The following is a 56,443-nucleotide window of genomic DNA, read 5'->3' on the forward strand; positions in this document are numbered from 1 at the left end:
CTATGGTCTGAACATCGAGGGCCTGATGTGCATCCCGCCCGCCGTCGAGCCTCCGGGCCCGCATTTCGCGCTGCTGGCCAAGATCGCGGCGCGCAACGGGATCGAGAAGCTCTCGATGGGCATGAGCGATGATTTCGAAACCGCCGTGCGGTTCGGCGCCACCAGCGTGCGGGTGGGCTCGGCGTTGTTCGGGGCGCGGTAGGCGCCAAGTGTCATCCCGGAAAGCGCGCAGCGCTTGTCCGGGACCCATGAACACCCGATGGGGCAGGCTGCGGCGAGGTCTCGCCATCCTCGGCAGCTATGAGCGAATGGGGCCCGGTCTTGCTTCGCAAACCGGGATGACAGCGGCGGTTGCGGGGCTCAAGCCTGCTCGATCATCAGGAGGTCGCCGAGCTGGGCCAGCGACAGCAGCTCCAGCATGTCTTCCCGCGACAGGGCGATGCAGCCCTCGGTGGGGGAATAGTCCGGTTTGGCCAGGTGCAGGAAGATCGCCGAGCCCAGCGGGCTGACCGGCGGATCGTCGTTGTGGGCCAAGACGCAGACCAGGTCGTAGACGTCGTCCTCGCGCCACATGTGCTCGGCGCTGGCCGGGTGGGGCAGCTTGACGGCGCGGTTATAGGCCGGGTCGCCGGGCGCGTCGCACCAGCCGTCGTCGCGTTCCAGGGCGCGGGTCGGCAGGCGGGTCTGCGGGCGCTCTGCCTTGTCGGGACGGTAGAGCACGCGGCGGATGGCCCAGGCGCCCAGCGGCGACTTGCCGTCGCCCTCGCGCTTCAGATCGGCTTCGATCACGCCGGTTTTGCCCAGCGCGCAACGGGTCATGCGCCCGTCCAATCGGAAGCTTCCATCTGACATCGCCGTGAACATCATGGCCTAAGGGGTCTCCGGCGGTTGGCGGCGGGGGGCGATACGGTGCATGTTCCCCTACATGGCTCAACGCAAGACCTTGCTCGTCGTCGACGACAACGAAGAACTCCGCGGCGCAATCGCCGAACAACTTCAACTCTCCGAGGAATTCTCGGCCATCGAGGCGTCCACCGCCGGCGATGGCGTGAAGGCCGCTGTCGAGCATCGACCGGACCTGATCCTGCTGGACGTCGACCTGCCGGACATGAACGGCCGCGAGGCCTGCCGGCAGATGCGGGCGCAAGGGGTGGTGGCGCCGATCATTATGCTGACCGCCGCCGACACCGATGATGATCAGATCTCCGGCCTGGAAGCCGGGGCCAACGACTATGTGACCAAGCCCTTCAAGTTCCAGGTGTTGCTGGCCCGCATCCGCGCCCAGCTGCGCAGCCACGAACAGTCCGAAGGCGCGGTGTTCCACCTGGGCGCCTACGAGTTCCGGCCCTCGGCCAAGATGCTGGTCGACGGCAACCAGAAGAAGATCCGGCTGACGGAAAAAGAGACCAACATCCTGAAGTACCTCTACCGCGCCGGGGAAAAGCCGGTGTCGCGCGAGGAGCTGCTGGCCGAGGTCTGGGGCTATAACGCCGGGGTCACCACCCACACCCTGGAAACCCACGTCTATCGTCTGCGCCAGAAGATCGAGCCCGATCCCGGCAATGCGCGGTTGCTGCTGACCGAGGCGGGGGGCTACAGGCTGGCGCCGTAGACGAACCTTCAAGGGGATCGGCGCATGGCGCGTAAGAAGTGGGGGTTGGCTAGAACCTTCCCCCTGATGCTGATCGGCGCGGTGGCGGTCGGGTTCGTGACTGTGGGGATCTCATCCTACCTGCAGCGCGAGGGGCTGCTCGCCGCCTCGACGGCGGTGGTTCGGCCCGAGACCCTGGTGGGCGAGCCTTGCCCGAGCCTGACCAAGGCCGAGTACGAGGCGCGGCCGACCAAGGCCAAGCAGGCCTTCATCTCCAACGACATCCGCTATGAGCGCCGCTACGGCCATGTGGAGTGCAGCGTGGTCGCCGCCGAGGACAGCGGGACGGCCTTTGTGCCGGTCTGCCAGTTCACCGGCCCGGCGCTGCTGACGGTGACGACGGCGAAGGGGACCTTCTATTTCGCGCCGGGCGTCGGCAAACCGGCCACGGTCTCGACCCGTGACGGCGTGCCCAGCTGCGCTTTGGTCTCGAACTTCAAGGCCGCCGGCGGGGTTTAGAGCCCGAAGTCGGCGCTGACCGGGGCGTGGTCGCTGGGCCGCGTCCATTCACGAACGTCGTCATGGACGCGAGCCTGCGCCTTGCCGGTGCGCAGCGCGGCTTCGCGCAGGCCCGGCGAGATCAGCACGTGGTCGAGCCGCAGGCCGCGGTTCGACTTGCGGAAATCGGCGGCGCGATAGCTCCACCAGGAAAACAGCTTCTCCGGATCGGGAATCGCCTCGCGCACCAGGTCGGTGAAGTCGAGGCTGGCCATCAGCTTGGCGAAGGCCTCCAGCTCGATCGGGGTGTGGCTGACGATCTTCGACATCTGCTTGTGGCTCCAGACGTCATATTCGCCCGGCGCGACGTTCAGATCGCCGACGATGGCCAGCGGGTCCTTGGGATCGCGGCGCGACATCTCGGCGGTCAGCTGCTCGAAGAAGTCCAGCTTGTGGTCGAACTTGGGGTTCACCGTCCGGTCGGCGATGTCGCCGCCGGCCGGGATGTAGAAGTTCTGCACCTCGACCCCGGCGATCTTGCCGGAGACGCAGCGGGCGTGACCCTCGCGGCAGACGTCCAGCGGGGCGACGTCCTCGATCGGATAGCGCGAGGCGATGGCCACGCCGTGCCAGCCCTTCTGGCCGGCGATCTTGATGTGCGGCAGGCCGACGGCCTCGAAGGCCGCGCGGGGGAACTCCGGCTCCTGGCACTTGATCTCCTGCATGCACAGGACATCGGGGGCCTGCTCGTCGACGAAACGAGCGACCTGCTCGGCGCGGAGGCGGACGGAGTTGACGTTCCAGGTGCAGAGACGGAGGCGCATGCCGCGTACTTAAGGGGCTTTGCGCAAAAAGAAACGCCCGGGCACTGGAGAAGCCCGGGCGTAAAGTGTGTCTCTCATGCCGCCGCCGGGAGGGGATAGGGTCCGGCACGGAAAGGCTCGCGATCGCGCGAACCCCGTAGTTGTATTAATGACACTTCCCCTAATAAAAAGTCAATGGGAAATCACGCGAGATATTGCGTGTTGTGAAAGTGTCACGCTTTCGGTCGACCAACGTTCTTCGGTCGAGGGTCGCGCAGGACAAACAGCGACGCGGCCAGACCGCTGGTCTGGGTCAGTTCGGTCAGCCGGATGCGGGTCGAGGCGCCTTGCGCGTCGGTCACCGTCCAGCCGATCAGGGCCAGCGGGCTGTCGGAGAAGGTCAGGGTGATCTGCCCCTCGGCTTCCTTCTTGCCGTCACGGGCGGTGATCGAGAAGCCATCGGCCATGCGGGCGACGCGGCTGACCACCACGTTCTTGTCGAGGCGGATCTGGCGGGCCAGGAAGATCGACAGCGGCGTGGCCATCAGCGGATAGGCCTCGAAGGTCTTCAGGCGTCCGTCGGCGATGGAGACGTTGCCGCCGTCGGAGACCACCAGCAGGCGCGAGGGCGCGTCGTATTCGAACCGCGCCTTGCCCGGGCGCTTCAGATAGAGCGTGCCCTGGGTGGTCGCGCCGCGCGCATCGGTCTGCACGAACCGGCCCTTGGCCTCGGTAAGGCCCTGCAGATAGGTCGCCGCACGATCGACCAGCGCCTTGTCGGCGGCCGTAAGCGGCGCGATTTGCGGGCGTTGGGCCAGGGCGGGGAGGGGCAGGGCGGCCAGGCCCAGCGCCAGGGCGCGTCGGGTCAGTCGAGTCATTCGAAGCTCCAGTTTCGCCGAGCAGCCTATAGGGCGCCCTGGGCGTCAATAGGGCGCAAGAACGGCCACGACCGCGCTTGCGTTCCGCCGCGTCTATCCTTGAGCGTGGTCCAGAAGAGCCGGCGGGTGTTCACGCCACAATATCGTGAGGCGCGAGTTCTTGAATTGTCACCGGTGTCATTTCGCTGGTTCGGCGTATCGGGTTCGACTGACCTTGTGTCCGTCAAATTTCGTACATATCACCGAGCCGCTGGCCGATAGGCGGGTTCCACAGAGAACCCCCGCGGCTGGCGACGTCTGCGTGGGTAACAAAAGGGGCGACGCCTGATGGGCATGGCCATTCCGGGTCTCGATGAGGCTCCGACGAAACATGCTGGCCTGTTGGCCTGGGTACGCGAAGTCGCGGAGATGACGCAGCCGGACCGAGTCCACTGGTGCGACGGGTCCGACGAAGAGTGGAACGCGCTGACGGCCGAGCTGGTCGCGGCCGGCACCCTGACGGCGCTGAACGCCGAGAAGCGCCCGAACAGCTTCCTGGCCCTGTCCGATCCGCGCGACGTGGCGCGGGTCGAGAGCCGCACCTTCATCTGTTCGAAGGACCCGGCGGACGCTGGTCCGACCAATAACTGGCTCGAGCCCGATGAGATGCGGGCCGACCTGAAGCAGCTGTTCAAGGGCGCCATGCGCGGGCGCACCATGTATGTGGTGCCGTTCTGCATGGGGCCGCTGGGCTCGAAGATCTCCGCCCTGGGCGTCGAGATCACCGACAGCGCCTATGTCGCCATCTCGATGCGGGTCATGACCCGGATGGGCAAGGGCGCTCTGGACATGCTGGGCGAGGACGGCTTCTTCGTCCCGGCCCTGCACTCGGTCGGCGCGCCGCTGGAAGCCGGTCAAGCCGACGTCGCCTGGCCGTGCAACGAGATCAAGTACATCGTCCACTTCCCCGAGGACCGCGAGATCTGGTCCTACGGCTCGGGCTACGGCGGCAACGCCCTGCTCGGCAAGAAGTGCTACGCGTTGCGCATCGCCTCGGTGATGGCCAGGGACGAGGGCTGGCTGGCCGAGCACATGCTGATCCTCAAGCTGACCTCTCCCGCCGGCCAGGTCCGCTATGTGGCCGCTGCCTTCCCCAGCGCCTGCGGCAAGACCAACATGGCGATGCTGCAACCGACCATCCCCGGCTGGAAGGCCGAGACGGTGGGCGACGACATCTGCTGGATGCGCTTCGGCGACGACGGCCGGCTCTATGCGATCAACCCGGAAGCCGGGTTCTTCGGCGTCGCGCCCGGCACTGGGAACGCGACCAACAAGAACGCGGTCGACGCTCTGCACGCCAACACCGTCTTCACCAATGTGGCCCTGACCGCCGACGGCGACGTCTGGTGGGAAGGCCTGACCGACACGCCGCCGGAAGGTCTGACCGACTGGAAGGGCCGCGCCTGGACGCCGGAGTCCGGCGAGCCCGCCGCTCACCCGAACGCCCGCTTCGCCGTGCCGGCCGACCAGTGCCCGGTGATCGCCGACGAGTGGGACGACCCGGCCGGGGTGCCGATCTCGGCCATCCTGTTCGGCGGCCGCCGCGCCAGCGCGGTGCCGCTGGTGACCGAGGCCTTCGACTGGGCCCATGGCGTGTTCCTGGCCTCCAACGTCGCCTCGGAAGGCACGGCGGCGGCGGAGAACAAGGTCGGCGAGCTGCGCCGCGACCCGTTCGCGATGCTGCCGTTCTGCGGCTACAACATGGGCGACTATTTCAGCCACTGGCTGAAGGTCGGCGCCCAGGCGGACGCCGCCAAGCTGCCGCGCATCTATTTCGTGAACTGGTTCCGCAAGGGCGCGGACGGCAAGTTCCTGTGGCCGGGCTACGGCGACAACAGCCGCGTGCTGAAGTGGATCGTCCAGCGGCTGGAAGGCGAGGCCGACGCCGTCGACACGCCGATCGGCCGCCTGCCGACCAAGGACGCGCTGGACCTCTCGGGCCTGTCGATCACCGACGCGGCGCTTGAAACCCTGCTCTCGGTCGACCCCGAGGTCTGGGCCGAGGAAGCCGCCCTGATCCCCGACGCCTATCGCAAATTCGGCGACCGGATGCCGGCGGAGTTGTGGAGCCAGTACGAAGCGCTGACCCAGCGCCTGGCCCTGCGGGCGCAGGCGGCGGAGTAACACCGAGACAGTCCCCTCTCCCGCTTGCGGGAGAGGGTGAGGGCGAGCGGAGCGAGGGCCGCGGTTAAGGCGCGGCGCCGACCAGGACTTCGCGTTTGCCGGCGTGGTTGGCGGGGCTGACCACGCCTTCGTGCTCCATGCGCTCGATCAGCGAGGCGGCGCGGTTGTAGCCGACCTGCAGGCGGCGCTGGACGTAGCTGGTCGAGGCCTTGCGGTCGCGGGTGACCACGGCCACGGCGCGGTCGTAGAGATCATCGCCTGAGCCGCCGCCTTCGTCGCCGAAGCTCTCGCCGCCCTCGCCATCCTCGTCGCCGCCGGCGGTGACGTCCTCGAGGTACTGCGGCTCGCCCTGGGCGCGGAGGAACTTGGCCACGGCCTCGACCTCCTCGTCGGAGACGAACGGGCCGTGCAGGCGGGTGATGCGGCCGCCGCCGGCCATGTAGAGCATGTCGCCCTGGCCCAGCAGCTGCTCGGCGCCCTGTTCGCCCAGGATGGTGCGGCTGTCGATCTTGGAGGTGACCTGGAAGCTGATCCGGGTCGGGAAGTTGGCCTTGATGGTGCCGGTGATGACGTCCACGGACGGACGCTGGGTGGCCATCACCAGGTGGATGCCGGCGGCCCGCGCCATCTGGGCCAGACGCTGGACGGCGCCCTCGACGTCCTTGCCGGCGACCAGCATCAGGTCGGCCACTTCGTCGATGACCACGACCAGATAGGGCATGGGCTTCGGATCAATGCGCTCGCTCTCGTAGATCGGCCGGCCGCTGTCGTCGAAACCGGTCTGGACGGTGCGTTCGAAGTGCTCGCCCTTGGCGGCGGCCTCCTTGGCGCGCTCGTTATACGAGGCGACGTTCCGCACGCCGATCTTCGACATCAGGCGATAGCGGTCCTCCATCTCGCGGACGGTCCACTTCAGCGCGACGATGGCCTTCTTCGGATCGGTGACGACGGGCGCCAGCAGGTGCGGGATGCCGTCATAGACCGACAGCTCCAGCATCTTCGGGTCGATCATGATGAACCGGCACTGATCGGGCGACAGCCGGTAGAGGATCGACAGGATCATGGCGTTGACGCCCACGGACTTGCCCGAGCCGGTGGTGCCGGCGATCAGCAGGTGGGGCATCTTCGACAGGTCGGCGATATAGGGCTCGCCGCCGATGTTTTCGCCCAGCGCCATGGGCAGGGCCTGGGTTGAGCGCTCGTACTCCGAGCTGGCCAACAGGTCGCGCAGATAGACGGTCTCGCGCCGGGCGTTGGGCAGTTCGATGCCGATGGCGTTGCGGCCGGGCACCACGCTGACGCGGCAGGCGGCGACCGACATCGAGCGGGCGATGTCATCCGACAGGGCCACGACCCGAGCCGATTTCACGCCGGCGGCCGGGACCAGTTCATAGAGGGTGACGACCGGGCCCGGGCGGATCTGGTCGATATTGCCGCGCACGCCGAACTCGGCCAGCACGCTTTCCAGCAGCTGGGCGTTCTGGCGCAGGGCGCCTTCGTCGAACTGCGAGGCGCGCGGCTTGGGCTTGGCCAGCATGGCCAGCTCGGGCAGGGCGAAGCCGCCGGTCTTGACGAAGTCGAAGGTGCTTTGGGCCTCGCGCTGCTCGCGGTTGGATTCCTTGGGCGCGGGCTTGGGGGCCTTGATCGCCACGCTGGGCGAGGTGTCGTCATCGTCGTCGGCGACCGCTGCGGGGTAGGGCGCCGGTTCAGGACGCGCCGGCGTTGCGGCGGGCGCAGGCTCGGCGGCCTTGGCGCGGCGGGCGACCGAGGTGCGTGCGGGCTTGGCGGACGCCGGGGCCGGGGCGGCCGAGCGCTTCTGAACCACGGCCTGCACCCAGGCGATGCTGGCCTCAAGCTCGGCCCGGCGCACGCCGATCGCATAGCCCAGGGCGGCCGTGGCGGCGACCGCCAGCAGGATCGCGGCGAAGACGCCGCCGCCGGGGATGTGGGCGTAGGAGAACATGCCGGCCAGGCCGTGCAGCACGCCGTCGCCCCAGAACCCGCCGAGCCCCTTGGCCAGCGGCCAGGCGGCCGGGGCGGGCGGGGCGGCCAGCAGGCCGGCGAGGGCGAGCACGCCCAGGGTTCCGACGATGGCGCGGATCCGCACCTTGCGACGGTTCTGGTCGGGTTGCGGCGTGGTGGCGCGGCCAAGGCCGAACACCACCATCAGCAGGGCGGCGACCCCGGCGGCCAGGCCCAGCGACTGGATGCCGACATCGGCCGCGGTGGCGCCCGGCGCGCCCAGGATGTTGGACGGCGACAGGGCCGAGGCGGCGTTGAGGCTGGGATCGGCGGCGTTGTAGGTGGCCAGGGCCACGGCGAAGGCGATGCCGGCGGCGGCGATCACGCCGCCCCGCAGCCGCGCGGTGGCGGGGTGGGTCCAGGCGAGGCTGGCGATATGCAGCCCCAACTCAACACCCGTTTTCCGCGCCACTCGCGCCATCGCTCGATCCCCAGTTCTGGAAGCCCCATGTTTGGACGCGCGAGGGTTAAGAGGCGTTTACCAAGCTGGGCGGTCGCGGGGTGTTTTCCTCAGAGCCCTCGCCCGATGGAAATCCAGTTTTCGTTTGATCAAACCCACACTAGGTTCGCGAGCATGTGGACCATGCCTCGAAACGTCCTGCGGGTCGTCGCCGCCATCCTCGCCATCTGCGCTGTCGGTGGTTTCGTGCTGGGCGTCCGGGGCGCGCCGGAACGGGCGCGGCTGCCGGGCGAGAGCCCCGAGGATGGAACCGCGCTCAAGGCGACCGACGCCCGGCCGCTGGAGGACCTGGTCCTGACGCCGTCGGAGCTGGCGCCCGAGCCGCCGAAGACCGAGGAAAAGCCGGAAGAGAAGGCCGAGGCGACCGCGCCGGTCGTCGCCCCGCTCGAGGCCCCGAAGACCGCGCCGCCGGCCAAGACCCCGGCCATGCCGTCGGCGGACGAAGACAAGGTCGGCGACCTGATCGACGGCCTGACCCCGCCGCCGGAACAACCGCCCTACTGATCGCACCCCTCCGTCTCGCTTTCAGCGAGCCACCTCCCCCAGCGGGGGAGCTGTCAGCGTAGCTGACTGAGGGGGATCAGCGCGGCTTGAACGCCTTGGGCTTCACGCCGCTGGCGGCGAAGTGGACGAGCATGCGTGACCAGCCGTCGGCGGCCGCGGCCGCGTCGTAGCTGGCGCGATAGTCGGCGTGGAAGCCGTGCTGGCTGTCCGGATAGACCACGATGCTGGACTTGGTCTTGCCCGCCGCGGCTAGCGCTGCCTTCATGGTCTCGACGTCGCTGAGCGGGATGCCGCCGTCCTTGCCGGCATAGAGGCCGATGACCGGGGCGCGGACATTGGCGGCGAACTGCACCGGCCAGGTGCGGTCAGGTTCGCTCAGGAACTCGCCGGCCTTGGGCGGGGCCAGGCGGCCGTACCAGGCCGCGCCGGCCTTGATATCCTTGAACTTCTCGGCCGCCTGCCAGACGACCGCGCCGCCCCAGCAGAAGCCGGTGATCGCGATCTTCGACTTGTCGGCATAGGTCTGGCGCTTGAGGAAGCCGAGGGTGGCCTCCAGATCGCCCAGCACCTGGGCCTCGGAGGCCGCGCCGACGATCCTGCGGACCTCGGCGAAGTCGGTCACCGTCGAGGGGTCGCCCGCGCGGATGAAGAAGTCGGTGGCGATGGCGACGTAGCCGAGCTTGGCGAGGCGGCGGCAGATATCGCGGATGTACTCGTGCACGCCGAAGACTTCGGAGATCACGACCACCACCGGGAAGCGGCCCTTGGCGTCAGGCCGGGCGACGAAGGCGGGAACCAGGCGGTCGGCCGCCGGAATCTCCACCGTCTCGGTGATCAGGCCGGCGGCGTCGGTGGTGATCGGCTCGGCCTGGGCCGACAGCGCGGCCAGTGCGTAGCCGCCGAATACGGCCACGGCCAGGCCCCGGCGCGAGAGGTTGAAGTCCTGCGGCTCGGAGCCTTCGGGGCGAGTAAGCGTAAGCACGGCGATAACCTCCCAGCGGTTTGCTCCATTAGCGGCGCAGGGCCACCTCAAGTCAAAGGGCTGGCTCTTCGCAAGGTCAGGTTGATCCGTCCCCCGCCGGGGATCAGCCGCGACGAGCCAGGCAGGATGCGGTCCACCCCGTGATGGAACAGCCGCGCTTCTCCGGCGAGCAGGCAGACGTCGCCCGACGAGAGCTTCACCGAGGAGGTCGGATCGGTCCGCTTGGTCCCGCCGATGCGAAAGACGGCGGTGTCGCCCAGCGAGACCGAGAGCACGGGGAAGCGCAGATCGGCCTCGTCGCGGTCCTGGTGCAGGCTCATCCTGGCCTCGGCGTTATAAAAGTTGATCAGGCAGGCGTCGGGCGGGACCAGTGGATCGGCGAGCTCGCTCCAGAGGTCGAGCAGGACCTGGGGAATATCGGGCCAGGGCTCGCCGGTGGTCGGGTGTCGCGGTTCATAGCGATAGCCGGCGGCGTCGGTGGTCCAGCCGAGCGGCCCGAAGCTGGTCATGGCCACGCTCATCGGCTTTCCGCCCGGCGTCACCTGGTGGACGAAGGGCGCGGTTTCGACCCGCGCCTGGACCTCTTCCAGCAGCTCGCTCTGCGCCTCCGGGGAGAGGCGGCCGGGCAGCAGGCGAAATCCTGTGGTCGTCGAAAGGCTCATCGGGTCACATATAGGGGCGATGGCCCATTCTGCTCCCGATCCGCGCATGGCGCCCATGAGCTGGCGGCGTTTGACGCCTGGCGAGCGTGATATCTGCGCATCAGTCTTTGGCGAAGCGCTCGACGTCGATCGGATCGCGATCTTCAGCCTGCCGCTGTGGCCGCGACCTTTCGTCCCAAACGGCCGATTGATCGTCTGGCCGGGCGCCTCGGCCCTGGCCGACTTCGCCAAGGCTCCGTTGTGGCTGCGATCGGTGCTTGTGCACGAGCTGGTGCACGCCTGGCAGGCCCAGAAGGGGGTGTTTCTGCCCCTGGCCAAGCTCAAGGCCGGGGATGGACGGGCCGCCTATGCCTACGATCTGGACGATGGGCGAAAATTTTCGCAACTCAATATCGAACAGCAAGCCATGGTCGTACAGCACGCCTATATCGCCGCTGGTGGTGGGGCTGCGCCCTATGACACCCAAGCTTATGCAAGGATTTTAGAAGCTTGGCGGGAGGGGCTCGGGACAAGACCCCGCGCGATATAGGGTCATTGCGCTCTTGCGGGGGACGCAGTTGATCCCATATCGCGACTCGACGCCGGTTTCCCCGTGGGTTAACCGGCCGAGCCCTTATTCGAACCGGGGACGTCGATAAGAAACGGGGTGCTTCACTCGAAGGCCCTTTAACCGGCGTCCGCCATTCAGGAGCGAGCAAGACTCGATATGAGCAAGATCATCGGCATCGACCTGGGCACGACCAATTCGTGCGTGGCCATCATGGACGGCAAGCAGCCGAAAGTGATTGAGAACGCCGAAGGCGTACGGACCACGCCGTCGGTTGTGGCCATCCTTGACGACGGGGAACGCCTCGTCGGTCAGCCGGCCAAGCGCCAGGCCGTCACCAACCCGTCCAACACCCTGTTCGCCATCAAGCGCCTCATCGGCCGCAGCTTCTCCGACCCCGTGGTCGAGAAGGATCGGCACATGGTGCCCTATGACATCGTCAAGGGCCCGAACGGCGACGCCTGGGTGAAAGCCCACGACAAAGACTATTCGCCCCAGCAGATCTCGGCCTTCATTCTGCAGAAAATGAAGGAAGCCGCCGAGCAGCACCTCGGCGAAAAGGTCGAGAAGGCCGTCATCACGGTCCCGGCCTATTTCAACGACGCCCAGCGTCAGGCGACCAAGGACGCCGGCAAGATCGCCGGCCTGGAAGTCCTGCGCATCATCAACGAACCGACCGCCGCGGCGCTCGCCTACGGGCTTGAGAAGAACGACGGCAAGAAGATCGTCGTCTACGACCTGGGCGGCGGCACCTTCGACGTCTCGATCCTGGAGATCGGCGACGGCGTCTTCGAGGTGAAGGCCACCAACGGCGACACCTTCCTCGGCGGTGAAGACTTCGACATGCGCATCGTCGAGTACCTCGCCGATGAGTTCAAGAAGGAGACCAGCGTCGATCTGCGGAAAGACAAGCTGGCCCTTCAGCGGCTGAAGGAAGAAGGCGAGAAGGCCAAGAAGGAACTCTCGTCGGTTCCCCAGTACGAAGTGAACCTGCCCTTCATCTCGATGAACGCGTCGGGCCCGCTGCACCTCAACATCAAGCTCTCGCGCGCCAAGCTCGAAGCCTTGGTCGAGGACCTGATCGCCCGCACCGTCGGCCCCTGCGAGCAGGCGCTGAAGGATGCCGGCCTGAAGAAGTCCGACATCGACGAAGTGATCCTGGTCGGCGGCATGACCCGCATGCCCAAGGTCGTCGACACCGTGAAGGAGTTCTTCGGTCGCGAGCCCCACAAGGGTGTGAACCCGGACGAAGTCGTGGCGCTGGGCGCCGCGGTGCAGGCCGGCGTTCTGCAAGGCGACGTCAAGGACGTGCTGCTGCTGGACGTCACTCCGTTGACCCTGGGCATCGAAACCCTGGGCGGCGTGTTCACCCCGCTGATCGAACGCAACACCACGATCCCGACCAAGCGTTCGCAGACCTTCTCGACCGCTGACGACAACCAGTCGGCCGTGACCATCCGCGTGTTCCAGGGCGAACGCCCGATGGCGCACGACAACAAGATGCTGGGTCAGTTCGACCTGGTCGGCATTCCGCCGGCGCCGCGCGGCGTGCCGCAGGTCGAGGTCACCTTCGACATCGACGCCAACGGCATCGTCAACGTCTCGGCCCGCGACAAGGCTACGGCCAAGGAGCAGTCGATCCGTATCCAGGCCAATGGCGGTCTGTCGGACGCCGACATCGACAAGATGGTGCAGGAAGCCGAGGCCAACAAAGCCGAGGACGAAAAGCGCAAGGCGCTGGTTGAAGCCAAGAACCAGGGCGAAGCCATCGTCCACTCGACCGAGAAGGCCCTGGCCGAGCACGGCGACAAGGTCTCGGGCGCCGACAAGGACGCCATCGTGACCGGCCTGGCCGATCTGAAGACCGCTCTGGAAGGCGAAGATCCCGACGCGATCTCCACCAAGACCCAGGCGTTGATCCAGGCTTCGATGAAGCTGGGCGAAGCCATGTACGCCGCGCAACAGGGCGGAACGGACGATCAGCCGGAAACGGCGGGCGTCGATGACGACGTGGTCGACGCCGAGTTCGAGGAAGTCGGCGACGACGACGACGACAGCAAGAAGAAGTCGGCGTAGCCGAAAATGGACATCTCCGCCCGGTTCGTTCCGGCTCAAGCCTTGCAGCCGGGCGGGGATCATCCCACCTCAATATTCAGATCAATTTTTGAACGCCTGACATAGCATGCGGGATTATTACGAAATCCTCGGTGTGGAGCGGAGCGCCGATGACGGCGCGCTGAAGGCTTCGTTCCGTAAACTGGCCATGGAGCATCACCCTGACCGCAATGGCGGTTGTGGCGAGGCCGAAGGGCGGTTCAAGGAAATCAACGAGGCCTATTCGGTCCTCTCCGACCCCCAGAAGCGCGCGGCCTACGACCGGTTCGGTCATGCGGGCGTGAACGGTTCGGGCGGTGGCGGTGGCGGAAACGGCCAGTTCCACGACGTGAACGACATCTTCAACGAGGTGTTCGGCGACGTCTTCGGCGACATGTTCGGCGGTCGCGGCCGCCAGCGCGGCGGTCCGGCCCGTGGCCAGGACCTGCGCTACGACCTGGAGATCACGCTCGAGCAGGCCTATGCCGGCTCCGAGGTGGAGATCACGGTCCCGGCCTCGATCAATTGCGAAAGCTGCGAGGGCTCGGGCGCCAAGGCCGGGACCAGCCCGACGGTCTGCGGCAGCTGCGGCGGCGCCGGACGCGTGCGCGCCAGCCAGGGCTTCTTCTCGATCGAGCGCGCCTGTCCGCGCTGCGGTGGTTCGGGCCGGTTGGTCCTGGACCCCTGCCAGGATTGCCGCGGCCACGGCCAACTGCGCAAGGAGCGTACGCTCCAGGTTCGCATCCCGGCCGGCGTCGACGACGGCGCCCGGATCCGGCTGGCCGGCGAGGGCGACGCGGGTGCGCGCGGCGGACCGCGCGGCGACCTCTACATTTTCCTGTCGGTGAGGCCTCACGACCTCTTCGACCGCGAGGGCCTGGACCTGCTCTGCACCGTGCCGGTGCCGATGGGGGTCGCGGCGCTGGGCGGCGAGATCGAGGCGCCCTGCCTGATGGGCGGCGAGGACTGCGACGGCAATTGCAAGATCGAGGTCAAGGTGCCGGAAGGCTCCCAGACCGGCCGTACGGTGCGCTTGAAGGGCCGCGGCATGCCGTCCCTGCGCTCACGCGAACGCGGCGATCTGGTGGTCGAGCTGTTCGTCGAGACGCCGACTAGGCTGACCGCGCGCCAGAAGGAACTGATGCGCGAGTTCTCCGAAATCTGCGGCGAGCAGCAGCATCCGAAGTCGGCCAATTTCATCGGCAAGGCCAAGCGGTTCTGGGAAGACGTGACCGGGGCCTGACGCCTCGCCATCGGCGCGGCGCTCAAATTGCGTCGCGTCCGGCGATCTGCGGCGTTATCGAAGGATCATGAGTCTCAGTCCCGTCCTCGACGTGCAGATCACCGACGGCCGCCGCGCCCGCACGGTCGCCAGCCGCGCGCGGATCCTCGAGGCCATGATCGACCTGTTGCAGGCCGGCGTCGCCCAGCCCTCGGCCGAGGCCGTCGCGGCCAAGGCCGGCGTCGGGGTGCGGACGGTCTTTCGCCTGTTCAGCGATGTCGACGGCCTCTATCGCGGTCTGCAGGCGACCATGGCCGAGCGGTTGGCCCCGATCCTGGCCGAGCCCGTCACCGGCAGCCTGACCGAACGGCTCGATGTCCTGGTCGGGCGCCGGGCGCAGGTGTTCGAGGAGGTCTCGCGACCCAAGGCCTTCGCCGACATGCACCGGGCCAGGTCTCCTGAACTTCAGGAAACCCACAAGATCTTCATCCTGACCCAGCGGACCCTGCTGCTTGGCCACCTCGACGGCCTGCTGCCCGACGACGCCGACCTTGCCGCGGCGCTCGACCTGGCGCTCAGCTTCGACGCTTGGCGGCGTCTGCGCGAGGATCAGGGCTTGTCGCGTGAGGCGGCCGAGCGGGTGATGCGGCGGATGGCCCGCGCCCTCGTCGCCACCATACCAAATCCTTGAGGCGCTAGCGCAGCAGCGCGCGGATGTCGGGCCAGCGGTAGCTCACCTCATAGGTGACGCCGCCCGGGCCGGGCTCGCGGCGCGGGGCCTCGGCCTGGCCGCCGAGATGCTCGTAGAAGCCGCGGGCCGGAATGTTGTCTCGCAGCACCGACAGCATCAGGCTGGTGGCCTCATTGGCCGCGAACACCTGGGCGATGTGGGTCAACAATCGCCGTCCAAGGCCGTACCCCTGGGCGGCGCGCAGCACGTAGAGGGTGGTGATCTCCGCCTCGCCGGGACGTTTGGCGCGCGAGGGGCCGCCGGCGGCGTAGCCCACGAGGCCCTCGCGGTCGGCGGCGACCAAGGTCGCCTCGCGTTCGCCTGGCTTGATCAGGCTGGCGGCGAAACGGCGGGTATGGACCGGGATCGACATGCGATTGAGGAACGAGTCCGGCAGCAGGCCCTGATAGGTCTCGCGCCAGGATCGGATGTGCAGACGCGCGAGGTCCTCGGCGTCGCCCGGTCCGGCAGGGAAGATGACGTGCTGCAAGTCGCGCTCCTCGCTGAACCACAGCTTGGGAGTCGCGAGCCGTTCTTCAAGGGGGACGGAGTTCGGAACGGGGCTGACGGACGGCGCGGGCGCCGCTAGTTTCCCCCCACTCATGAACGCCCCGTCTCCCACGCTCCCCGATCCCGCCGGCGCCACGCCGGTCATGGCCCAGTTCTTCGAGGCCAAGTCCCGCCAGCCCGATGCGCTGGTGTTCTTCCGCATGGGAGACTTCTACGAGCTGTTCTTCGAGGACGCCGAGAAGGCCGCCGCGGCGCTGAGCATCACGCTCACCGCGCGCGGCAATCACGGCGGCGCGCCGATCCCGATGTGCGGCGTGCCGGTGCATGCGGCCGAGGCCTATCTGGCCAAGCTGGTCCGCGCGGGCTTCAAGGTCGCGCTCTGCGAGCAGATGGAAGACCCGGCCGAGGCCAAGAAGCGCGGCTCCAAGTCGGTGGTGCGCCGCGACGTGGTCCGGGTGGTGACGCCCGGCACCCTGACCGAGGAAGGCCTGCTGGACGCGCGCGGCGCCAACCGCCTGGCCGCCGTGGCCGTGCGGGCCGGGACCGCCGCCGTCGCCAGCGTCGAGCTGTCCACCGGCGAGGTGGAGTGCATGGCGATGTCGCGCGACGGCCTGGCCTCGGCGCTCGCCGCGCTCGGCCCGTCCGAGACCCTGGTGCCCGACCGGCTGTTCGCCGACGAGACCCTGACCGAGACCTTCAAGACCGCCGGCGGGTTGATCCAGCCGATGGCCTCGGCGTTGGCCGAGCCTGCGGCTTCGGAAGCCCGGCTGAAGCGGCTCTACGGCGTCGAAACCCTGGACGGTTTTGGCGAACTGACTGGCGCCGAGATTTCGGCGCTGGGCCTGATCGCCGCGCATCTGGAGATCACCCAGGCCGGGCGTTTGCCGGCGCTGACCGCGCCGCGCCGGGCGGGCGAGGCCGACGTGATGTCGATCGACCCGGCCACCCGCACCAGCCTGGAGATCGAGAAGAGCACTTCGGGCGGGCGCGACGGCTCGCTGCTGGGCGCCATCGACCGCACGATCACCGCGCCGGGCGCGCGGCTGCTGTCGGCGCGGCTGGCGCGGCCGCTGCTCGATCCCGCCGCCATCAATGCACGGCTCGACGCGGTGGAATGGTTCTGTGAGCGCCGTCCCCTGCGCCAGACCTTGCGCGAGACCCTGCGCGGCATGGGCGACATGGCGCGCGCGCTCTCGCGCCTGGCGCTGGGCCGGGGCGGTCCGCGCGACCTGGGCTGCCTGCGCGACGGCCTGTCCGGCGGCGAGACGATCTCGCAGCTGTTCTCGCACCCTGAGCCGCTCGACCCGCCGCCGCCGGGCGAGATCGCCGGCGCGCTGGCCGGCCTGCATCCGCTCAGCGATCCCAACCTCGCCGAATTCCGCCGCATGCTGGCGCAGGGTCTTGGCCAGGACCTGCCGGCCCAGGCGCGTGACGGCGGCTATGTCGCCGCCGGCGTCCGCGTCGAGCTGGACCAGGCCCGCGCCCTGCGTGACGACAGCCGCAAGGTGATCCTGCAGCTCGAGGCGCGGCTGGGGGCCGAAAGCGGCGTGGCCCTGAAGATCCGCCACAACGCGGTGCTGGGCTATTTCGTCGAGACTACGGCCAAGGCGGCCGAGCCGCTGATGACCCCGCCGCTCAACGCCACCTTCATCCACCGCCAGACCCTGGCCAACCAGGTCCGCTTCACCACCGTGGAGCTGGCCGAGCTGGACGCGCGCATCGCCCAGGCGGCCGAGCGGGCCCTGGCCATGGAGGTCGCCACCTTCGAGGCCTGGCGCGAGGCCGCCATCGGCGTCGCCGCCGCCATCCAGGCCGCCGCCGAGGGCGCGTCGCGGCTCGATGTCGCCGCGGGCCTGGCCGAATGGTCCGACGATGTCGGCGCCAGCCGTCCGGTGGTCGACCGCTCGACCGCCTTTGAAGCCGAGGCCGCGCGACACCCGGTGGTCGAGGCCGCGGTCAAGCGGGCCGGCAATCCCTTCACGCCCAACGACTGCCGCCTCGATGGGGCGGGCGTCGCCGGCGCCCGGCTGTCCATCGTCACCGGTCCGAACATGGCCGGTAAGTCGACCTTCCTGCGCCAGAACGCCCTGCTGGCGGTGCTGGCCCAGGCCGGCTGCTACGTGCCGGCCAAGAGCTTGCGGCTGGGCGTGGTCGACCGGCTGTTCAGCCGGGTCGGCGCGGGCGACGATCTGGCGCGGGGCCGCTCGACCTTCATGGCCGAGATGGTCGAGACCGCCGCCATCCTGACCCAGGCGACGCCGCGTTCGCTGGTGATCCTTGATGAGATCGGGCGCGGCACGGCGACCTATGACGGCCTGGCCATCGCCTGGGCCTGCGCCGAGGCGCTGCACGAGACCAACCGCTGCCGGGGCCTGTTCGCCACGCACTATCACGAACTGGCCGTGCTCGAGGACCGCTTGGCTCACGTCGCCAACCTGTCGCTGAAGGCCAAGGAGTGGAACGGCGACCTGATCTTCCTGCACGAGGCCGGGCCTGGCCCCGCCGACCGCTCCTATGGCGTGCAGGTGGCCAAGCTGGCCGGGGTGCCGCCCGCCGTGGTGGTCCGCGCCCGCGAGGTGCTGGACCGGTTGGAACGCGAAGCCGGGGCGCCGGCCCACCTCGACGGCCTGCCGCTGTTCTCCGCCGCGGTCGCTGAGCCCGAACATCGCGGACCCAGCCAGGTGGAGGAGGCGCTGCGTGCGCTCGACGCCGACAGCATGAGCCCGCGCGAGGCGATGGCGGCGCTCTATCGCCTGAAGGAAATGCTCTAGTGGCCTTGAAGGCCCTGATGGTCGATGTGGACGGCGTGATCGTCACCCACGCCGATCCGAAGGGTTGGTCGGCCAATCTGGAGGCCGACCTCGGGCTCTCGCCGGAAAGACTTCAGGAGGCGTTCTTCGCGCCGCACTTCGGCGACATCGTCCACGGCCGCGCGCGCCTGCACGACCGGCTGGGCCTAGTGCTGGCGCAGATCGCCCCGCACCTGACCTCCCAGGCCCTGGCCGACTACTGGTTCGAGCAGGACGGCCATCTGGATCATGATCTGCTGGATCAGCTGGCGGTGGTTCGCGCGCGTGGGATCCAGCTGCATCTGGCCACCGTGCAGGAGCACGAACGGGCCGACTATCTCTGGACGAAGATGGGGCTGAAGGACCGTTTCGACGCGATCCACTACGCCGCCGCGCTCGGCCACGCCAAGCCGGCGCCGGAGTTCTATCGCGAGATCGAGAGGCGCACCGGCTTTGCGCCGAGCGAGCTGTTCTTCATCGACGACAAGGCCGCCAATGTTGAGGCCGCCCAGGCCTGCGGCTGGGCCGCGGCGGTCTGGACCGGCGAGGATCGGTTGGCTGACCTGATGGCGCGGGCGGGGTTTTAGCTTCCCACCTAGTTCGTCATCCTCAGGTCGCCTGAAAGGCGATCCGGGGGACCCAAGCTGAGTTGCAGAACTTGATAGACCCTATGGGTCCCCCGGATCTCGCTTCGCGAGCCCGGAGGATGACGAGCGTGGGGGACCCTAAGCCGCGCGACGCCGGACGGGGGCGGCGCCTTGGGCCAGGCGGAAGCGGCCGATCAGGTCGGTGAGGGTGTCGGCCTGCTGGGCGAGGTTCGCCGCGGCGTTGGCGGTCTCCAGCACCATGGCGGCGTTCTGCTGGGTGACGCGGTCCATCTCGTTGACGGCGGTGTTCACCTGGCCAAGGCCAACGGCCTGTTCCTGAGTCGAGGTGGAGATGTCGCCGACCAGGCCATGAACCTGTGTCACGCGGCCGACGATGCGGCTTAGCGCCTGACCGGTCTGGCCGACCAGGTCGACGCCTTGGGCGACCTGTTTGCTGGAGTCGGTGATCAGGCCCTTGATCTCGCGGGCGGCGTCGGCGGCGCGCTGGGCCAGGGCCCGGACTTCGGAGGCGACGACCGCGAAACCGCGGCCAGCTTCTCCGGCCCGTGCGGCCTCGACGCCGGCGTTGAGGGCCAGCAGGTTGGTCTGGAAGGCGATTTCGTCGATCACCCCGATGATCTGGCTGATCTGCTTGGCCGAGCCTTCGATCTCACCCATGGCGGCGATGGCGGCGTCCACCACCGGGGCGCTCTGTTCGGCCTCCTGGCGGGCGTCGGCCACGGCGCCGGAGGTCTGGCGCGCGGTCTCGGCCGAGCGGCGCACGGTGACGGTGATCTCGTCGACGGCGGCGGCGGTCTGTTCCAGCGAGGCGGCCTGGTTCTCAGTGCGGCGGGCCAGGTCGTCGCCCGAGGTCTTCAGCTGGCCGACGGTGGAGGTCATGGAGGACACCGCCTCGACCACCGCGGCGATGGTGCCGTGCAGTTCGCCGACCGCGCCGTTGAAGTCGTCGCGCAGCTGGGCGTAGTCGCCGGTCAGTTCACGGTCGATCCGCGCGGTCAGGTCGCCCTTGGCCAGCCCCGACAACGCGCGGGCCAGGGTCTGGACGACGCGGGCCTGTTCGGCGGCGGCGGCGGCGCGCTCGGCCTCGGCCTTGACCCGCTCGGCCTCGGCGGCTTCGAAATAGACGTCGAGCACCAGGCTCATGTCGAGCATGGCGCCCTTGATCAGGGCGGTGACGATGTCGGCGGTTTCGGCGCTCTTGGCCTTGTTGGCGAACATGCCCGACGCGCGTTCAGCCATCACCGAGCGAACCAACTGATCCAGCACCAGGGCGTAGCCGCCGATATACCAGCGCGGCTCCAGCCCGATCTTGGCGTGGACGCCGCCGATGGTCTGGACGGCCTTGGCGTAATCGGCTGAGAACTCGCCCGACGCGATGCCCTGCCAGTGGCGGAGCTGGGCGTTGTGGGCCTTGGTGATGTGGCCGTCGCTGCTGAAGTGAGCGCGGGTTTCCGGCGTCTTGCGGACCTGGGCGTAGAAGTGATCGAGGGCGGCCGGCAGCTTCTCGGAAATCAGCGGCTGGGCCGCGCGCAGCGCCCGGCGGGTCTCCGTGGTCACCTGCATGAACTCCAGGCGTCCGTCCAAGCCGTTCCCAGCCATCACTCACTCCACAAGCTACGCCATGTCCTCCTGACTGGGTGCGGTTAAGGATAGGTAAGCTGGCGTCGCCGGCGCCCGGTTTCGAGGCGTTTCTCGGCCAATCGACAATCGGCTCGCCAGGCGGGCCCTTTTCTTTGGCCTCGGCAGAAGAACCGGCGGAGACTATATCCAGGTTATGCCCCCACGCCTTCGCCCCACGCGCCTGGAATATGTTGTCGACGGGGTGCGCCTACGCGCCCAGCTTTCGGCCGCCGCCCTGGATGCGTCCGGCGACGAGGCCGAGCAGCGCCGCCGGGCGCTGGAGATCCTCAAACAGGCGCTGTTCCGCGGCCGGATGATCGCCAAGGAGCGCCTGGAGAACGGGGCCGGCGGCATCGAGACCGCGCGGCTGCTGTCGGGCGTCACCGACGAGGTGGTCACCGCCCTCTATGATTTCACCACCGTACACGTGTTCCGGGCCCGCAACCCGACCGAGGGCGAACGCCTGGCCCTGCTGGCGGTCGGCGGCTACGGACGCGGGGCCTTGGCGCCGTTCTCCGATCTCGATCTGCTGTTCCTGCGCCCCTACAAGCAGACCGCCCACACCGAGAGCGTGATCGAGTACATGCTCTACGCCCTGTGGGACCTGGGCTTTAAGGTCGGCCACGCCTCGCGCACGATCGAGGAGTGCATCAAGCTTTCGCGCGAAGACTACACGATTCGCACCTCGATCCTGGAGGCGCGCCAGCTGACCGGCGACAAGCAATTGGCCGACGAGCTGATCCGCCGGTTCCGCGCCGAGGTGGTCAAGGGCACCGCCGCCCAGTTCGTCGCCGCCAAGCTGAAGGAACGCGACATCCGTCAGGAGCGGGCCGGGGCCAGCCGCTACATGGTCGAGCCCAATGTGAAAGAGGGCAAGGGCGGCCTGCGCGACCTCAACACCCTGTTCTGGATCGCCCAGTACCTGCACCCGGTCAGCCAGGTCGACGGCTTCGTCCAGCTCGACATGTTCAACCGTCGCGAGGTCGCGGCCTTCATCAAGGCGTTCGATTTCCTCTGGGCGGTGCGCTGCCACCTGCACTTCGCCACCGGCCGGCCCGAGGAGCGGCTGACCTTCGACCTGCAGCCGGAGATCGCCCGGCGGATGGGCTATGGCGACCGCGGCGACGCGCCGGCGGTCGAGCGGTTCATGCGCCGCTACTTCCTGATCGCCAAGGAGGTGGGCGCCCTGACCCGGGTGTTCGCCGCCAAGCTCGAAGCCGAGCAGATCAAGCAGGAGCCGAGGGGCCTGTCGCGGCTGATCCCCGGCCACGGCAAGGTCAAGCGCAAGAAGCTCGATCCCGGTTTCCACGAGGAGGGCGGGCGTCTCAATATCGACGGGCCGGAGATCTTCGAGACCGATCCGATCAACATGCTGCGGCTGTTCCGGCTGGCCGATCAGCGCGACCTCGACCTGCATCCTGACGCCTTCACCGCCGCCAGCCGCTGCTCGGGCCTGATCGGCTCGAAGGTGCGGCGCGATCCGGCGGCGGCCAAGGTGTTCCTGGACATCCTGGCCCACGGCCGCGATCCGCAGCGGACGCTGTCGATGATGAACGAGGCCGACGTCCTGGGCCGCTTCGTGCCCGAGTGGGGCCGCATCGTCGCGCAGATGCAGTTCAACATGTACCACTCCTACACCGTGGACGAGCACACCCTGCGGGCCGTCGGGGTGATCGCCGACATCGCCAACGGGCGGTTCGCCGAGGACCATCCGTTGTCGACCTCGGTGATGCCGCTGATCGACGACCGCGAGGCGCTGTTCCTGGCCATGCTGCTGCATGACACCGGCAAGGGCGGGGTCGGGGGCCAGGAAAAGGCCGGCGCCCGCGCCGCACGCCAGGCCTGCGAGCGCCTGGGTCTGGATCGCAAGCGCATCGAGATGGTCGCCTGGCTGGTCGAGCACCACCTGGTGATGAGCGACTACGCCCAGAAGCGCGACATCTCCGACCCGCGCACGGTCGCCGATTTCGCCCGCATCGTGGAGACGCCCGAGCGGCTGCGCCTGCTGCTGGTGCTGACCGTGGCCGACATCCGCGCCGTCGGGCCAGGCGTCTGGAACGGCTGGAAGGGCCAGCTGATGCGCGAGCTCTACGGCGCGACCGAGGCGGTGTTCCGCGGCGGGCGCGGCTCCGACGCCGCCGCCGCCATCCGCCGCTATCACGAGAACGCCGCCTATGACGCCCGCGTGCGGCTGATCGCGGCCGATCCGACCACGGCCGGCTGGGTCCAGACCATGGAGGACGCCTACTTCACCTCGTTCACCGACGATGAGATCCTGCTCCACGCCGCCCTGGCGCGCCGCGCCGAGCAGGCCGGCGGGGCGGCCGCCCAGGGCCAGATCCGCAGCGGGCTGAACGCCTCGGAGGTCGTGGTCGCGGCCCCCGACCGCCAGCGATTGTTCGTCAACCTGGTCACCGCCATCACCGCGGCCGGCGCCAATGTGGTCGGCGCGCGGGTGTTCACCTCCGGCCAGGGCGAGGCGCTCGACGTCTTCTACGTCCAGGACGGCGCCGGCACGGCCTATGGCGCGGACAATCCGCGCACCCTGGCCCGGCTGGCCGAGGCCCTGGAGGCGGCGGGCCGCGGCGAACCGATCAAGGGCGAACCGCGCCGGGTGACGGACTTCGGCCGCGCGGCGGCCTTCTCGATCACCCCCACGGTCATGCTCGATAACGAGGCCTCGGAGGTCTCGACGGTGGTGGAGGCCTCGGGCCGCGACCGGCCAGGCCTGCTGGCGGCCCTGGCCCACAATATCTCCGACGCCGGCCTGTCGATCCTGTCGGCCCATATCGACGGCTATGGCGAGCGGGCGGTCGACGCCTTCTATGTCACCGAGCCGGACGGCGGGAAGTTGACCGATCCCAAGCGGATGGCGGCGCTCAAGGCCGATCTGATGGTGTCGCTGAACGAGGTCGAAACCGCCGCGACGCCCCGATCGCGCGCCAACCTCCAGAAGGCGCGGGCCAGCGTCGGGCGTTGAGGTCCCAGATAGGATTCGAGAAGGCCTAAGCTCCCTTTTCCTCCCCCATCTTGATGGGGGAGGGGAGGAAAAGAGCTTCGCCGTGATCGGGGGTTTGCGCGTGTGTCGCCCTTGACCGAGTCCGGGGCGCAGCGCACACAAACCGCGTGACCGCGCCCGTATCCCCCCCGCCCAAGAGCGGCCTGATCCGCTCCTCCATGGTGCTGTCGGGCTTGACGCTGATCAGTCGGTTCATGGGGCTGGCGCGCGACCTGGTGCTCACCGCCCGGCTCGGGGCCAGCGCCACCATCGCGGCGGACGCCTACTACACCGCCCTGGCCTTTCCGAACCTGTTCCGGCGGATCTTCGCCGAAGGGGCGTTCTCCTCGGCCTTCATCCCGGCCTACACCAAGACCCTGACCGGCGAGGGCCAGGCCGAGGCCGACCGCATCGCCTCCGACGCCCTGGCGACCCTGGCGGCGGCCACCATCGCCCTGACGGTGATCGCCCAGCTGGCGATGCCGTGGCTGATGTATGTGATCAATCCCGGCTACGCGACCGATCCGGCCAAGTTCAAGCTGGCGATCGTGCTGACCCAGATCAGCATGCCCTACCTGCCGTGCATGGCCATCGGGGCGCTGTTGTCGGGGGTGCTGAACGCCCACCGCCGGTTCATCGTCACCGGCATATTCCCGACCATCCTCAACCTGGTGATGCTGGCCGCGGTGATCCCGCAGCACGATCCGATCCGGGCGGCGACCGCGGCCTCGATCGGCATTCCGATCGCCGGGGTGCTGCAGGCGGGCCTGCTGTGGTGGGGCGCCAAGAAGGCGGGCGCGAAGATCGTGCTGCGCCGGCCCAAGCTTAGCCCGGAGATCAAGGCCCTGGTGGCGCTGGCCATCCCCGGCGCCATCGCCGCCAGCGCGGTGCAGATCAACATCTTCATCTCCGGCATCCTGGCCTCGCAGGTGCCCGGCGGCCGCGCCTGGACCGAGGTGGCCGCGCGCCTCTATCAGCTGCCGCTCGGCCTGATCGGCGTGGCGGTGAGCGTGGCGCTGTTGCCCCGGCTGTCCAGCGCCATCCAGGCCAAGGATCACGACGACGCCCAGGCCGCCACCGATCAGGCGATCATCTTCTCGCTGGCCCTGACCGCGCCGGCCGCCGCGGCCCTGGTGGCGATGCCGTTCTTCCTGATCGACGGCCTGTTCACGCGCGGCGTCTTCACGATGGAGGATGCGCGCCAGACCGGCCAGATCCTCTTCCAGTACGGCTGGGGCGTGCCGGCCTTCGTGCTGGCCCGGGTTCTGCAGCCGGCCTTCTTCGCCCGCGCCGACACCCGCGCGCCGATGCGGTTCGGGATCATCTCGGTGGTGGTCAACATCGTGCTCGGCCTGGCGCTGTTCCAGGTGATCGGCATCCAGGGGATCGCCGCGGCGACCAGCGCGGCGGCGTGGCTGAACGTCCTGCAGATGGTGCTGCTGCTGGCCAAGCGCGGCGACTACACGCCGACCAAGGCGGCTTGGAGCCGGATTGGCCGCATCGTCGTGGCCAGCGCGGCCTTCGGCGCCCTGCTGGGCTTCGCCAGCCATGAGCGCGCCTGGCTGGAGGCCCCGCTGCGCCATGTCTCGTTCATCGGCCTCGGCGCTAAGGAGATCGCGGTGTTGTCGACCAGCGCCGTCGGCGTGGCGGTCTACGGCCTGCTGCTGCTGGTGTTCCGAGGGGTCACCCCGACCGAGATCCGCGCGGCCCTGCGCCGCCGACCGGGCGATGTCGCGGTTTCGCCCGATCTTTGACAGGCTTGCCGTTGTTCGCCGAAAGCCTTATTCGCAAAGGTCATGGCTTACGGAACGCACACTTGGCGATGGCGCAGCGCCTGATCCCGCCCACCGGCTGCGCACAAGCGCGCCTGCACGTCCTCTTTTCAAAAGCCTGACCTCATCATGACCGACCAAGCTCCCCCCGCCTACACGGGCCCGCAACGCGTGCTGTCCGGCGTCCAGCCTTCCGGCGCCCTGCACCTTGGCAACTATCTCGGCGCGCTGGTGAAGTTCGCCCGCCTGCAGCACGAGGTGGAGACCTTCATCTTCGTGGCCGACATGCACGCGATCACCGTGTGGCAGGACCCCAAGCTGCTGGCCTCGCAGGTCCGCGAGATCGCCGCGGCCTACCTGGCGGCCGGCCTGGATCCGAAGGTCGCGACCATCTTCCCGCAGTCGGCGGTGACCGCGCACGCCGAACTGGCCTGGATCTTCAACTGCGTCGCCCGCCTCGGCTGGCTCGACCGGATGACCCAGTTCAAGGAGAAGTCGGGCAAGCACAAGGAGCGCTCGAGCGTTGGCCTCTACACCTATCCGGTGCTGCAGGCCGCCGACATCCTGCTCTACAAGGCGACCCAGGTGCCGGTCGGCGAGGACCAGCGCCAGCACCTTGAGCTGACCCGCGACGTGGCGGCCAAGTTCAACCACGACTTCGAGGCGCCGGGCTTCTTCCCGCTGCCCGACGCCATGACCCAGGGTCCTGGCGCGCGGATCATGTCGCTCCGCGACGGCTCGGCGAAGATGAGCAAGTCCGACCCGTCGGACAATTCGCGTCTCAACCTGCTGGATGAGGCCGACGTCATCGCCCAGAAGGTCCGCAAGGCCCGGACCGATGCCGAGCCCTTGCCCGAAACGCTCGACGAGCTGAAGGAACGGCCCGAGGCGCTGAACCTGCTCGGCATCTACGCCGCGCTGGAGGGCCGCACCTCGGCGCAGGTGCTGACCGAGTTCGCCGGTCAGGGCTTTGGCGCCTTCAAGCCGAAGCTGGCCGATCTGGCGGTGGAGAAGCTGGGTCCGGTCGGCGCCGAGATGCGCCGGCTGATGGCCGATCCGGCCGAGATCGACAAGGTGCTGGCCGCCGGCGCCGAGCGCGCCCGCGAGGCCGCGGCCCCGACCCTGGCCGAGGTCAAGAAGATCGTCGGCTACTGGGGGGCCTGATCCCCGCCCATAATCGTCATCCTCCGGGTTCGCGAAGCGAGATCCGGGGGACCCAAGCGGCCTATCAAGTTCGGCGCCTCAGCTTGGGTCCCCCGGATCGTCTTTCAGACGACCGGAGGATGACGAGGTGGTTGGGTGTTGCCTTCGCCCCCGCCAGACTTCACCGTCGCCCCCATGAGCCAGCGCAAGTTCCTCGTCATCGCCGACGACAGCCTGGAGTTCCAGGCGGCCTTGCGGTTCGCCTGCCGCCGGGCGCGTTCGACCGGGGGCCACGTGGCGCTGCTGCGGGTCATCGAGCCGGCGGTGTTCGAGCACTGGAGCGGGGTGCGCGACGAGATCGAGCGTCAGGCCCGCGAGGAGGCCGAAGCGGTCTTGCAGAAGATGGCCGAGTTCGTGATCGCCGAGACCGGCGCGCCGCCCGAGTTCATCATCATGCACGCCGACAATATCCGCGCGGCGGTGCGCAAGGTCGTGTCCGAGGATCCGGCCATCAAGATCCTGGTGTTGGCGGCGGCCGTCGGGGGCAGGGGGCCTGGCCCGCTGGTCGCCTCGATCGCCAAGGACGGGGTGAAGTGGGGGACGCGCAAGCTGCCGGTGACGGTGGTGCCCGGCGACCTGACCGACGAAGAGATCGCAGATTTGGCTTAGCGACATCGCGAAACTTGCGATTCCGTCGGCAAAGCGCCACATCTCATCCATGTTCATCCAGACCGAAGTCACGCCGAACCCCGAGGTTCTGAAGTTCCTTCCCGGTCGCGAAGTCCTCACCGAGGGTTCGCGGGATTTCCGGACCGCGGAAGAGGCCCAGGTCTCGCCGCTGGCCGCCGACCTGTTCGACATCGACGGCGTCGACCGGGTGTTCTACGGGACCGACTTCGTGACCGTGGGCAAGGACCCGCACCACGACTGGCCGCACCTGAAGGCGCCGATCCTGGCGGCGATCATGGATCACTTCACTTCCGGCAAGCCGCTGTTCGAAGAGAGCGCGGGCGAGGCCGGCGGTCACGACGACATGGTCTATGAAGGCGAGACCGCCCAGGTGGTCGCCGAGATCAAGGAACTGCTCGACACCCGCATCCGTCCGGCCGTGGCTCAGGACGGCGGCGACATCCTGTTCAACCGGTTCGAACCCGACACCGGGGTGGTCTGGCTGCACATGCGCGGCGCCTGTTCGGGCTGCCCGTCCTCGTCGGCCACGCTGAAGGCCGGCGTCGAGAACATGCTCAAGCACTACGTGCCCGAGGTGACCCGCGTCGAGCAGACGCTCTAGGCGCTTTTGGGGTGGGGCTTTTTCGAACGATCATCCTGGCGCTTGCGGGCGCCGGGGCCTTGGCCACGTCAGCCAGCGCGGCGGGCGAAGACGACTGGCCGACGATCAAGAGCGCGCGACTGAACGACCAGCGACCGTGGGGTGCGTTCGCGCTCTATCGGGCGCCTGACGCGCGGGCGACCGGCGTCACCCTCTATCTTCGCGGGTCCATGGATGATCACGAGATGATCGCCCGCCGCGTCGAGATGGACAGCGGCGATCATGCGGTGATCAGCTGGGCCAGCTCCAAGACCTGCGCGAACCTGATCTCCGCAACCGTTGAACTGGAAGATCTCCAGGTCCCGCGCATCGAGGTTCCGGGCGCCGGGCGCGAGCCGCGTCAGGCCGCCGTCGCGCTGGACGCCAGCAGCTATTTCGTCTGGGCCGACGACGCGCGGTTCTCCGGCGGCGGCCATTCGGCCCAGATCGAGTTGCGCGGCGTCGACGGCTCGCCGATGGCCGAGTGGATCGATCGCACCCTTGGCCGGCTGACCGGCTGCTGGCGGACCAACCTGCCATGATCATTCTGGCCATCGACACCTGCCTGTTCGCCTGCTCGGTCGCGGTGGTCGACGGCGACGCCGTCCTGGCCCGCCGGGTCGAGCCGATGAGCCGCGGTCACCAGGAACGCCTCGCGCCGCTGGTCCAGGAGGCGATGGCGCAGGCCGGCATCGGCTTCGACAAGCTCGAGCGGATCGGCGTCACGGTCGGTCCCGGCTCGTTCACCGGGTTGCGCGTGGGGCTGGCCTTCGCCAAGGGCCTGGCCGCTGCGCTCTCGATCCCCGCCGTCGGCGTCGGTTCGCTGGAGGCGCTGGCCGAGCCGGAGCCTGGATCTGTGCTGGCCGTGCTCGACGCCAAGCGGGGCCAGGTCTACCTGCAGGCCTTCGCCGACGGAGTCGCGGTCAGCGCGCCGGACGCCCTGCCCATCGAGATCGCCGCCGCACGGTTGGCCGAGTTCGCCCCCGACACGCTGATCGGCACCGGCGCGGAGCTGCTGGCCCAGATGGCGCCCGGCGTCCGCGTGGTTCTGGCTGATGCGACCGACCCGGTCGCGGTGGCGCGGCTGGCGGCGGCTCGGGCGCCGGTCCCGCCGCGTCCGCTCTATCTGCGCGCGCCCGACGCCAAGCTGCCTGGCGGAAAGACGCTGGAGCCGTGAAGCTGCGCGGCGTCTGGGGCCAAGAGGCCGGCGAGTTGGCCCGTGTCCACGCCGCCGCCTTCGACCATGGCTGGAGCGCGGCCGAAATCACCGAGCTGCTGGATGGTCCGGGCGGCTTCGCCCTGGTGGTCGAGGACGCCGCACTCGTGGCCTTCATCCTTTGCCGGGCCATCGCCGGCGAGGCCGAGATCCTGACCCTGGCGGTCGACCCGGCCGCCCGTCGCCGTGGTTTCGCCCGCGCCCTGGTGGAGGCCGCCGCCGGCGCCGCGCGCATAGCGGGCGCCGAGACGATGTTCCTGGAGGTCGCCGACGACAACGCCGCGGCCATCGGTTTGTATGAAGTCGCCGGTTTCGCGCGCGCGGGTCTGCGGCGCGGCTACTATGATCGTGGTCCACAGGGTTACGCTGATGCGCTCGTGATGCGTCTCGACCTTGGCCGCGCGGCCCTGTAGCCCTATCCTTACGTGATCTGAAGTCCGAGGAGCCCATTCGTGGATCGCATCGAAAATCTTTGCATCGATAAGGGCATGCGCATGACCGAGCAGCGCCGCGTGATCGCGCGCGTGTTGTCGGCCGCCCATGACCACCCCGATGTGGAAGAGCTCTATCGTCGCTCCCACGAGGTCGACCCGCACATCTCCATCGCCACGGTCTACCGGACCGTGCGCCTCTTCGAAGAGGCGGGCATCATCGCGCGCCACGACTTCCGTGACGGCCGCTCGCGCTACGAGGAAGCCACCGAAGTCCACCACGACCACCTGATCGACATGAAGTCGGGCAAGGTCGTGGAGTTCGTGGACGAGGAGATCGAGGCCTTGCAGGAAGCGATCGCCCGGAAGCTCGGCTACAAGCTGGTCGATCACCGGTTGGAGCTTTACGGCGTACCGATCGAGGACTGACACCTGCGGGTGTCATCCCGGTTTGCGCAGCAAGACCGGGACCCATTCGCGCCAACTTGGCCGAATGAGGCGAGGCTCCGCCAGGTTCTGACCCATCGGGTGTTCATGGGTCCCGGACAGTCGCTCCGCGACTTCCGGGATGACACGGGTGGGAGGGATGCTTGCGCCGGCCTATCCACAGCCCCATAAACCCGGGCATGTCCGCCCCGACCAAGCGCCTCTACATCAAGACCTACGGCTGTCAGATGAACGTCTATGACAGCGAGCGCATGGCCGACGTCCTTGCGCCTCTTGGCTATGGGATGACGGACCGGCCCGAGGACGCCGATCTGGTGGTGCTGAACNTGAAGCAGGCCCGCGCCGAGGCTGGCGGCCAGATGACCATCGCCGTCGCCGGCTGCGTGGCCCAGGCCGAGGGCGAGCAGATCATGATCCGCCAGCCGGCCGTCGACCTGGTGGTCGGACCGCAGGCCTATCACCAACTGCCCGAACTGATCGCGCGCACCCATCGCAAGCGCGGCGAGCGGTTGGCCGCCGACTTCGCCGCCGACGAGAAGTTCGACGCCCTGCCGGTGGAGCGCAATCCGACCGGCGTGACCGCCTTCCTCACCGTGCAGGAGGGCTGCGACAAGTTCTGTACCTTCTGCGTGGTGCCCTATACGCGCGGCGGCGAGTGGTCGCGGCCTGTGGAAACCGTCCTGGCCGAGGCTCGAGATCTGGCCGCCAAGGGCGTGCGTGAGGTCACCCTGCTGGGCCAGAACGTCAACGCCTACGCCGGCGAAGGCGGCCTGGCCGGCCTGGCGCGCCAGTTGGCCAAGATCGAGGGCCTGGACCGCATCCGCTACACCACCAGCCACCCGGCCGACATGGGCGACGACCTGATCGCCGCGCACGCCGAACTGCCGCAGCTGATGCCCTATCTGCACCTGCCGGTGCAGGCGGGGTCGGACAAGATCCTCAAGGCGATGAACCGCGCCCATACCGCCGAAAGCTATCTGCGGCTGGTGGAGAAGATCCGCGCCGCGCGGCCCGACATCGCCATGGCCGGCGACTTCATCGTCGGCTTCCCCGGCGAGCGCGACGCCGACTTCGAGGCGACGCTGCAGCTGGTCCGCGAGGTCGGTTACGCCGGCGCCTTCAGCTTCAAATATTCCCGTCGCCCCGGCACGCCGGCCTCGGCCCTGCCGGGCCAGGTGGCCGACGAGGTGAAGGAGGAGCGGCTGGCGCGGCTGAACGCCCTGCTGGACGAACAGCAGCGCGCCTTCAATGTCAGCCAGGCGGGCAGGGTGCTGCCCGTGCTCTTTGAAAGACCCGGGCGTCATCCGGGACAGTTGTCAGGCCGCAGTCCCTATCTGCAGGCCGTGCATGTCGAGGGGCCCGATCACCTGATCGGCCAGATCGTTCCGGTGCGGATCGAGTCCGGCCAGAAGATGAGCCTCGCCGGCGTGCTGGAAATGGAAACCGCGTGAGCAGACCCGAATATATCCAGTTGTCCGACGCCGCCGCCCGTGCGGTGGCCGGCCCCTCCAGCCGCCATGCGGCTTTGATCGAAGACGCCTTCAACGTGCTGATCGAGACCCCCGGCGGCGGCGTGTCGATCGACGGCGACGCCAAGGCGCGCGGCGGCGCCAAGCAGGTGATCGCCACCCTGGCCACCCGCGCCGACGCCGGTCAGGAGGTCGGCGAGGCCGACGTGCGCGTGGCCATCGGCCAGGTCCGGGTCGGCGCGGCCAAGGCGCCCGGCGGACTGCCGGCCGGCAAGCGCGGCCAGGTGGCGCCGCGCACGCCGGGCCAGGCCCGCTATCTCGACGCCCTGGCCAGTTGTGAACTGGTCTTTGGCCTGGGTCCCGCCGGCACCGGCAAGACCTTCCTGGCGGTGGCGCATGGGGCGGGCCTGCTGCTGCGCGGCGAGGTCGAGCGGCTGATCGTCTCGCGCCCCGCGGTGGAGGCCGGCGAGCGCCTGGGCTTCCTGCCGGGCGACCTGTCCGAGAAGGTCGATCCCTATATGGCGCCGGTCTGGGAGGCGCTGACCGACATCCTGGGCGTCGACCAGTTCCGCCGACGCCGCGAGAAGGGCGAGATCGAGGTCGCGCCCATCGCCTTCCTGCGCGGCCGCACGCTCAGCCACGCCTTCGTCATCGTCGACGAGGCGCAGAACACCACGCGGCTGCAGATGAAAATGGTCCTGACCCGGATCGGTGAAGGCTCGCGCATGGCGGTCACCGGCGACCCGACACAGATCGACCTGGTTAACGCCTCGGACTCGGGCCTGGCCCACGCCGTCAGCCTGCTGGAGGGCGTGAAGGGGGTCGGCGTGAACCGGTTCGCGGCCGAGGATATCGTGCGCCACCCGATGGTCGAGCGTATCGTGCGGGCCTATGACGCCGACGCCGCCAAACGCGGACGAGCGATTTGATCGACATCGAAATCGAAGACGAATCCTGGATCAAGGCGGCGCCTGACGCCGAGCTTCTGGTCGAGGACGCGGCTGTCGCAGCCCTGACCCAGATCGACTTCGACGGCGGCGGGGTGACCATCTTGCTGACCGACGACGAGAGCGTGCGCGAACTCAACGCCCGCTTTCGCCAGAAGGACTACGCGACCAACGTCCTGTCGTTCCCGGCCCCGCAGAATCCCGAAGGTCACCTGGGCGACATCGCCCTGGCCTACGGCGTCTGCGCCCGCGAGGCGGCCGAACAGGACAAGCCCCTGGCGCACCACCTGCAACACCTGGTGGCGCACGGGGTGTTGCATCTTGTAGGGTACGATCACGAGACCGACGCCGAGGCTGAACAAATGGAAGGCCTTGAGCGCGTCATCCTGGCCGGGTTGGGGGTCCCAGACCCCTACGCGGCCGAGCAGGGAGACCATGACTAGCTCTACGGATGGATCATCCAGTCCGCCCGAACCCGGCAGGCAAGGCCGCGGCGTTCGGGCGTTTCTACGCAGGCTTTTGGGCGGGGGCGGCAGCGATTCAAGCGCCGCGTCGCAGCCGAACCGGGGGGCGGTGAACGGGCTGGTCGAACAGGCCGCAGCCTTCCAGTCCATGCGGGTGGGCGACGTCATGACTCCGCGCGTCGACATCGTGGCGGTGGAGCTCTCCACCCCCTTCGCCGAAGTGGTCGAACGCTTCGCCGAGGCCGAGCACAGCCGGATGCCGATCTATCGCGAGACGCTGGACGACCCGGTCGGCGTCATCCACGTGAAGGATATCTTCAAGGTGCTGGCGGGCCGCGGAAAGCGGCCGGGGCCGGCGGACCTGATCCTGCAGAAGCTGCGCCGCGACGCCCTCTATGTGCCGGGCTCGATGCGGGCCGCCGATCTGTTGCTGCGCATGCAGGCCGAGCGCATCCACATGGCCCTGGTCATCGACGAGTTCGGCGGCACCGACGGGCTGGTGACCATGGAGGACCTGGTCGAGGCGGTGGTCGGCGACATCGACGACGAGCATGACGAAGCGGCGGTGGCCAGCGTCACGCCCCGCCCCGGCGGGGTGTTCGAGGTCGACGCGCGCGCGCCGCTGGAGCAGCTCGAGGCCGCCATCGGCGTGGACCTGGCGCCGGGCGAACTGGACGAGGAGATCGACACTGTCGGCGGCCTGGTCTCGGCGCTCGCCGGCCGGGTGCCGCAACGCGGCGAGGTGATCGCCCACCCTGCGGGCTACGAGATCCAGGTGCTGGATTCCGACGCCAGGCGGGTGAAGCGCGTACGGTTCAAGCCCATCGTGGCGGCTGGATCCAACGACGAGGCCTGACCTGAAACTGTCTTCCCCCTGGATCTCGCGCCTGCTGGCGCTCGCGGCCGGTTTGGCCGCGGGCCTGGCCCATCCGCCGTTCGGGCTGCTGCCTGGGCTGCTGGGCTATGCGCTGCTCATGGGCCTGTCGGACACCGAGGGGCCGCGCCCGCTGCGCTCGGCCTTCTTCCGCGGTTGGTTGGCCGGGGTCGGCTATTTCGCGATCGGGGTCTGGTGGATCACCGAGGCCTTCATGGTCGACGCCGCCGCCCATGGCTGGATGGCGCCGTTCGCCCTGTTGTTCATGGCCGGCGGCCTGGCGCTGTTCTGGGGCCTGGCGGCCTTGGCCTATCGGCTGGCCGCCATCAAGGGGCCGTTGCGGGTCCTGGTGTTCGCCGGGTGCCTGGCGCTCGCCGAGTGGGTGCGCGGCCACATTTTCACGGGATTTCCCTGGAACCTGCCAGGCGAGACCTGGGCGGCGGGAAGCGCGATATCCCAGACCGCGTCGGTGGTCGGTTCCTATGGCTTGAGCTGGATCACCGTGGCGATCGCCGCCAGCGCCGCCCTGGTCCTGGACGCCGGGCCACGTCGCGGTCGGGCGATCGGCCTGGGGCTCGCGACCGCGACGCTCATGGGCCTGGTGGTGTTTGGCGCCTTGCGGCTGGGCGGCGCCCCGGCCGTGGCGGCCGACGCTCCGAAGATCCGCATCGTCCAGGCCGATATCGACCAGAAGGACAAGTGGAAGCCCGAGAACCTCGACCAGATCGTTGACACCTATGTCGATCTGTCGCGCGGGGACCCGGGCAAGCCGGCCCCCGACATCGTCGTCTGGCCCGAAGGGGCTCTGCCGGCGGTGATCGACGACTTGCTGGCGCCTGGCAGCCCCTATGTGCCGCGCATCGCCGGCGCGCTCGCACCCGGCCAGACCCTGCTGCTCGGGGCCAATCGGATGGGGCTGTCGGCCAGCGGCGAGCCTGACTACTTCAACAGCCTGATCGCCCTGCGGCGCGAGCCTGCCGGCCTGAAGGTGACCGGCGTCTACGACAAGTACCGGCTGGTGCCGTTCGGCGAGTTCCTGCCGTTCGGCGAGCTGGCCACCAAGCTCGGGATCCGCAGCCTGGTCCACATGCCCGAGGACTTCACCGCCGGTCCGCCGCCGACCTTGCTGACGCCGGAGGGCCTGCCGCCGGTCCAGCCGCTGATCTGTTACGAGGCGCTGTTCCCGGGCCTGGTCGAGGGTGCGGCCAAGCGGGCTGGGACGCGGGCGAAGTGGTTGCTGAACGTCTCCAACGACGCCTGGTTCGGCGCCACCAGCGGCCCGTGGCAGCATCTCAACATCGCCAGCTACCGGGCTATCGAGACCGGCCTGCCGATCGTGCGGGCGACGCCGACCGGGGTTTCGGCGGTCATCGACGCCCAGGGCCGAATTCTGGCCGGCGCCCAACTGGGTCTGGGCGAGTCCGGCGTCATCGACGCGCACCTGCCGCCGGCCCGGCCGCCGACTATCTACAATCTTGTCGGTGAATCAGGCTTCGCCTTGATGTTGCTCATTTCCGCGACCACGATCGTTTGGGGACGCTACCGTAGAGCTGTACGAAGTTGACGATTTAGTCAGGTTTCTGACGTGTCAGTTCGGGCTCGTTTAAGGATGAGCCTATGGCCAAGGACATCGAGAACGCTCCGAACCCTGTCGACGTGCATGTCGGTCTGCGGATACGGCTGCGCCGCAAGGAACTGGGCGTCAGTCAGGAACGGCTCGCCGAAGCCATCGGCCTGACCTTCCAGCAGGTGCAGAAGTACGAGCGCGCGGCCAACCGTGTCTCGGCCTCGAAGCTCTATGAAATGGCCCGCGCGCTGGACACCTCGACCGCCTATTTCTTCGAGGGCCTCACCGACGCCCACATCGCGGCGGCCGGCGAGCCGGGCGGCCAGACCCAGATGCAGGCCTTCCTGTTGACGTCCGAGGGCGTCGAACTGGCGGCCACCTTCCCGAAAATCCAACCCCCCAGGGTGCGCCGGCGCATCCTCGACCTGGTGCGCGCCATGGTCGATGACGAGCCCGAACCGACCCAGGATTGAGGTTTGAGGCCGGCGGCGCCTTAACCCTGCGGCGATTGACGCGACTTGCGGGATATAAAGATTTCTTTATAGGTTTGCGCCGACGTCCAATTGGGGCTGCCGCAAGTTGGCGCCTGCACGATTTCCGGAGCTAACACTTGAGCCGTTCCTCCTATATTTTCACCAGCGAAAGCGTGTCCGAAGGTCACCCGGACAAGGTCGCTGACCGCATCTCCGATACGGTGGTCGACGCCTTCCTGGCCGCCGAGCCCGAGGCCCGCGTGGCCTGCGAAACGCTCGTGACCACCAACCGGATCGTGCTGGCCGGTGAAGTCCGCGCCGGCAAGCCGGGCGCCTCCAAGGCCGAAAACAAGCAGCTGACCAAAGACATCATGGCCAGCCTTGAGCCCAAGGTCCGCGCCGCGGTGAAGGACATCGGCTACGAGCAGAAGGGCTTCCACTGGCAGAAGGCGAAGTTCGCCAACTATCTGCACGCCCAGTCCGCCGACATCGCGGTCGGCGTCGACTCGACCGAGAAAAAGGAAGAGGGCGCGGGCGACCAGGGGATCATGTTCGGCTACGCCTGCGACGAGACCCCGTCGCTGATGCCGGCCACCCTGCAGTTCTCGCACGACATCCTGCACAAGCTGGCCGAGGTCCGTCACTCGGGCGAGTGCGAGGCTCTCGAGCCCGACGCCAAGAGCCAGGTCACGGTGCTCTATCAGGACGGCCGTCCGGTCGAGATCCTGAAGATCGTCGTCTCGACCCAGCACAAGAAGAAGGTCGGCGACCAGGCCGCCAATTCGAAGCGCATCCAGGCGCTGATCAAGCCCTATGTCGAGAGCGTGCTCCCGTCCGGCCTGATCACCAAGAAGACCAAGTGGCACGTCAACCCGACCGGCCGCTTCCTGATCGGTGGTCCTGACGGCGACGCCGGCGTCACCGGCCGCAAGATCATCGTCGACACCTACGGCGGCGCCGCGCCGCACGGCGGCGGCGCGTTCTCCGGCAAGGACCCGACCAAGGTCGACCGTTCGGCCGCCTACGCCTGCCGTTACCTGGCCAAGAACGTGGTCGCCGCGGGTCTGGCCCGCAAGTGCACCATCCAGATCAGCTACGCCATCGGCGTGGCCGATCCGCTGAGCTTCTATGTCGACCTGCACGGCACCGGCGAAGTCGATCCGGCCAAGCTGGAACTGGCCCTGCCGCAGATGATCGGCGGCGCCACGCCGCGCGCCATCCGCGAGCACCTGCAGCTCAACCGTCCGATCTACGCCCGCACCGCGGCCTACGGCCATTTTGGCCGTCAGCCCGACAATGAAGGCGGCTTCTCCTGGGAAAAGACCGATCTGGTCGACCAATTGAAGAGTCTCGCGTAAACGAGGTCCTGAGCCCCGCTTCGGCGGTTCGTTCAGTCTGTGTGGGGGCCGTCGTGCGCAAGCGCGGCGGCCCTTTCTCTTGGTCGCGATGCGCTCCGCCGCATTCCCTCGGCGGCGCGAGCGCGCTAGAGGGCGGCGATGGAAGATACTGCTCACCCGCTGCTCCGCTCCTACGGCCGGATCAAGTCGCGCCCGATCAAGCCGCGCCAGGCCGCCCTGGTGGAGACCCTGCTGCCGCAGATCCGCGCGCCCCAGGCGCCGTTCGATCCCGTCGAGCTGATGCCGGAGGCCGACGAGGTCTGGCTGGAGATCGGCTTTGGCGGCGGCGAGCATATGGCCAGCCAGGCCGCTCGCGCGCCGGGCGTGTTGATCATCGGCTGCGAGCCGTTCCTGAACGGCGTGGCCAGCGCCGTGCGTCACGTCGACGAGCAGGGACTGAAGAACGTGCGGATCAAGGACGGCGACGCCCGTGAATTGATCGCGCACCTGCCGGACGCCTGCCTGACGCGGGTCTTCATCCTGTTCCCCGATCCCTGGCCGAAGGCGCGTCACCACAAGCGCCGGATCGTGCAGCCCGAGATGCTGGTCGACCTGGCCAGGGTGCTGAAGCCGGGCGGCAAGCTGCGCTTCGCCACCGACGTCGCCGGCTATGCTGACTGGGCGTTGGAGCGGGTGCTGGCCTCACCGGACTTCACGTGGGCGGCGCAGCGCGCCGACGACTGGCGGACCCCGCCCGCCGATCACATCACCACGCGCTATGAAGAAAAGCGCCTGGGCGACTGCGAGCCGGTCTTCTTCGACTTCGAACGGGTCTAGGCGGACCTGACTTCGCAGGTAATGGCCGGTCCTTCGCGCCTTTCCTAGGCTGGCGACAGCATGAGGAGGGCGCGCGATGTCACGTTTCTGGCGAACCTGGACGATCGGGTGGTGTTGGGCGGTCAGCCTGTTCGGGCTGATCCTGGCGGCGAGCGCCTTTGAGGCGACCAGCGGCCCGACGCGTCTGCTGTTTGGCTTGCTGAACGCCCACGCCGCGCTCGATCTCGATGCGCCTATGCGCTTCAGCCTGGGGATCCTGGGCGCGGTGACCGTCGGCTGGAGCTTGACCCTGCTGGCGGCGGTTCAGGCCGCGCACCTGCTCGGCGACCGGGCCAGGCCGATCTGGATGCTGGTGATCGGCAGCCTGGTGGTTTGGTACGTGGTCGACTCGGCCCTGTCGGTCGCGACGGGCTTCGGGCTCAACCTGCTGCCGAACACGATCTTCGCGGCGGCGTTCCTGCTGCCGATCATTGGCGGCGGCGTGCTCAAGCCGCCGGCGCCCTGAGCGATCTGCATCACCAGGCTGGGCCCGGTGATGCAGATAGGTTCAGGCCTACTTCTGGCCCCAGCCCTTGCCGGCGGCGTTGGCGCGTTCGATGCCCTGGCGGATCAGTTCGCCGGTTTCTTCCGGATCGGCCCAGCGGACAATCTCGACCGACTTGCCCTTTTCCAGGTCTTTGTAGTGCTGGAAGAAGTGGGCGATCTGCTCGGTGAGGATGGCGGGCAGGCCGCGCCAGGAATCCACGCCGGCGTAGAACGGGTGCAGCTTGTCGACCGGCACGGCCAGGACCTTTTCGTCGCCGCCGGCCTCGTCGACCATCATCAGGGTGCCGATCGGCCGCACGCGGATCACCGCGCCCGGAACCACGGGGGTCGGGCCGACCACCAGCACGTCCATCGGGTCGCCGTCATCCGACAGGGTGTGGGGGATGAAGCCGTAGTTGCCCGGATAGTACATGGCCGTGTGCAGGAAGCGGTCGACCATGATCGCGCCCGACTCCTTGTCGAGCTCGTACTTCACCGGTTCGCCGCCTTGCGGGATCTCGATGATGGCGTTGACGTCGTAGGGCGGGTTCACGCCGGTGGGGATCTTGGAGATGTCCATGGGGAGGAGGACCTTGAAGACGTGGGGAGTTGAGGGCGCCGTCTGTGGACTATTCGGAGCCCGTGGAAAAGGGGCGCTGGGCTTTCGATCATGCGAATGCTGGGAAAAGCGGCGGAAAAAGCAGACCTGAGCGACCGAAACCACTAGGGGCTGACAAACCGGGGAGCACGCGTTATATAGGCCATCACATCGTCCGTTAGCGCTGGATAGCGCCTACGAGCGGCAGGCTTCGGCCCGGCCGCTTTTTTGTTGCCGGAGAGTAGCCAAGCTTATGCGAGGCAAGACCGCGGAAGACCAAAGGCTCGTCGAGCTCCTCGATCCCGTCGCCGAAGCCGCAGGCTACGAGATCGTACGTCTGCGCCTGATGGGCAGCGACCACGCCCGCCGGCTGCAGATCATGGCCGAGACACCGGACGGCGAAATGGTCGTCGAAGATTGCGCGCGCCTCAGCCGCGCCATTTCCGAAATCATGGACGCCGCCGATCCGATCTCCGGCGAATATACGCTGGAAGTGTCCTCGCCCGGCGTCGACCGGCCGCTGACCCGGCTGAAGGACTTCGTCACCTACGAGGGCCATGAGGCCCGCATCGAACTCGACCGTGTCGCCGAGGGCCGCAAGCGGTTCCGCGGCGTGCTGGCCGGCGTCGAGGGCGACAATATCGGCATCGACCTGGAAGGCGAGGAGGCCACCGCCATGGTGCCGTTCTCCTGGATCGTCGACGCCAAACTGATCCTGACCGACGCCCTGATGAAGCGCGGCGCTGAAGAGCGCGCCGCCCGCATCGAGGGCGACGACCAACAAGATACACCCGAGTAAAAGGACACAACCGATGAGCCTGACCGGCATTTCCGCCAACCGGCTTGAGCTGTTGCAAATCGCCGAGGCCGTGGCCCGCGAGAAGTCGATCGACAGAGAGATCGTCATCGAGGCCATCGAGGAAGCGATCCAGAAGGGCGCCCGCGCCCGCTACGGCGCCGAGCACGACATCCGTGTCCATATCGATCAGAAGACCGGCGAGACCACGATCAAGCGGGTGATCACCGTCGTTCCCGACGAGACCATCTACGAGAACGAAGAAGGTATCCCGGAAGAGCCGGTCGGCGTGCGCCGTCTGTCGGACGCCCTGCGCGACGACAAGACCGCCGCGATTGGCAAGACTTACGAAGAGGTCCTGCCGCCGTTCGAGTTCGGCCGCGTCCAGACCCAGATGGCCCGCCAGGTGGTGACCGGTAAGGTCCGTGAAGCCGAGCGCGAGCGTCAGCACGAAGAATTCAAGGACCGCGTGGGCGAGATCGTCAACGGCGTGGTCAAGCGGGTCGAGTACGGCAACACCGTCGTCGACCTGGGCCGCGGCGAAGGCATCATGCGCCGCGACCAGTCGATCCCGCGCGAGAACTTCAACATCGGCGACCGGATCCGCTGCTACATCTACGACGTCCGTCGCGAGACCAAGGGCCCGCAGATCCTGCTGTCGCGTGCGCACGGCGGCTTCATGGCCAAGCTGTTCGCCCAGGAAGTCCCGGAAGTTTACGACGGCGTGATCGAAATCCGCGCCGTGGCCCGCGACCCCGGTTCGCGCGCCAAGATGGCGGTCGTCTCCAACGACAGCTCGATCGACCCGGTCGGCGCCTGCGTCGGCATGCGCGGTTCGCGCGTGCAGGCGGTGGTGGCCGAGCTGCAGGGCGAAAAGATCGACATCATCCAGTGGAGCCCGGACGAGGCGACCTTCATCGTGAACGGTCTGGCCCCAGCTGAAGTCTCCAAGGTGGTGATGGATGAAGAGGACGAGCGCGTCGAAGTGGTGGTTCCGGACGAGCAACTGTCGCTCGCCATCGGCCGCCGCGGCCAGAACGTCCGCCTCGCCAGCCAACTGACCGGCTGGCAGATCGACATCATGACCGAAAGCCAGGAGAGCGAGCGCCGTCAGCGTGAGTTCGCCGAGCGTACGGCCCTGTTCCAGGAAGCGCTGGACGTCGACGAGGTCATCGCCCAGCTGCTGGTCACCGAGGGCTTCGCCACCGTCGAAGACGTGGCCTATGTCGACAACTCCGAAGTCGCCGCCATCGAAGGCTTCGACGAGGACACCGCCGAGGAAATCCAGGCCCGCGCCCGCGACTTCCTGGAAAAGATCGCCGCCGAATACGACACCAAGCGCGTGGCGCTGGGCGTCGAGGACGCGCTGCTGGAAGTCGAAGGCGTCACCCTGCCGATGGCCGTGGCCCTGGGCGAAGGCGACGTGAAGAGCATCGAGGATCTCGCCGGCCTGATCCCCGACGACCTTCGCGGCTGGTTCGAAACCAAGGACGGCGCGCGCGTGCGTGAGCCGGGCATCCTGGAAAGCTTCAACATGGACGCCGGCGACGCCGAAGCCCTGATCATGCGCGCTCGCGTCGCCATGGGCTGGGTCGAGGCCCCGGAACCGGAGCCGGAAGCCGAGGTCGAGTACTCGGAAGTCGACGCCGTGTTCGGCCACGCCCCCGCCCATGCGGCGGTCGAGGTCGAAGCTGAAGCTGAAGCTGAAGCTGAAACCGAAGCCGAGGCCGAGGCGCCCGTCGCCGAAGCTCCGGCCGCTGAAGAAGACCCGGAGGCCTAGGACTAGGTGACCAGTCCCGCCCCCTCCGAGACCGCCGTCCGGGCGCCAAAAACGCTCGCGGCGGCTTCGCGGGAGCGGCGGGATATCGTCTCCGGCGAGGTGATGGATGAGGATCGCCTCATCCGTTTCGTCATCGGTCCGGACCTGACCGTGGTTCCCGATCTGGCGCGAAAGCTGCCGGGACGGGGACTGTGGGTGGCCGCCGACCGGACTTCGGTGGAGACCGCCGCCAAGAAGGGCCTGTTCTCGCGGGCCGCAAAGACCAAGCTCGCGCCGCCCGTCGGGTTGGCCGATCAGGTCGATGAACTCTTGTTGAAGCGCCTTCTGGACGGTCTCGGGCTTGCGAAACGGGCCGGCGAACTTATCTCGGGCTACGAGAAGGTCGCCTCGGCCCTGAACGCCGGCAAGGCCGCCTGGCTGATCGAGGCTTCGGACGGCGCTCCCGACGGCCGCCGAAAGATGCTGAATGTGGCCCGCAAGTCACCCAAACCCACGCAGGTCTTCGGACTCTTTGCTGCTGAGGAATTGGGTTTGGCCTTGGGGGCGGAGAATGTGATACACACCGCCTTCCTTGCGGGGCGTGGCGCCGGTCGCTGGACTGTGGATGTCCAGAGGTTGACTGGCTTCCGCCCGCTCCTTCCCGAGAGTTGGTGCGAGGAAAAGCCTTCTGAGGCGGGCGGAACCTAAGTCGGTTTCGCGCGCCTAGAGCTATTGAACTGCCCGTGGTCGGGACCGTCCCGACCTGTAAGTAAAGCGAGCGCATGAGCGACGAGAACGACAACGGCCGGGCCCCTGGTGGGCGAGCTCCCCTGACCCTTAAGCCCCGTGGGGCTGGATCGGTCAGCGCGGGCACGGTGAAGCAAAGCTTCAGCCACGGCCGCTCCAAGACCGTGGTCGTGGAGACCAAGCGCCAGCGGATGCATAACGCGCCGTCGGGCAATCTCGCCGCGCCTTCGTCGGCCGAGAAGCGCGCCTTCACGCCGCCGTCCTCCGCGCCGCGCTCCTCGCAAGGTTCCTCGGGCGACAACTCGAACCTGTCGGCCGAAGAGCAACGCGCCCGTCAGCGCGCCATCGAACTGGCGCGCGAACATCAGGCCCGTCAGGCCGCCGAGCAGCGCGCCCGTGAAGAACGGACTCGCGCCGAGGCTGACGCCGCCGCTCGCGCCGCCGCCGCTGCGGCCGCCGCAGCTGCTGCAAAGCCCGCTGAGACCCCGGCCGCCGCGCCGACCCCGGCTCCGGCTCCGGCTCCTGAAGCGCCCAGCGCGCCGCAGGCCGCCGCGCCTGAACCTGCGCCCGCTCCGGTCGCGCCCGCCGCCCCGGTGACGCCGGTCGCTCCGGCCGCCCCCGTGGTGTCGGCCCCGGCCGCGCCGCAGGCTGCTGCGCCCCAGGCTCCGCAGGCCCCCCAAGCTCCTCAGGCCCCGACGCATCAAGCGCCGCGGAACGAAGGCCCGCGGCCTTCGTCCGGCCAGACCCGTACCTACGAGCCGTCCCGCGAACGCCGCGACGACCGCGCCTCGACGACGACCTATCGTCCCGAACGCGCGCCCGGCCGTTTCGAGAACGCCAACTTCGGTCAGCGCGCGCCGCGCGCCGATGGTGGTGGCCAGCAACGGCCGCCGGCGCGTGAAAACGACCGTCCGCAGGGCGGTGATCGCGGTCCGCGCACCGATCGTCCGCAAGGTGATCGGCCGCAGGGTGATCGTCCCCAAGGCGGCGGCGATCGTCCGCGGCCCAGCGGTGAACCTGTTCGTTATTCGGCGCTCGCGCCGCGTCCGGCGCCGGGCCGTCCCGGCGATCGTCCCGGTGGGCCCCGCCCGCCGCGCGGCGGCGCGCCGAACGCCCCGCCCGCTACGCCTGAAGTTCAACGCGCCACCCGTTCGGCTCCCCGCCCCGGCGGTGAGACCGGTCGTCGTCCCGACGATGATGAGGATACGCGCCGCAAGACCGCGGCCAGCGCCCCCAACAAGGCGATCAGCCGCGTCAAGGGTGCGGCTCAGCGCCGCGAAGGCCGCCTGACCATCCAAGCCGTAGCCGGTGACGATGAGGGCGCCGTCGAACGGATGCGCTCGCTCGCCTCGGTTCGCCGGGCTCGCGAACGTGAACGTGAAAAGCGCAAGGGCGGCGGCCAGGAAGCGGCCCGCGCGGCTCGCGAAGTCGTCATCCCCGACGTCATCACCGTGGCGGAACTCGCCAACCGGATGGCGACCCGCGGCGTTGAGATCATCAAGTTCCTGATGCGTCAGGGCGTGATGCTGAAGGTCAACGACGTCATCGACAACGACACCGCCGAGCTGGTGGCCACCGAATTTGGCCACACCGTGCGCCGGGTTTCGGAATCTGACGTCGAAGAAGGCTTCATCGGCGAAGAGGATGTCGACGATCACCTGCTCCCGCGTCCGCCCGTCGTGGCGGTCATGGGTCACGTCGACCACGGCAAGACCTCGTTGCTGGACGCCCTGCGTTCGGCCGACGTCGCCGGCGGCGAACGTGGCGGGATCACCCAGCACATCGGCGCCTATCAGGTGCGTCTGGAAAGCGGCCAGTCGGTCACCTTCCTCGACACCCCTGGCCACGCGGCCTTCTCGGCCATGCGGGCTCGCGGCGCCGACGTCACCGACATCGTCATCCTGGTGGTGGCCGCCGACGACGGCGTCATGCCCCAGACGATCGAAGCCATCCACCACGCCAAGGCGTCGGGGGCTCCGATCATCGTGGCGATCAACAAGATCGATAAGCCGGGCGCCAACCCGCAAAAGGTCATCAACGAGCTGCTGCAGCACGAGATCGTGGTCGAGAGCCTGGGTGGCGAAACCCAAGCCATCGAAGTCTCGGCCCTGCAGAAGCTGGGCCTGGACGACCTGATCGAAGGCATCCTGCTGCAAGCCGAGGTCATGGACCTGAAGGCCAACCCGGACCGCATTGCGGACGGCACGGTCATCGAGGCCAAGCTCGATCGTGGACGCGGCGCGGTTTCGACCGTGCTGGTCAAGCGCGGTACGCTGAAGCGCGGCGACATCGTCGTGGCCGGCTCCAACTTCGGCCGCGTGCGCGCCCTGCTCAACGAACGCGACGAACAGCTCGACTCCGCTGGCCCCTCGGTGCCGGTGGAAATCCTTGGCCTGGACGGCACGCCCAGCCCAGGTGAGGCCTTCGCCGTCGTGGAAAACGAGGCTCGCGCTCGCGAGCTGACCGAGTACCGGACCCGTGTGAAGCGCGAAAAGGCCGGTTCGCCGGTCTCGGCGGGCGTCACCATGGCCGACTTCATGGCCAAGCTTCAGGACAAGAAGATCTCGGAGCTGCCGGTCATCATCAAGGCCGACGTCCAAGGTTCGGCCGAAGCCATCGTGGGTTCGTTGGCCGCCCTGGGCACCGACGAGGTCCGCGCGCGGATCATCCTGCAAGGCGCCGGCGCGATCAGCGAGAGCGACGTCATGCTGGCCAAGGGAGCGGGTTCCCCGATCCTCGGCTTCAACGTCCGCGCCTCGAAGCAGGCTCAGGCCCTGGCCGAACGCGAAGGCGTGGAAATCCGCTACTACGCGATCATCTACGACCTGATCGACGACATCAAAGGCGTGCTCTCGGGCATGCTGGCGCCGGAACAACGCGAAACCTTCCTGGGTAACGCGCGCGTCCTGCAGGTGTTCGATATCACCAAGGTCGGCCGGGTCGCCGGTTGCCGGGTCACCGACGGCGTGGTGCGCCGCGGCGCTCGCGTCCGGATCATCCGCGACGATATCGTGGTCCTCGAACTGGGCACCCTCAAGACCCTCAAGCGCTTCAAGGACGAGGTGGTGGAAGTCACCGCCGGCCAAGAGTGCGGGATGTTCTTCGAAGGCTTCCAGGACATCAAGGAAGGCGACGTCATCGAGTGCTTCAGCCTCGAAGAGGTCAAGCGCAGCCTCTAAGGCGGCGGCTTTCTTCAAGGCGGCTTTTAAGGGCGCGGAACTCCAGGGTTCCGCGCCCTTTGTCGTTCGTGCCGCCGAGACGCGTTTCGCCCCAAGGCCGCCTTGTTCTTCACGCCAATTTCAGAGGCGGCCGTCCCGGTCAGCAGTCCCGCCGGAGGTGGCCGCCCGTGCGTATCGTGATCGTCGCCGTTCTCGTCCTGATCGCGGCCGCCTGCTCGCGCGGCCCGGTCGGCAATATCAGCGTCCCGCCGCCGGCCAAGAGCGTGGATCTCCTACGCTACAAGGGCCTGTGGCACGAGTTCGCCCGCTACGAAAACGCCTTCGAGGACGACTGCGAGGGCGTCACCGCGGAATACACGCCGCGGGCCGACGGCGACCTGTCGGTCAAGAACACCTGCCGCGAGGCCACGCTGAATGGTCCGCTGAAGGTGTCGGAGGGCTACGCCAGGCCGGCTGGCGATCCGAGGGGCGGCAAGCTCAAGGTGTCGTTTTTCGGCCCCGCTCTCATGACCAACTACTGGGTGCTGGATCGCGGCGACGACTACAGCTGGGCGATCGTCGGCGAGAAGTCGGGCCGGTTCCTGTGGATCCTGACCCGTGAGGCCCGGCCGAGCGCCCAGCGCCGCATCGAACTGATCGCGCGCGCCAAGAGCTTGGGATACGACACAGACATGCTTCGCTACACGGAACAGCCCGCCCGATGAGATACCTGATCCTGGCGCTCGCCGCCCTGACCCTCTCGGCCTGCGCGACCGCCCAACGCTATGACGCCGCCAACGACGTCCACGCCCTGCTGGTCTCGATCCGTGACAACGACCAGGCGGCCTTCGACGCCCATGTCGACCGTCCGGCCCTGAAGCGCCAGATCGAAAGCCGGCTGACGGCCGAGGGCCGCAAGGCCGGCGGCGACGGGTTGGGCGCGCTCTCGGCGATCCTCGCGCCGGCCCTGGCCGACATCGCCGGCGACGCGCTGATCCAGCCGCGGGTGTTCCGCTCGGTGGCCGACTATTACGGCTATGACGCCTCCAAGCCGCTTCCCGGCGCCCTGGTGATCGGCGGCCAGCTCAAGGCGGTGGGCGACGGCCAGGTCTGCGCGACGCGCAAGAAGGACGGACCCTGCCTGCTGGTGTTCACGCAAAGCGCGGGGACCTGGAAACTCTCCGGCTTCGACGGCGATCTTTCGATGCTGCGGACCAAGGGCCGATAGGCTTAAGGTCCCCTCCAACGACTTCCGGGGAGGGGGCGATGGGCTACGAGGCCGCACTTTCGGACTACGAGGAAACCGCCTTCAGCCATGGCGGCAGGACGCGTCAGGTGTTCAAGCGCGGCTCGGGCCCCGCGGTGATCGTCATCCATGAGATGCCAGGTCTGCACCCGCTGGTGATCCGGTTCGCCGATCGGGTCGCGGCCAGCGGCATGACCGTTTATTGCCCCAGCCTGTTCGGCGACCCTGGCCGCCCGGTCTCCACCGGCTACGCCCTGCGCGAGATGATCACCGGCATCTGCATTCGCCGCGAGTTCAATGTCTGGGCCACCGACAAGTCGAGCCCGATCGTCGACTGGCTGAAGGCCCTGGCCCGCCAGGCGCACGCCGATTGCGGCGGTCATGGCGTCGGCGCGGTCGGCATGTGCTTCACCGGCGGTTTCGCCCTGGCCATGATGACCGAACCTTCCGTCGTCGCGCCGGTGCTGTCGCAGCCGTCGCTGCCGCTGGCGGGCAAGAACGCCAGGCGCGCCGCCGGCATCGGCGTCTCGCCAAAGGAGATCGCCTGCGTCCGCCAGCGGTTTGAGGGCGAGGACCTCTCGATGATCGGGCTGCGGTTCAAGAGCGACGACTTCGTCCCCGACGCCCGGTTTGAAACCTATCGCCGCGAGTTCGGCGACAAGTTCGAGGCCATCGAGCTGGAGGACGCCGACGCCGCCCCGGCTCAGATGAAACCCCACTCGGTGCTGACCCTCCATCTGAAGGAAGACGGCCCGACCAAGGCCGCCGAGCAACGGGTGCTGGATTTCTTCCGGGAGCGGACGGGCGCTTGAGCGGGGTGGACTTCTTGGGATCACACGCCTAGAAGCCCGCGCTTCTCCTGAGCTGCCGCGTCCGAGCCGCGGGCCAGGTCCTATGAAGGCCAAGTCCATGAAACGTACTCCCCCCAAGGCCAAGAAGGCCCCAACGGGCCCCTCGCAACGCCAGCTTCGCGCGGGCGAGCTGATGCGCCACGCCCTGGTCGAGATCCTCCGCGAGGAGGATTTCACCGACGAGGCCCTGGCCGGCGTCTCGGTGACGATCACCGAGGTCCGGATGAGCCCCGATCTGCGCCACGCCATGTGCTTCATCGAGCCCCTGGGCGGAAAGAACGCCGAGGCCGTGGTCAAGGCGTTGACCGTGCACACCAAGTTCCTGCGCGGCCGGCTTGGCCGCTCGATCGACATGAAGTTCACGCCGGAGCTGAAGTTCATGCACGATCAGAGCTTCAACGAAGCGACCCGGATCGGCGCCCTGTTCGATAATCCCAAGGTGCGCCAGGACCTGACGCCCGACGAACCGTCCGACAGCTGGAAGGACGAAGACTGATGGCGCGCCGCCGCAAGGGTGACGCGATCTCGGGCTGGATCTGCCTGGACAAGCCCTACGACCTTGGCTCCACCCATGCGGTCAGCCGCGTGCGCCGGCTCTACAACGCCCAGAAGGCCGGCCACGCCGGAACCCTCGACCCGCTGGCCACCGGCATCCTGCCGATCGCGCTGGGCGAGGCGACCAAGACGGTCTCCTTCCTGGTCGACGCCGACAAGGCCTATCGCTTCACCATCGAGTGGGGCCGAACCACGGCCAGTTTCGACCGCGAAGGCGCGACCACGGCGACCTCCGACGTGCGACCGAGCGTCGCTGAGGTCGAGGCCATGCTGCCGGAGTTCGTCGGCGAGATTCAGCAGGTGCCGCCGATCTTCTCGGCCATCAAGGTCGACGGCGAGCGCGCCTATGATCTGGCCCGCGCCGGCGAGGAGGTTGAGCTGAAACCCCGCGCCGTCACCATCCATACGGCGCGCGTGGTGTCGGCGCCGGACGTCGATCACGTCGAGATCGAGATCGAATGCGGCAAGGGCACCTATGTCCGCGCCATCGTCCGCGACTTGGCCGACCGGCTCGGCGCCTGTGGACATGTCAGCGCTTTGCGCCGCACTCGCGTCGGCCCGTTCGATGAGGCCAAGGCGATAACACTGGAATTACTTGAGGAATTGGGCCATAAGGCCCGCTGCTTGGAGGCGATGCTTCCGGTCGAGACCGCCCTGGACGACATCCCGGAGTTGGCCGTGACCACTGAAGATGCCTTCAAGTTGAAGCAGGGACGGCCGATCGTTCTCGTTCCCCGACAGGTCGAAGCGCTGAAGGCCCGGCTAACCCCCGGGACCCGAACCGTTTCAGCCATGGCGGACGGGGTCGTGGTGGCGCTCTGCGAGATGCGTGCGGGCAAGCTCGAGCCCTCGCGGGTCTTTCATCTGGAAAAGAGCGGAGACTGACCGATGTCGATTACTCTCGAGCGCAAAGCTGAGCTCATCAAGACCCACGGCCGTTCGGCCGGCGACACCGGAAGCGCTGAAGTGCAGGTGGCGATCTATTCTGAACGGATCTCCAACCTCACCGAGCACTTCAAGACCCACAAGAAAGACAACCACTCGCGTCGTGGCCTGCTGAAGCTGGTCTCCGCGCGTCGTTCGTTGCTCGATCACCTGAAGAAGTCCGACGAGGGCCGCTATCAGTCCCTGATCGAAAAGCTGGGCCTGCGCCGCTAGGACCGAAAGGTCAGCCCCCGGGAAACCGGGGGCTTTGCGTATCAGGCTATGACTACAGCGCCGCTCGCTCCGTAACAGGCCGGAGCGGCCAAGCGGCGATCCGGGCGACCCATGTCGGGCCGCTCGCTACACGCCGAGGGTTCCAAAGAAATCCTCACCCCCGCCTGTTTGTCTGGAGAGGTTTTCGGAAGTCCGACGCCCTGTCCGCCCCCGTTGGGAATACGCCCGCGGGATAGAAAGAAGCAAAATGTTCGAAATTAAACGCAAGACCATCGAGTGGGGCGGCAAGACGCTGACCCTCGAAACCGGCCGCATGGCTCGTCAGGCTGACGGCGCGGTTCTGGCCACCTATGGTGAGACCATGGTTCTGGCCACCGCCGTCTTCGCCAAGAGCGCGAAGCCGGGCCAGGACTTCTTCCCCCTGACCGTGAACTACCAAGAGAAGTTCTACGCCGCGGGCAAGATCCCGGGCTCCTTCCCCCGTCGTGAGGGCGCGCCCTCACAAAAAGAAACCCTGACCTCGCGCCTGATCGACCGTCCGATCCGCCCGCTGTTCGCCAAGGGCTTCAAGAACGAAGTCCAAGTCGTCTGCACCGTGCTGGCGCACGACCTGGAAAACGATCCGGACGTCGTCGCCCTGGTGGCCGCCTCGGCCGCCCTGGTGATCTCCGGCGCCCCGTTCATGGGCCCGATCGGCGCCGCGCGCGTCGGCCTGGTCAATGGCGAGTACATCCTGAACCCGACGTTGGATGAGATGAAGGAGTCCTCGATGGACCTCGTCGTCGCCTCGACCAACGACGCGGTGATGATGGTGGAATCGGAAATCCAGGAGCTCAGCGAAGATGAGGTCCTGAAGGGCGTCATGTTCGCCCACGCCGGCATCCAGCCGGTGATCGACGCGATCATCGAACTGGCCGAGCACTCCGCCAAGGAGCCCTTCGAGTTCATCGCCGACGACACCGACGCCATCAAGGCCGAAGTGAAGAAGCTGATCGGCAAGGATCTGGCCGCGGCCTACAAGATCGTCGCCAAGGGCCAGCGTCAGGACGCCGTCTCCGCCGCCAAGGCGAAGGCGAGCGAAAAGTTCGCCAAGTCGGACGCCAATCCGGCCGGCGTCGACGCCGCCAAGCTGGGTGGCGTGTTCAAGGAACTGGAAGCCGACGTCGTTCGTCGCAACATCCTGGACACCGGCATCCGCATCGACGGCCGCACCGTCGACAAGGTCCGCCAGATCGTCTCGGAAGTGGGCGTTCTGCCCCGGGCCCACGGCTCGGCGCTGTTCACCCGCGGCGAGACCCAGGCCCTGGTCGTGGCCACGCTCGGCACCGGCGACGACGAACAGCTGATCGACGCTCTCGAAGGCAAGTACTACGAGAAGTTCATGCTGCACTATAACTTCCCCCCCTTCTCGGTCGGGGAAACGGGCCGCATGGGCGCGCCGGGCCGTCGCGAAGTCGGCCACGGCAAGCTGGCGTGGCGGGCGATCCGTCCGATGCTGCCGAAGCAGGAAGACTTCCCCTACACGATCCGCCTGGTCTCCGAGATCTTCGAGTCCAACGGCTCGTCCTCGATGGCCTCGGTCTGCGGTTCCTCGCTGGCCCTGATGGACGCCGGCGTGCCCCTGAAGAAGCCGGTCTCCGGCATCGCCATGGGCCTGATCCTGGAAGCCGACGGCTTCGCGGTTCTGTCCGACATCCTGGGTGACGAAGATCACCTCGGCGACATGGACTTCAAGGTCGCAGGCACCGAAGACGGCATCACCTCGCTGCAGATGGACATCAAGATCGCCGGGATCACCGAAGCGATCATGAAGCAGGCGCTTGAGCAGGCTCACGCCGGCCGCAAGCACATCCTGGGCGAAATGGCCAAGGCCATGGAAGCTCCGCGTCAGGAACTCGGCGAGTTCGCCCCGAAGATCGAAACCATGAAGGTTCCGGTCGACAAGATCCGTGAAGTCATCGGGTCGGGCGGCAAGGTCATCCGCGAAATCGTGGAAAAGACCGGCGCCAAGGTCGACATCGAAGACGACGGCACGATCAAGGTCTCAGCCTCCGATCAGTCGAAGATCGATGCGGCCAAGGAGTGGATCAAGTCGATCGCTTCGGAACCGGAACTGAACGCCATCTACACCGGCAAGGTCGTGAAGATCGTCGACTTCGGCGCCTTCGTGAACTTCTTCGGCGCCAAGGACGGCCTGGTCCACGTCTCGCAGATTTCCAACGAGCGCGTCGCCAAGGTCTCCGACGTCCTGGTCGAGGGCCAGACCGTGAAGGTCAAGCTCCTGGGCTTCGACGATCGCGGCAAGACCCGCCTTTCGATGAAGGTCGTCGACCAGGAAACTGGCGAAGACCTGTCGGGCAAGGCTTCGGCCGAGACCGAGGAAGCCTAAGGCTTCTCCACCATCTAGGTGAATTGAGAGGGCGGCCGCAGCGATGCGGCCGCCCTTTTCATTGGGCCGCGTGAACCGTTAGGCTTGGCCCATGTGCAACGAGTTCCAGCGCCACAAATTGCTGACCGCCGCCATCGAGGAATTCGACCGGCGCTCGCTGCCGTTGTTCAAATGGCAGGACGGGCTGGTCCCCAATCTCGGCGCCCAGCCGTCGATCAAGATCCGAGACAGCGCCGTGATCGTGCGGCTGGCGGGGCGCGAACTGGTCGGCTCGACCGCGACCTGGGCCTGGCCGGGGCCGGGTGGCGCGCCGGTGTTCAACTTCCGCTCGGAGGGGCGGGATTTCTCTCATAGCGACCGGGTGCTGATCCTGGCCGACGGCTTCTTTGAATACACCCAGCCGCAGGCGCCGAAGGTGAAGCTGAAGGACCGCCACCTGTTCACCCATGCGGGCGACGACTGGTTCTGGATCGCCGGGATCGTGAAGGAGGGCTGCTTCACCATGCTCACCACCTCGCCCGGCCCTGATGTCGCGCCCTATCACGACCGCCAGATCGTCACCTTCGGCCCGGAGGCGGGGATGGAGTGGCTGAAGCTGTCCCGCTCGCCCGCCGAACTGCTGGGCCCTTCGCCGGGCGGAACCCTGGTGGTGCGGACCTTGCGCAAGGACGGGGTGGAGCTGGCCGCCTAGGCGGACATCGCCTCGCGGCTCCGCTCCAGGGCCTCGCGGACCGCCGAGCCGAGCTGCTCGGCGCGGAACGGCTTGCGCAGCAGCGGCCAGCTCAGGGTCTCGGCGCTCTCGCCCAGGCGCTCGCCGGCGTAGCCGGTGGTCAGCACGATGGGCAGGCGCGCGTCGCGGGCGTGGGCGGCCCTGGCCAGGTCGACGCCGCTCATGCCGCCCGGCATGACGATGTCGGAGATCAGCAGGTCGAAGCGCTCGCCGGCCTGCAGGCGGGTCAGCGCGCTCGGGCCGTCGGCGGCGCCCTCGACCTGGCAGCCGAAGTCGGTCAGCAGGCTCTCGGTGACGGCGCGGACCGCGGCGTCGTCCTCCACCAGCAGCACGCGGGCCCCCAGCGCCCAGGGCGCGTCGGCCGCGTAGGCCAAGGCCGACGGCGGCTTGATCGCGAGGGCCTCGGCCGCCGGCAGATAGAGGCAGACCGTCGCCCCAAAGCCGATCGAGGAGTCGATGGTCACCGTGCCGCCGGCCTGATTGACGAAGCCGTGGACCTGGGCGAGGCCCAGCCCCGTGCCCTTGCCGACGTCCTTGGTGGTGAAGAAGGGCTCGAACGCCCGCGCCAGCGTCGAGGCGTCCATGCCGGCGCCGTTGTCGGACACCGCGACGACCACGTAATCGCCGGCCTTCACGCCGGCGACCTCGCCCTCGGCCAGGGTGCAGCGCTCGGTGGCGATCTCGACATCGCCGCCGGACACCGACACCGCGTCGGCGGCGTTGACCACCAGGTTCAACAGGGCGGCCTCGAACTGGGCGGCGTCCAGGCGCGCTGCGCCGACCGCGCCCTTGTGCCGGACGGTCAGGTTGACGGCCTCGCCGACGGCGCGCCGCACCAGCGGTTCGACCTGCTCGATCAGGGCCGGGACATCGATGACCTCCAGCTTCAATTCCTGACGCCGCGAGAAGGCCAGCAACTGACGGGTCAGGCGTTCGCCTCGGCGCCCGGCGGCCAGGGCGGCCTCGGCCAGCCGCGTCACGCGCGGGGTGTCGGTGGGGCGCTTTAGGATCATGTCCAGCCCGCCGATCACCACGGTCAGCAGGTTGTTGAAGTCATGCGCGACGCCGCCGGTCAGGCGCCCCACGGTCTCCAGCCGCTGCGCCTGGGCGAGGGCGGCCTCGGTCTCGGCGCGCTCATGCAGGCTTTGCTCAAGCTCGCGGGTGCGTTCGGCGACCCTCAGCTCCAGATCGCTGCGTGACTCGACGATCTCGGTGATGTCGCTGGAGGTCCCGAACCATCGATGAACGCCGCCGGTCTCGTTGCGGACCGCCGCCGCGCGGCCGGCGACCCAGCGCCAGACCCCGTCATAGCGACGGAGCCGATACTCGATGTCGTAGGGCAGCCCGCCCTTCACGGCCTGGCTCCAGGCCTGCTGGACGCCGTCCCGATCTTCGGGGTGGACAGCGTCCAGCCAGCCGCTCCCGAGGTGCTGTTCGGCCGGGCGGCCGGTGAACGCCGCCCACTGCGGGCTGAGATAGTCGCAAGCCCCGTCGGCGCGGGTCGACCAGATCAGTTGCGGCAGGCTGTCGACCAGGGCCCGGATGCGCGCCTCGCCGGACCGCAGCGCGGTCTCCGACTGTCGTTGGGCGGTGACGTCCCGGAAGGTGACCGCCAGGCCGCCGGCCACCGGCACGGCGCTGGACCGCAGGTAATGTTCCTGGCCGCGGATAACCCGGCGAACCTCGACGTCGTCGGATCCGCCGCTGTGCAGGACCGCGGCGAGTCTCGTGAACAGGTGCTGGTCGTTCTCGTCGGGATAGATCTCCAGGATACGCCGGCCCTTGAGACCCGGCAGGCCGGCCTGGGCCATCCGCTCGGCCGCTGGGTTGCCGTAGGAGCAGAGGAAGTCGACCAGTGCGCCCTCGCTGTAGATCGGTTCGACGATCACAAAGCCGTCGCGGGCGTGTTCCTGGAAGATCCGGAAGCGCTCCTCGGCGGCGACGCCGCGCAGCACCGCGATGCGGATCGCCCGGCCGATGAAGACCGTGGCCGCGGCGCTGGCGACGAACATGGCGAGTTCGAGCAGGTGAGGTTCGGGCAGCCAGAGGGCCCAGACCGTGCCGGCGGCGGCGAGGGTCGCCAGCAGGCCGCCGCGCGCGCCGGCGACTAGGGTCGCGAACAGCACCGCCGGATAGAAGGCCATGTAGTTGGGCGGCGAAGTCATCAGCAGCCCGGCCGCGCCGCGTAGGGCCGCCGCCGCGCCGACCGCGCCAACCGCAGCGGCATAGGCGAGAGTCGGACGCTCGATCGCCGTCGCGAACCGCTGCGCCCATCGTCCCATCATGGCGCTATCAGAGCCCCCCACGAAGTTCCGCCGATACGGAACCCCCAAAAGGCCGCGACGTAAAGTGTCGCTGAAAATTCATGAAGGCCGCCGGGCCCCGGCGGCCTTCATGGTGGAGCTTAGCGCGGCGCCATCCGGATCGCGCCGTCGAGGCGGACGTCTTCACCGTTGAAGTAGCCGTTGGTGATCATGGTCAGCGCCAGCTGGGCGTAGTCTTCGGCGTTGCCGAGCCGCTTGGGGAACGGAACCGAGGCGGCCAGGGCTTCCTTCACCTGCGGCGGCGCGGCGTTCATTAGCGGGGTGTTGAAGATCCCCGGCAGGATGGTGTTCACGCGGATGCCGTCGCCGGCCAGGTCGCGGGCGATGGGCAGGGTCATGCCGACCACGCCGCCCTTGGACGCCGAATAGGCCGCTTGGCCCATCTGGCCGTCTTCAGCCGCCACCGAGGCGGTGTTGACGATGGCGCCGCGTTCGCCGTCTTCCAACGGGGCCAGGTCCAGCATGCCCTTCGCCGACTTGGCGATGCAGCGGAAGGTGCCGACCAGGTTGATCTGGATGATCAGGTTGAAGGCGTCGAGCGGGAAGTGCTTGGTCTCGCCGGTGGCCTTGTCGCGGCCGGCGGTCTTGATGGCGTTGCCGGTGCCGGCGCAGTTGACCAGGATGCGTTCCTGGCCGTGGGCCGCGCGGGCCTTGGCGAAGGCCGCGTCGACCTCTTCTTCGGAGGTCACGTTGACCTTGCAGAAGACGCCGCCCACTTCCTTGGCGACCGCTTCGCCCTTGGCTTCGTTCATGTCGAAGATGGCGACCTTGACGCCATGGCTGGCGAGCGAACGCACGGTGGCTTCGCCGAGGCCGGAGGCGCCGCCGGTGACGACGGCCGCAATGGAGGAATCGAGTTTCATGGACGCTTGGCTCCCGTTCACGTCTAGTATGGTCTCGTTATCTGAGGCTTTAGCTTGATGAGCGCGAACTCAAAAGCGTCACCCCACGTCAATGACCCGGCTTTCGATGCGAAGGACGCCTTGAATCCATCGCGAGCGATGGTTCCGGCCGTGGCCCGCGTCAACGAGCGACGGGTGGCGCGGGGCTTCTGGCCGAAGATCCGGCGGGTGGCGGCCAAGGTTCCCTTCGCCGGCGACGCGCTGTCGATCTGGTTCTGCGCGCGCGATCCGGCGACGCCGGCGGGCGCCAAGGCGATGATGATGGCGGGGCTGGCCTATTTCGTCGTGCCGACCGACGCCATTCCCGACTTCCTGGCGGTGGTCGGCTTCACCGACGACGCGGCGGTGATCGCGGCCCTGCTGGCCATCGTCGGCAAGAACCTCAAACCGCGCCACAAGGCCGAGGCCCAGGAGCTGTTGGCGCGGATGGTGCGCGAGCCTGAGTGAGCGCCTCTAAGCGGTGAGGTCTGAACTCGCCGTCGCGGCGGCGGCCTTGGTCTTGCTGATCTGATGCTCGCGCCAGGTGATGAAGAGGGTGGAGACGACCACCACGCCCGACCCGACCACGGTCCAGATGTTGGGGATCTCGTGGAACAGGGCGACGCCGACGATCACCGTGAACACCAGGCGGATGTAGTCGATCGGCGCCATCGCCCCGGCGTCGCCGATCGACATGCCCTTGATGTAGCAGCCCTGGGTGATGGTCCCCAGCACGCCCATCGCCCCCAGCAACACCAG

General features: G+C 68.1%; 53 protein-coding genes and 2 pseudogenes (2 of these 55 running past the window's edge). 43 read left to right on the plus strand and 12 right to left on the minus strand.

Annotated features, from left to right (window positions below):
- On the plus strand, positions 1 to 202 hold the final stretch of the coding sequence (locus ASE02_RS09095; protein ID WP_056733362.1) for a YggS family pyridoxal phosphate-dependent enzyme. Its footprint begins 449 nt before the window's first position; 202 of the gene's 651 nt are visible here — the last part of the coding sequence; its start codon lies off the left edge, out of view; it ends in the stop codon at positions 200 to 202.
- A 158-nt stretch (positions 203 to 360) separates the two neighbouring features.
- Here the strand turns inward: ASE02_RS09095 and ASE02_RS09100 are convergent, their stop codons facing one another.
- Positions 361 to 867, minus strand: coding sequence for a L,D-transpeptidase (locus ASE02_RS09100; protein WP_056733364.1), 507 nt, complete (start codon positions 865 to 867; stop codon positions 361 to 363).
- A gap of 58 nt (positions 868 to 925) precedes the next feature.
- On the opposite strand from ASE02_RS09100, the gene ASE02_RS09105 reads away from it, so the two are divergent.
- Complete coding sequence (locus ASE02_RS09105; RefSeq protein ID WP_056733539.1) at positions 926 to 1,612, plus strand: response regulator transcription factor; 687 nt, start codon at positions 926 to 928, stop codon at positions 1,610 to 1,612.
- 24 nt (positions 1,613 to 1,636) lie between these two features.
- Positions 1,637 to 2,110 (plus strand): hypothetical protein, encoded by a 474-nt coding sequence (locus ASE02_RS09110; protein ID WP_156405991.1) that lies wholly within the window; start codon positions 1,637 to 1,639, stop codon positions 2,108 to 2,110.
- Here the strand turns inward: ASE02_RS09110 and ASE02_RS09115 are convergent.
- Entirely contained in the window at positions 2,107 to 2,913 is an 807-nt protein-coding gene (locus ASE02_RS09115; RefSeq protein ID WP_056733368.1) for an exodeoxyribonuclease III, read from the minus strand. The genes ASE02_RS09110 and ASE02_RS09115 overlap by 4 nt on opposite strands.
- A gap of 212 nt (positions 2,914 to 3,125) precedes the next feature.
- Positions 3,126 to 3,770 (minus strand): outer-membrane lipoprotein carrier protein LolA, encoded by a 645-nt coding sequence (locus ASE02_RS09120; protein ID WP_056733370.1) that lies wholly within the window; start codon positions 3,768 to 3,770, stop codon positions 3,126 to 3,128.
- A 327-nt stretch (positions 3,771 to 4,097) separates the two neighbouring features.
- Between ASE02_RS09120 and ASE02_RS09125 the strand changes: the two genes are divergently transcribed.
- Positions 4,098 to 5,933, plus strand: coding sequence for a phosphoenolpyruvate carboxykinase (GTP) (locus ASE02_RS09125; protein WP_056733371.1), 1,836 nt, complete (start codon positions 4,098 to 4,100; stop codon positions 5,931 to 5,933).
- Positions 5,934 to 5,997: 64 nt separating this feature from the next.
- Here ASE02_RS09125 and ASE02_RS09130 read toward each other — a convergent pair whose 3' ends face one another.
- Positions 5,998 to 8,376, minus strand: coding sequence for a DNA translocase FtsK (locus ASE02_RS09130; protein WP_056733373.1), 2,379 nt, complete (start codon positions 8,374 to 8,376; stop codon positions 5,998 to 6,000).
- Positions 8,377 to 8,538: 162 nt separating this feature from the next.
- Here ASE02_RS09130 and ASE02_RS09135 point away from each other — a divergent pair, with 162 nt between their 5' ends.
- Positions 8,539 to 8,919: a hypothetical protein gene (locus ASE02_RS09135; RefSeq protein WP_156405992.1), complete on the plus strand. Its 381-nt coding sequence runs from the start codon at positions 8,539 to 8,541 to the stop codon at positions 8,917 to 8,919.
- 76 nt (positions 8,920 to 8,995) lie between these two features.
- Here the strand turns inward: ASE02_RS09135 and ASE02_RS09140 are convergent, their stop codons facing one another.
- Positions 8,996 to 9,901, minus strand: a complete 906-nt coding sequence (locus ASE02_RS09140) for a dienelactone hydrolase family protein (protein WP_056733377.1) — start codon at positions 9,899 to 9,901, stop codon at positions 8,996 to 8,998.
- A 47-nt stretch (positions 9,902 to 9,948) separates the two neighbouring features.
- Positions 9,949 to 10,563: an alpha-ketoglutarate-dependent dioxygenase AlkB gene (locus ASE02_RS09145; RefSeq protein ID WP_056733379.1), complete on the minus strand. Its 615-nt coding sequence runs from the start codon at positions 10,561 to 10,563 to the stop codon at positions 9,949 to 9,951.
- Positions 10,564 to 10,582: 19 nt separating this feature from the next.
- Here ASE02_RS09145 and ASE02_RS09150 point away from each other — a divergent pair, with 19 nt between their 5' ends.
- From ASE02_RS09150 to ASE02_RS09165, 4 genes are all read left to right on the plus strand, one after another.
- Positions 10,583 to 11,092, plus strand: a complete 510-nt coding sequence (locus ASE02_RS09150) for a hypothetical protein (RefSeq protein ID WP_235536657.1) — start codon at positions 10,583 to 10,585, stop codon at positions 11,090 to 11,092.
- A 177-nt stretch (positions 11,093 to 11,269) separates the two neighbouring features.
- Positions 11,270 to 13,186, plus strand: a complete 1,917-nt coding sequence (dnaK, locus tag ASE02_RS09155) for a molecular chaperone DnaK (protein WP_056733383.1) — start codon at positions 11,270 to 11,272, stop codon at positions 13,184 to 13,186.
- Between the two features lie 106 nt (positions 13,187 to 13,292).
- Positions 13,293 to 14,447 (plus strand): molecular chaperone DnaJ, encoded by a 1,155-nt coding sequence (dnaJ, locus tag ASE02_RS09160; protein WP_056733385.1) that lies wholly within the window; start codon positions 13,293 to 13,295, stop codon positions 14,445 to 14,447.
- 67 nt (positions 14,448 to 14,514) lie between these two features.
- Complete coding sequence (locus tag ASE02_RS09165) at positions 14,515 to 15,117, plus strand: TetR/AcrR family transcriptional regulator (RefSeq protein ID WP_156405993.1); 603 nt, start codon at positions 14,515 to 14,517, stop codon at positions 15,115 to 15,117.
- 4 nt (positions 15,118 to 15,121) lie between these two features.
- Here ASE02_RS09165 and ASE02_RS09170 read toward each other — a convergent pair whose 3' ends face one another.
- Positions 15,122 to 15,646, minus strand: coding sequence for a GNAT family N-acetyltransferase (locus tag ASE02_RS09170; protein WP_056733389.1), 525 nt, complete (start codon positions 15,644 to 15,646; stop codon positions 15,122 to 15,124).
- A 112-nt stretch (positions 15,647 to 15,758) separates the two neighbouring features.
- On the opposite strand from ASE02_RS09170, the gene mutS reads away from it, so the two are divergent.
- Positions 15,759 to 18,437 carry a DNA mismatch repair protein MutS gene (gene mutS / locus ASE02_RS09175; RefSeq protein ID WP_056733391.1) on the plus strand — a complete coding sequence of 893 codons (2,679 nt, stop codon included), beginning with the start codon at positions 15,759 to 15,761 and terminating at the stop codon, positions 18,435 to 18,437.
- Entirely contained in the window at positions 18,437 to 19,042 is a 606-nt protein-coding gene (locus ASE02_RS09180) for an HAD family hydrolase (RefSeq protein WP_200957651.1), read from the plus strand. The genes mutS and ASE02_RS09180 overlap by 1 nt, the downstream gene beginning before the upstream one ends.
- 138 nt (positions 19,043 to 19,180) lie before the next feature.
- On the opposite strand, the gene ASE02_RS09185 is transcribed toward ASE02_RS09180, so the two are convergent.
- The gene (locus ASE02_RS09185) at positions 19,181 to 20,662 is read right to left on the minus strand and encodes a globin-coupled sensor protein (protein ID WP_056733393.1); all 1,482 of its coding nucleotides are present in this window, start codon (positions 20,660 to 20,662) and stop codon (positions 19,181 to 19,183) included.
- 175 nt (positions 20,663 to 20,837) lie between these two features.
- On the opposite strand from ASE02_RS09185, the gene ASE02_RS09190 reads away from it, so the two are divergent.
- From ASE02_RS09190 to ASE02_RS09275, 19 genes and pseudogenes are all read left to right on the plus strand, one after another.
- Positions 20,838 to 23,663 (plus strand): [protein-PII] uridylyltransferase, encoded by a 2,826-nt coding sequence (locus ASE02_RS09190; RefSeq protein ID WP_056733395.1) that lies wholly within the window; start codon positions 20,838 to 20,840, stop codon positions 23,661 to 23,663.
- Between the two features lie 146 nt (positions 23,664 to 23,809).
- Positions 23,810 to 25,435, plus strand: coding sequence for a murein biosynthesis integral membrane protein MurJ (gene murJ, locus ASE02_RS09195; protein WP_255354033.1), 1,626 nt, complete (start codon positions 23,810 to 23,812; stop codon positions 25,433 to 25,435).
- 147 nt (positions 25,436 to 25,582) lie between these two features.
- Positions 25,583 to 26,617 carry a tryptophan--tRNA ligase gene (gene trpS, locus ASE02_RS09200; RefSeq protein WP_056733399.1) on the plus strand — a complete coding sequence of 345 codons (1,035 nt, stop codon included), beginning with the start codon at positions 25,583 to 25,585 and terminating at the stop codon, positions 26,615 to 26,617.
- Positions 26,618 to 26,752: 135 nt separating this feature from the next.
- Positions 26,753 to 27,265 (plus strand): universal stress protein, encoded by a 513-nt coding sequence (locus tag ASE02_RS09205; protein WP_235536658.1) that lies wholly within the window; start codon positions 26,753 to 26,755, stop codon positions 27,263 to 27,265.
- Between the two features lie 49 nt (positions 27,266 to 27,314).
- The gene (locus tag ASE02_RS09210) at positions 27,315 to 27,887 is read left to right on the plus strand and encodes a NifU family protein (RefSeq protein WP_056733401.1); all 573 of its coding nucleotides are present in this window, start codon (positions 27,315 to 27,317) and stop codon (positions 27,885 to 27,887) included.
- Positions 27,888 to 27,898: 11 nt separating this feature from the next.
- Positions 27,899 to 28,447 carry a hypothetical protein gene (locus ASE02_RS09215; protein WP_056733402.1) on the plus strand — a complete coding sequence of 183 codons (549 nt, stop codon included), beginning with the start codon at positions 27,899 to 27,901 and terminating at the stop codon, positions 28,445 to 28,447.
- Positions 28,447 to 29,082, plus strand: coding sequence for a tRNA (adenosine(37)-N6)-threonylcarbamoyltransferase complex dimerization subunit type 1 TsaB (gene tsaB / locus ASE02_RS09220; RefSeq protein WP_056733544.1), 636 nt, complete (start codon positions 28,447 to 28,449; stop codon positions 29,080 to 29,082). The genes ASE02_RS09215 and tsaB overlap by 1 nt, the downstream gene beginning before the upstream one ends.
- Positions 29,079 to 29,534 carry a ribosomal protein S18-alanine N-acetyltransferase gene (gene rimI / locus ASE02_RS09225; protein WP_056733404.1) on the plus strand — a complete coding sequence of 152 codons (456 nt, stop codon included), beginning with the start codon at positions 29,079 to 29,081 and terminating at the stop codon, positions 29,532 to 29,534. The genes tsaB and rimI overlap by 4 nt, the downstream gene beginning before the upstream one ends.
- 39 nt (positions 29,535 to 29,573) lie before the next feature.
- Positions 29,574 to 29,981: a Fur family transcriptional regulator gene (locus ASE02_RS09230; RefSeq protein WP_056733407.1), complete on the plus strand. Its 408-nt coding sequence runs from the start codon at positions 29,574 to 29,576 to the stop codon at positions 29,979 to 29,981.
- 197 nt (positions 29,982 to 30,178) lie between these two features.
- Positions 30,179 to 30,325, plus strand: a pseudogene (locus ASE02_RS22940) (tRNA (N6-isopentenyl adenosine(37)-C2)-methylthiotransferase MiaB); the annotation flags it as partial.
- Between the two features lies 1 nt (position 30,326).
- Positions 30,327 to 31,450 (plus strand): annotated as a pseudogene (miaB, locus tag ASE02_RS09235) (tRNA (N6-isopentenyl adenosine(37)-C2)-methylthiotransferase MiaB); the annotation flags it as partial.
- On the plus strand, positions 31,447 to 32,397 hold the full coding sequence (locus ASE02_RS09240; protein ID WP_056733411.1) for a PhoH family protein: 951 nt from the start codon (positions 31,447 to 31,449) through the stop codon (positions 32,395 to 32,397). The pseudogene miaB and the gene ASE02_RS09240, both read left to right, overlap by 4 nt.
- Positions 32,394 to 32,858: an rRNA maturation RNase YbeY gene (gene ybeY, locus ASE02_RS09245; RefSeq protein ID WP_056733413.1), complete on the plus strand. Its 465-nt coding sequence runs from the start codon at positions 32,394 to 32,396 to the stop codon at positions 32,856 to 32,858. Before ASE02_RS09240 ends, ybeY begins: the two co-directional genes overlap by 4 nt.
- Positions 32,851 to 33,735 (plus strand): hemolysin family protein, encoded by an 885-nt coding sequence (locus ASE02_RS09250; protein ID WP_056733415.1) that lies wholly within the window; start codon positions 32,851 to 32,853, stop codon positions 33,733 to 33,735. Before ybeY ends, ASE02_RS09250 begins: the two co-directional genes overlap by 8 nt.
- Before the next feature lie 52 nt (positions 33,736 to 33,787).
- Positions 33,788 to 35,317 carry an apolipoprotein N-acyltransferase gene (gene lnt, locus ASE02_RS09255; protein ID WP_369818538.1) on the plus strand — a complete coding sequence of 510 codons (1,530 nt, stop codon included), beginning with the start codon at positions 33,788 to 33,790 and terminating at the stop codon, positions 35,315 to 35,317.
- Between the two features lie 53 nt (positions 35,318 to 35,370).
- Complete coding sequence (locus tag ASE02_RS09260) at positions 35,371 to 35,793, plus strand: helix-turn-helix domain-containing protein (RefSeq protein WP_056733421.1); 423 nt, start codon at positions 35,371 to 35,373, stop codon at positions 35,791 to 35,793.
- A gap of 137 nt (positions 35,794 to 35,930) precedes the next feature.
- Entirely contained in the window at positions 35,931 to 37,151 is a 1,221-nt protein-coding gene (gene metK / locus ASE02_RS09265) for a methionine adenosyltransferase (protein WP_056733424.1), read from the plus strand.
- A 138-nt stretch (positions 37,152 to 37,289) separates the two neighbouring features.
- Positions 37,290 to 37,967: a tRNA (guanosine(46)-N7)-methyltransferase TrmB gene (gene trmB, locus ASE02_RS09270; RefSeq protein WP_056733425.1), complete on the plus strand. Its 678-nt coding sequence runs from the start codon at positions 37,290 to 37,292 to the stop codon at positions 37,965 to 37,967.
- A gap of 76 nt (positions 37,968 to 38,043) precedes the next feature.
- Positions 38,044 to 38,472, plus strand: coding sequence for a hypothetical protein (locus ASE02_RS09275; RefSeq protein WP_056733427.1), 429 nt, complete (start codon positions 38,044 to 38,046; stop codon positions 38,470 to 38,472).
- A gap of 48 nt (positions 38,473 to 38,520) precedes the next feature.
- Here ASE02_RS09275 and ppa read toward each other — a convergent pair whose 3' ends face one another.
- A complete protein-coding gene (gene ppa / locus ASE02_RS09280; RefSeq protein WP_056733429.1) occupies positions 38,521 to 39,072 on the minus strand; it encodes an inorganic diphosphatase in 552 nt (183 codons plus the stop codon).
- Between the two features lie 271 nt (positions 39,073 to 39,343).
- On the opposite strand from ppa, the gene rimP reads away from it, so the two are divergent.
- The 12 genes from rimP to ASE02_RS09340 all read left to right on the plus strand — a co-directional run bounded on the left by rimP (position 39,344) and on the right by ASE02_RS09340 (position 52,440).
- A complete protein-coding gene (gene rimP / locus ASE02_RS09285; RefSeq protein WP_056733431.1) occupies positions 39,344 to 39,889 on the plus strand; it encodes a ribosome maturation factor RimP in 546 nt (181 codons plus the stop codon).
- A 13-nt stretch (positions 39,890 to 39,902) separates the two neighbouring features.
- Positions 39,903 to 41,666 (plus strand): transcription termination factor NusA, encoded by a 1,764-nt coding sequence (gene nusA, locus ASE02_RS09290; RefSeq protein ID WP_056733432.1) that lies wholly within the window; start codon positions 39,903 to 39,905, stop codon positions 41,664 to 41,666.
- Positions 41,667 to 41,672: 6 nt separating this feature from the next.
- Complete coding sequence (locus ASE02_RS09295; protein WP_056733434.1) at positions 41,673 to 42,353, plus strand: RNA-binding protein; 681 nt, start codon at positions 41,673 to 41,675, stop codon at positions 42,351 to 42,353.
- 74 nt (positions 42,354 to 42,427) lie between these two features.
- Complete coding sequence (infB, locus tag ASE02_RS09300; RefSeq protein WP_056733436.1) at positions 42,428 to 45,571, plus strand: translation initiation factor IF-2; 3,144 nt, start codon at positions 42,428 to 42,430, stop codon at positions 45,569 to 45,571.
- Between the two features lie 167 nt (positions 45,572 to 45,738).
- Positions 45,739 to 46,275 carry a lipocalin family protein gene (locus tag ASE02_RS09305; protein WP_056733438.1) on the plus strand — a complete coding sequence of 179 codons (537 nt, stop codon included), beginning with the start codon at positions 45,739 to 45,741 and terminating at the stop codon, positions 46,273 to 46,275.
- Complete coding sequence (locus tag ASE02_RS09310; protein ID WP_056733440.1) at positions 46,272 to 46,778, plus strand: DUF2939 domain-containing protein; 507 nt, start codon at positions 46,272 to 46,274, stop codon at positions 46,776 to 46,778. The genes ASE02_RS09305 and ASE02_RS09310 overlap by 4 nt, the downstream gene beginning before the upstream one ends.
- 38 nt (positions 46,779 to 46,816) lie before the next feature.
- Positions 46,817 to 47,608, plus strand: a complete 792-nt coding sequence (locus ASE02_RS09315) for a dienelactone hydrolase family protein (RefSeq protein ID WP_056733442.1) — start codon at positions 46,817 to 46,819, stop codon at positions 47,606 to 47,608.
- A 97-nt stretch (positions 47,609 to 47,705) separates the two neighbouring features.
- Positions 47,706 to 48,143, plus strand: coding sequence for a 30S ribosome-binding factor RbfA (gene rbfA / locus ASE02_RS09320; RefSeq protein WP_056733546.1), 438 nt, complete (start codon positions 47,706 to 47,708; stop codon positions 48,141 to 48,143).
- Positions 48,143 to 49,087 (plus strand): tRNA pseudouridine(55) synthase TruB, encoded by a 945-nt coding sequence (truB, locus tag ASE02_RS09325; RefSeq protein ID WP_056733445.1) that lies wholly within the window; start codon positions 48,143 to 48,145, stop codon positions 49,085 to 49,087. Before rbfA ends, truB begins: the two co-directional genes overlap by 1 nt.
- A 3-nt stretch (positions 49,088 to 49,090) precedes the next feature.
- Positions 49,091 to 49,360 (plus strand): 30S ribosomal protein S15, encoded by a 270-nt coding sequence (gene rpsO, locus ASE02_RS09330; RefSeq protein ID WP_056733447.1) that lies wholly within the window; start codon positions 49,091 to 49,093, stop codon positions 49,358 to 49,360.
- A 247-nt stretch (positions 49,361 to 49,607) separates the two neighbouring features.
- Positions 49,608 to 51,749 carry a polyribonucleotide nucleotidyltransferase gene (pnp, locus tag ASE02_RS09335; protein ID WP_056733448.1) on the plus strand — a complete coding sequence of 714 codons (2,142 nt, stop codon included), beginning with the start codon at positions 49,608 to 49,610 and terminating at the stop codon, positions 51,747 to 51,749.
- 91 nt (positions 51,750 to 51,840) lie between these two features.
- The gene (locus ASE02_RS09340) at positions 51,841 to 52,440 is read left to right on the plus strand and encodes an SOS response-associated peptidase family protein (protein WP_056733451.1); all 600 of its coding nucleotides are present in this window, start codon (positions 51,841 to 51,843) and stop codon (positions 52,438 to 52,440) included.
- On the opposite strand, the gene ASE02_RS09345 is transcribed toward ASE02_RS09340, so the two are convergent.
- On the minus strand, positions 52,437 to 54,764 hold the full coding sequence (locus ASE02_RS09345) for a PAS domain-containing sensor histidine kinase (protein WP_056733453.1): 2,328 nt from the start codon (positions 54,762 to 54,764) through the stop codon (positions 52,437 to 52,439). The two genes, ASE02_RS09340 and ASE02_RS09345, sit on opposite strands and share 4 nt — an antisense overlap.
- Positions 54,765 to 54,883: 119 nt before the next feature.
- Positions 54,884 to 55,666, minus strand: coding sequence for an SDR family NAD(P)-dependent oxidoreductase (locus tag ASE02_RS09350; RefSeq protein WP_056733455.1), 783 nt, complete (start codon positions 55,664 to 55,666; stop codon positions 54,884 to 54,886).
- Positions 55,667 to 55,723: 57 nt separating this feature from the next.
- Between ASE02_RS09350 and ASE02_RS09355 the strand changes: the two genes are divergently transcribed.
- Positions 55,724 to 56,152 carry a YkvA family protein gene (locus ASE02_RS09355; protein WP_056733457.1) on the plus strand — a complete coding sequence of 143 codons (429 nt, stop codon included), beginning with the start codon at positions 55,724 to 55,726 and terminating at the stop codon, positions 56,150 to 56,152.
- A 6-nt stretch (positions 56,153 to 56,158) separates the two neighbouring features.
- Here the strand turns inward: ASE02_RS09355 and ASE02_RS09360 are convergent, their stop codons facing one another.
- Positions 56,159 to 56,443 carry the final stretch of a DMT family transporter gene (locus ASE02_RS09360; RefSeq protein ID WP_056733547.1) on the minus strand. Its footprint extends 591 nt past the window's final position, so only the last 285 of its 876 coding nucleotides appear in the window; its start codon lies beyond the right edge, outside the window — the gene reads right to left on this strand; it ends in the stop codon at positions 56,159 to 56,161.

Source organism: Phenylobacterium sp. Root700 (genome assembly GCF_001429025.1).
Lineage (GTDB): Bacteria > Pseudomonadota > Alphaproteobacteria > Caulobacterales > Caulobacteraceae > Phenylobacterium.

What these genes read in the sequence shown, in the direction of transcription:
- ASE02_RS09100 (WP_056733364.1), bottom strand. Translation starts at nt 867, where the DNA reads ATGATGTTCACGGCGATGTCAGATGGAAGCTTCCGATTGGACGGGCGC.
- ASE02_RS09105 (WP_056733539.1), top strand. Translation starts at nt 926, where the DNA reads ATGGCTCAACGCAAGACCTTGCTCGTCGTCGACGACAACGAAGAACTC.
- ASE02_RS09110 (WP_156405991.1), top strand. Translation starts at nt 1,637, where the DNA reads ATGGCGCGTAAGAAGTGGGGGTTGGCTAGAACCTTCCCCCTGATGCTG.
- ASE02_RS09115 (WP_056733368.1), bottom strand. Translation starts at nt 2,913, where the DNA reads ATGCGCCTCCGTCTCTGCACCTGGAACGTCAACTCCGTCCGCCTCCGC.
- ASE02_RS09120 (WP_056733370.1), bottom strand. Translation starts at nt 3,770, where the DNA reads ATGACTCGACTGACCCGACGCGCCCTGGCGCTGGGCCTGGCCGCCCTG.
- ASE02_RS09125 (WP_056733371.1), top strand. Translation starts at nt 4,098, where the DNA reads ATGGGCATGGCCATTCCGGGTCTCGATGAGGCTCCGACGAAACATGCT.
- ASE02_RS09130 (WP_056733373.1), bottom strand. Translation starts at nt 8,376, where the DNA reads ATGGCGCGAGTGGCGCGGAAAACGGGTGTTGAGTTGGGGCTGCATATC.
- ASE02_RS09135 (WP_156405992.1), top strand. Translation starts at nt 8,539, where the DNA reads ATGCCTCGAAACGTCCTGCGGGTCGTCGCCGCCATCCTCGCCATCTGC.
- ASE02_RS09145 (WP_056733379.1), bottom strand. Translation starts at nt 10,563, where the DNA reads ATGAGCCTTTCGACGACCACAGGATTTCGCCTGCTGCCCGGCCGCCTC.
- ASE02_RS09150 (WP_235536657.1), top strand. Translation starts at nt 10,583, where the DNA reads ATGGCCCATTCTGCTCCCGATCCGCGCATGGCGCCCATGAGCTGGCGG.
- dnaK (WP_056733383.1), top strand. Translation starts at nt 11,270, where the DNA reads ATGAGCAAGATCATCGGCATCGACCTGGGCACGACCAATTCGTGCGTG.
- dnaJ (WP_056733385.1), top strand. Translation starts at nt 13,293, where the DNA reads ATGCGGGATTATTACGAAATCCTCGGTGTGGAGCGGAGCGCCGATGAC.
- ASE02_RS09165 (WP_156405993.1), top strand. Translation starts at nt 14,515, where the DNA reads ATGAGTCTCAGTCCCGTCCTCGACGTGCAGATCACCGACGGCCGCCGC.
- mutS (WP_056733391.1), top strand. Translation starts at nt 15,759, where the DNA reads ATGAACGCCCCGTCTCCCACGCTCCCCGATCCCGCCGGCGCCACGCCG.
- ASE02_RS09185 (WP_056733393.1), bottom strand. Translation starts at nt 20,662, where the DNA reads ATGGCTGGGAACGGCTTGGACGGACGCCTGGAGTTCATGCAGGTGACC.
- ASE02_RS09190 (WP_056733395.1), top strand. Translation starts at nt 20,838, where the DNA reads ATGCCCCCACGCCTTCGCCCCACGCGCCTGGAATATGTTGTCGACGGG.
- trpS (WP_056733399.1), top strand. Translation starts at nt 25,583, where the DNA reads ATGACCGACCAAGCTCCCCCCGCCTACACGGGCCCGCAACGCGTGCTG.
- ASE02_RS09210 (WP_056733401.1), top strand. Translation starts at nt 27,315, where the DNA reads ATGTTCATCCAGACCGAAGTCACGCCGAACCCCGAGGTTCTGAAGTTC.
- ASE02_RS09250 (WP_056733415.1), top strand. Translation starts at nt 32,851, where the DNA reads ATGACTAGCTCTACGGATGGATCATCCAGTCCGCCCGAACCCGGCAGG.
- ASE02_RS09260 (WP_056733421.1), top strand. Translation starts at nt 35,371, where the DNA reads ATGGCCAAGGACATCGAGAACGCTCCGAACCCTGTCGACGTGCATGTC.
- trmB (WP_056733425.1), top strand. Translation starts at nt 37,290, where the DNA reads ATGGAAGATACTGCTCACCCGCTGCTCCGCTCCTACGGCCGGATCAAG.
- ASE02_RS09275 (WP_056733427.1), top strand. Translation starts at nt 38,044, where the DNA reads ATGTCACGTTTCTGGCGAACCTGGACGATCGGGTGGTGTTGGGCGGTC.
- ppa (WP_056733429.1), bottom strand. Translation starts at nt 39,072, where the DNA reads ATGGACATCTCCAAGATCCCCACCGGCGTGAACCCGCCCTACGACGTC.
- rimP (WP_056733431.1), top strand. Translation starts at nt 39,344, where the DNA reads ATGCGAGGCAAGACCGCGGAAGACCAAAGGCTCGTCGAGCTCCTCGAT.
- nusA (WP_056733432.1), top strand. Translation starts at nt 39,903, where the DNA reads ATGAGCCTGACCGGCATTTCCGCCAACCGGCTTGAGCTGTTGCAAATC.
- infB (WP_056733436.1), top strand. Translation starts at nt 42,428, where the DNA reads ATGAGCGACGAGAACGACAACGGCCGGGCCCCTGGTGGGCGAGCTCCC.
- ASE02_RS09310 (WP_056733440.1), top strand. Translation starts at nt 46,272, where the DNA reads ATGAGATACCTGATCCTGGCGCTCGCCGCCCTGACCCTCTCGGCCTGC.
- ASE02_RS09315 (WP_056733442.1), top strand. Translation starts at nt 46,817, where the DNA reads ATGGGCTACGAGGCCGCACTTTCGGACTACGAGGAAACCGCCTTCAGC.
- rbfA (WP_056733546.1), top strand. Translation starts at nt 47,706, where the DNA reads ATGAAACGTACTCCCCCCAAGGCCAAGAAGGCCCCAACGGGCCCCTCG.
- truB (WP_056733445.1), top strand. Translation starts at nt 48,143, where the DNA reads ATGGCGCGCCGCCGCAAGGGTGACGCGATCTCGGGCTGGATCTGCCTG.
- rpsO (WP_056733447.1), top strand. Translation starts at nt 49,091, where the DNA reads ATGTCGATTACTCTCGAGCGCAAAGCTGAGCTCATCAAGACCCACGGC.
- pnp (WP_056733448.1), top strand. Translation starts at nt 49,608, where the DNA reads ATGTTCGAAATTAAACGCAAGACCATCGAGTGGGGCGGCAAGACGCTG.
- ASE02_RS09340 (WP_056733451.1), top strand. Translation starts at nt 51,841, where the DNA reads ATGTGCAACGAGTTCCAGCGCCACAAATTGCTGACCGCCGCCATCGAG.
- ASE02_RS09345 (WP_056733453.1), bottom strand. Translation starts at nt 54,764, where the DNA reads ATGATGGGACGATGGGCGCAGCGGTTCGCGACGGCGATCGAGCGTCCG.
- ASE02_RS09350 (WP_056733455.1), bottom strand. Translation starts at nt 55,666, where the DNA reads ATGAAACTCGATTCCTCCATTGCGGCCGTCGTCACCGGCGGCGCCTCC.
- ASE02_RS09355 (WP_056733457.1), top strand. Translation starts at nt 55,724, where the DNA reads ATGAGCGCGAACTCAAAAGCGTCACCCCACGTCAATGACCCGGCTTTC.